General features: G+C 58.3%; 30 protein-coding genes (1 of these 30 cut by a window edge). 28 read left to right on the plus strand and 2 right to left on the minus strand.

The window, feature by feature from the left end; all coding sequences use genetic code 11:
- The 18 genes from rfbB to P0R31_RS12130 all read left to right on the plus strand — a co-directional run.
- Window positions 1-518: the 3' portion of a dTDP-glucose 4,6-dehydratase gene (rfbB, locus tag P0R31_RS12045; protein WP_275514241.1), read on the plus strand. Its footprint begins 541 nt before the window's first position; 518 of the gene's 1,059 nt are visible here — the last part of the coding sequence; its start codon lies off the left edge, out of view; its stop codon occupies window positions 516-518.
- Window positions 519-525: 7 nt separating this feature from the next.
- Window positions 526-1,515, plus strand: a complete 990-nt coding sequence (rfbD, locus tag P0R31_RS12050; RefSeq protein WP_275514242.1) for a dTDP-4-dehydrorhamnose reductase — start codon at window positions 526-528, stop codon at window positions 1,513-1,515.
- A complete protein-coding gene (gene rfbA, locus P0R31_RS12055) occupies window positions 1,424-2,305 on the plus strand; it encodes a glucose-1-phosphate thymidylyltransferase RfbA (protein ID WP_275514243.1) in 882 nt (293 codons plus the stop codon). Before rfbD ends, rfbA begins: the two co-directional genes overlap by 92 nt.
- 110 nt (window positions 2,306-2,415) lie before the next feature.
- Window positions 2,416-9,690, plus strand: coding sequence for a DUF4082 domain-containing protein (locus P0R31_RS12060; protein ID WP_275514244.1), 7,275 nt, complete (start codon window positions 2,416-2,418; stop codon window positions 9,688-9,690).
- Between the two features lie 10 nt (window positions 9,691-9,700).
- A complete protein-coding gene (locus tag P0R31_RS12065; protein WP_275514245.1) occupies window positions 9,701-10,021 on the plus strand; it encodes a hypothetical protein in 321 nt (106 codons plus the stop codon).
- Window positions 9,999-12,218: a peptidase domain-containing ABC transporter gene (locus P0R31_RS12070; RefSeq protein ID WP_275514246.1), complete on the plus strand. Its 2,220-nt coding sequence runs from the start codon at window positions 9,999-10,001 to the stop codon at window positions 12,216-12,218. The genes P0R31_RS12065 and P0R31_RS12070 overlap by 23 nt, the downstream gene beginning before the upstream one ends.
- The gene (locus P0R31_RS12075; RefSeq protein ID WP_343299311.1) at window positions 12,215-13,642 is read left to right on the plus strand and encodes an HlyD family type I secretion periplasmic adaptor subunit; all 1,428 of its coding nucleotides are present in this window, start codon (window positions 12,215-12,217) and stop codon (window positions 13,640-13,642) included. The genes P0R31_RS12070 and P0R31_RS12075 overlap by 4 nt, the downstream gene beginning before the upstream one ends.
- A 583-nt stretch (window positions 13,643-14,225) precedes the next feature.
- Window positions 14,226-14,738 carry a glycosyltransferase gene (locus P0R31_RS12080; protein WP_275514248.1) on the plus strand — a complete coding sequence of 171 codons (513 nt, stop codon included), beginning with the start codon at window positions 14,226-14,228 and terminating at the stop codon, window positions 14,736-14,738.
- A 282-nt stretch (window positions 14,739-15,020) separates the two neighbouring features.
- Entirely contained in the window at window positions 15,021-16,085 is a 1,065-nt protein-coding gene (locus P0R31_RS12085; protein ID WP_430516824.1) for a Gfo/Idh/MocA family protein, read from the plus strand.
- A 48-nt stretch (window positions 16,086-16,133) separates the two neighbouring features.
- Window positions 16,134-17,606: a lipopolysaccharide biosynthesis protein gene (locus P0R31_RS12090; RefSeq protein ID WP_275514250.1), complete on the plus strand. Its 1,473-nt coding sequence runs from the start codon at window positions 16,134-16,136 to the stop codon at window positions 17,604-17,606.
- A gap of 14 nt (window positions 17,607-17,620) precedes the next feature.
- Window positions 17,621-18,148 carry an acyltransferase gene (locus P0R31_RS12095; RefSeq protein ID WP_275514251.1) on the plus strand — a complete coding sequence of 176 codons (528 nt, stop codon included), beginning with the start codon at window positions 17,621-17,623 and terminating at the stop codon, window positions 18,146-18,148.
- A gap of 91 nt (window positions 18,149-18,239) precedes the next feature.
- Window positions 18,240-19,415 carry a DegT/DnrJ/EryC1/StrS family aminotransferase gene (locus P0R31_RS12100; RefSeq protein WP_275514252.1) on the plus strand — a complete coding sequence of 392 codons (1,176 nt, stop codon included), beginning with the start codon at window positions 18,240-18,242 and terminating at the stop codon, window positions 19,413-19,415.
- Between the two features lie 5 nt (window positions 19,416-19,420).
- A complete protein-coding gene (locus tag P0R31_RS12105) occupies window positions 19,421-20,413 on the plus strand; it encodes an NAD-dependent epimerase/dehydratase family protein (protein WP_271540856.1) in 993 nt (330 codons plus the stop codon).
- A 302-nt stretch (window positions 20,414-20,715) separates the two neighbouring features.
- A complete protein-coding gene (locus P0R31_RS12110; RefSeq protein WP_275514253.1) occupies window positions 20,716-21,573 on the plus strand; it encodes a glycosyltransferase in 858 nt (285 codons plus the stop codon).
- Between the two features lie 170 nt (window positions 21,574-21,743).
- Window positions 21,744-22,259: a UDP-N-acetylglucosamine--LPS N-acetylglucosamine transferase gene (locus tag P0R31_RS12115; protein WP_275514254.1), complete on the plus strand. Its 516-nt coding sequence runs from the start codon at window positions 21,744-21,746 to the stop codon at window positions 22,257-22,259.
- Window positions 22,260-22,763: 504 nt separating this feature from the next.
- Complete coding sequence (locus P0R31_RS12120; RefSeq protein ID WP_275514255.1) at window positions 22,764-23,915, plus strand: DegT/DnrJ/EryC1/StrS family aminotransferase; 1,152 nt, start codon at window positions 22,764-22,766, stop codon at window positions 23,913-23,915.
- Window positions 23,916-24,026: 111 nt separating this feature from the next.
- Entirely contained in the window at window positions 24,027-25,184 is a 1,158-nt protein-coding gene (locus P0R31_RS12125) for a glycosyltransferase family 2 protein (protein WP_275514256.1), read from the plus strand.
- A gap of 48 nt (window positions 25,185-25,232) precedes the next feature.
- Entirely contained in the window at window positions 25,233-26,528 is a 1,296-nt protein-coding gene (locus tag P0R31_RS12130) for a glycosyltransferase (protein ID WP_275514257.1), read from the plus strand.
- A 162-nt stretch (window positions 26,529-26,690) separates the two neighbouring features.
- Here P0R31_RS12130 and P0R31_RS12135 read toward each other — a convergent pair whose 3' ends face one another.
- A complete protein-coding gene (locus P0R31_RS12135) occupies window positions 26,691-27,605 on the minus strand; it encodes a class I SAM-dependent methyltransferase (RefSeq protein WP_343299312.1) in 915 nt (304 codons plus the stop codon).
- Between the two features lie 791 nt (window positions 27,606-28,396).
- Between P0R31_RS12135 and P0R31_RS12140 the strand changes: the two genes are divergently transcribed.
- The 5 genes from P0R31_RS12140 to P0R31_RS12160 all read left to right on the plus strand — a co-directional run bounded on the left by P0R31_RS12140 (window position 28,397) and on the right by P0R31_RS12160 (window position 33,904).
- Entirely contained in the window at window positions 28,397-29,410 is a 1,014-nt protein-coding gene (locus tag P0R31_RS12140) for a glycosyltransferase family 2 protein (protein ID WP_275514258.1), read from the plus strand.
- Window positions 29,411-29,635: 225 nt separating this feature from the next.
- Window positions 29,636-30,910 carry an O-antigen ligase family protein gene (locus P0R31_RS12145; protein WP_275514259.1) on the plus strand — a complete coding sequence of 425 codons (1,275 nt, stop codon included), beginning with the start codon at window positions 29,636-29,638 and terminating at the stop codon, window positions 30,908-30,910.
- Window positions 30,911-30,982: 72 nt separating this feature from the next.
- Window positions 30,983-31,966 (plus strand): glycosyltransferase family 2 protein, encoded by a 984-nt coding sequence (locus tag P0R31_RS12150; RefSeq protein ID WP_275514260.1) that lies wholly within the window; start codon window positions 30,983-30,985, stop codon window positions 31,964-31,966.
- A 49-nt stretch (window positions 31,967-32,015) separates the two neighbouring features.
- A complete protein-coding gene (locus P0R31_RS12155; RefSeq protein WP_275514261.1) occupies window positions 32,016-33,182 on the plus strand; it encodes a glycosyltransferase family 4 protein in 1,167 nt (388 codons plus the stop codon).
- Window positions 33,179-33,904 (plus strand): polysaccharide deacetylase family protein, encoded by a 726-nt coding sequence (locus P0R31_RS12160; protein WP_275514262.1) that lies wholly within the window; start codon window positions 33,179-33,181, stop codon window positions 33,902-33,904. The genes P0R31_RS12155 and P0R31_RS12160 overlap by 4 nt, the downstream gene beginning before the upstream one ends.
- On the opposite strand, the gene P0R31_RS12165 is transcribed toward P0R31_RS12160, so the two are convergent.
- Window positions 33,901-34,593, minus strand: a complete 693-nt coding sequence (locus P0R31_RS12165; protein ID WP_275514263.1) for a class I SAM-dependent methyltransferase — start codon at window positions 34,591-34,593, stop codon at window positions 33,901-33,903. The two genes, P0R31_RS12160 and P0R31_RS12165, sit on opposite strands and share 4 nt — an antisense overlap.
- A 771-nt stretch (window positions 34,594-35,364) precedes the next feature.
- Between P0R31_RS12165 and P0R31_RS41055 the strand changes: the two genes are divergently transcribed.
- From P0R31_RS41055 to P0R31_RS12185, 5 genes are all read left to right on the plus strand, one after another.
- The gene (locus tag P0R31_RS41055; protein WP_430516822.1) at window positions 35,365-37,029 is read left to right on the plus strand and encodes an FAD-dependent oxidoreductase; all 1,665 of its coding nucleotides are present in this window, start codon (window positions 35,365-35,367) and stop codon (window positions 37,027-37,029) included.
- Window positions 37,026-38,042, plus strand: a complete 1,017-nt coding sequence (locus tag P0R31_RS12170) for an aldo/keto reductase (RefSeq protein WP_275514264.1) — start codon at window positions 37,026-37,028, stop codon at window positions 38,040-38,042. Before P0R31_RS41055 ends, P0R31_RS12170 begins: the two co-directional genes overlap by 4 nt.
- Window positions 38,043-38,574: 532 nt before the next feature.
- Window positions 38,575-40,995 carry an Ig-like domain-containing protein gene (locus P0R31_RS12175; protein WP_275514265.1) on the plus strand — a complete coding sequence of 807 codons (2,421 nt, stop codon included), beginning with the start codon at window positions 38,575-38,577 and terminating at the stop codon, window positions 40,993-40,995.
- A gap of 93 nt (window positions 40,996-41,088) precedes the next feature.
- Window positions 41,089-43,023 (plus strand): type I secretion system permease/ATPase, encoded by a 1,935-nt coding sequence (locus tag P0R31_RS12180; RefSeq protein WP_275514266.1) that lies wholly within the window; start codon window positions 41,089-41,091, stop codon window positions 43,021-43,023.
- The gene (locus tag P0R31_RS12185) at window positions 43,020-44,333 is read left to right on the plus strand and encodes an HlyD family type I secretion periplasmic adaptor subunit (RefSeq protein ID WP_275514267.1); all 1,314 of its coding nucleotides are present in this window, start codon (window positions 43,020-43,022) and stop codon (window positions 44,331-44,333) included. The genes P0R31_RS12180 and P0R31_RS12185 overlap by 4 nt, the downstream gene beginning before the upstream one ends.
- The last annotated feature ends 1,202 nt before the right edge of the window (window positions 44,334-45,535 follow it).

Genomic DNA, 45,535 nt, shown 5'->3' on the forward strand with positions numbered 1-45,535 from the left:
TCGTGTCGAACTGCTCGAACAATTACGGGCCGTATCAGTTTCCGGAAAAGCTCATCCCGCTGACGATCCTCAATGCGATCGACCGGAAGCCTCTGCCAGTCTATGGCGACGGAAGGAATATCCGCGATTGGCTTCACGTCGATGATCATGCCGCGGGCTTGATACGACTTTTGCACGAAGGGAGGCCCGGCGAGAAGTACAATTTCGGCGGAGATGCCCAGCGATCCAACCTGGAGGTCGTCACCCGGATTTGTGACGTTGTTGATCGCTTATCTCCGGGCGCGGGGTGCAGACGCTCTCTCATTACGTTCGTGCCGGATCGTCCCGGACATGATGCCCGCTATGCAATAGACGCATCGAAAGCACATCGCGAGCTCGGCTGGAAACCGATCAGAACCTTCGAACACGGCCTGTTCGAAACCGTCGGATGGTATCTCAAGAACCGCGCCTGGTGGGAGTGTGCTCGCAGCGGCATCTATGACGGCTCGCGTCTGGGTCTCCTGGCCACCCAAAACTGAGGTGGAGATGACAGATCGACCAATCCTTTTTGCCGGACGGAATGGTCAGCTGGCAACGTGCCTTCGTGATCTTGCCACAAGGCGCGGTTTGCCGGCGGTGGCGCTCGGGCGTCCGGAGCTCGATCTAGAGAATCGGGAAGGTATCGACAAGCTCATTGCGTCGATCGGGCCGTCTGCGATCATCAACACGGCCGCCTATACGGCGGTAGATCAGGCCGAATCTGAAGCGGCGAGGGCCCTCAGCATCAATCGCGATGGCGCGGCCGCGCTGGCGGATGTCGCGTGGCAAATGAACATTCCACTCATCCATCTCTCGACCGATTATGTATTCGACGGTGCGAAACCCGATGCGTACGACGAAAGCGACATTCCAGCGCCGTTGAACGTCTACGGCGCATCCAAGCTTGCGGGGGAGGCTGCTGTATTGGCGGCGCACCCGCTCGCGACCGTGATCAGATGCTCCTGGCTTTACAGTCCCTATGGCAACAACTTCGTCCGAACGATGCTGCGGCTATGCCAGACGCAGCAGGTCGTAAGGGTTGTCAGCGACCAACATGGTAACCCGACTTACGCGTTCGACCTTGCGGAAGCCGTCCTCCGGATCACACAACGATCAGTAACGGACGATCGCAGGGCCACGGCCGGCATCTTTCATCTCGGTGGCCAAGGCGAGGCAAGTTGGCACGATTTTGCGCAGGCTATCTTCCACGAGTGTTCCCGTCGTGGAGTGCGAATTCGGGCGCTCGAGGCGATCACGACTGAGGAGTTTCCGACCGCTGCGCGTCGGCCTCGGAACTCGCGCCTGGACTCATCCAAGGCCGAACGCGTGTTCGGGATTCGCCTGGCGCCTTGGCGCCATTCACTCCAAGCCTGTCTGGACCAGCTGGTCGGAGAAGGAGAAACCGATGCTGAAGGGAATCGTGCTGGCTGGCGGCAGCGGAACGCGCCTCTATCCGATCACACGAGTGGTCAGCAAGCAGTTGCTCCCGATCTATGACAAGCCCATGATCTACTATCCCCTGTCGACGCTGATGTTGGCAGGGATCCGCGAAATTCTGATCATCACCACGCCTTCGGATCGGTGTCAGTTCGAGGGATTGCTAGGCGACGGCAGCCAGTGGGGTATCAAGCTTAGCTATGCCGAACAAACCCGGCCCGCTGGCCTGGCAGACGCGTTCATCGTGGGGGCCGATTTCATCGGAAGCGATCGGGTAGCGATGGTGCTTGGGGATAATATTTTCTTCGGCGATGGCCTGAGCGAGCTGCTTGCCAGGGCGGCAGGTCGCGCGGAAGGCGCAACCGTCTTTGCCTATCACGTGCGAGACCCAGAACGATACGGCGTGGTCGCGTTTGACGAAGCGGACCGCCCCGTGTCGATCGAAGAGAAACCCAAACGGCCGGCTTCGAACTGGGCAATCACGGGGCTGTACTTTTTCGACAACCGCGTCGTCCGCTACGCTCGTCGTGTCGAGCCATCGGCGCGCGGCGAGCTCGAGATTACCGATCTTCAGATGCGTTACCTTTCGGCCAATGCGCTCCACGTTGAACGCATGGGGCGGGGATTTGCGTGGTTGGATACCGGCACGGTCGAATCTCTCATCGACGCGGGGACGTTCGTCCAGACCCTGGAGAAGCGGCAAGGAATGAAGATTGCGTGCCTCGAGGAGGTCGCGTTCAGGCTTGGCTTCATTGATCGCGATCAACTTCTGACGTTGGCTCAACCGTTGGAGAAGAGTGGCTACGGCAAATATCTGAGCGAAATTACGCGACTGCCGCAGTTTTCTTAGCACCACTCAGCCGATATCGAAACCGAGTTGAATTATATGTATTGAATTGACCGTGATTTAAAGTATAATTAAAATATTGAGAGGCGATTATTAATTTAATCGGTATGCTCATGCTGGTTCAAAAGGCGACCGCCTTCGGCCGGGGAACTCGGCACGTTCTTTGGGAGCAGGATATTCCAGCCCTTTGGCAGGAATCGCCGTTCGCGAGCGCTTTCGCGGGTTTCGACGCACTTGGCCTCTGGGCTCCGCGGGTTGTTGATCGGTCAGTAAGCGCGTCATTCGCTGCAGGGGGGGACGCCTCGTTCTTCGAACGGACGTCTCGGGCCGACTCGGCGGGCTCGCGCGGCGTTATCCCCGCGCTCTTCGCTGCACCACCTTCCCGGTCGCGACTGCCTGCGCTGCTATCTTCGACGTCTTTGACGAGCGGTCATAATGGCCTGACGCCAACGTTCTCATCTGTGGCGATCGGAGCGGCGCAATCGGCTTCCACCCCCGGCGCCACTCACTGGGTCCGTCCGACTGACGGAGCCTGGAATGTCGCAGCGAACTGGAGCGCCGGGCTCCCGGGCACCATCGACGCTGCGTTCCTCGACGCAGCAGGAACGTATGTCGTCACGACCGCGACCGGTGTTGATATTGGGAGTCTGATCCTCGATGCAGGGGCGACGCTTTCGTTGGATGCCGGCTCGCCGTTTATCGTCGAAGGCGATGTGCTGAACAATGGGACGGTCGAGGTTGGAGCGTTCCTCGGCAATCGCATTCCGACCGGGGAGTTCAAGGGTGACGTCAGCGGTTCTGGATCTTTCGAGATTGCAGACAAGGCGATCCTGGATATCGGAGGTTCGGTTTCCGGCCAATTCTTGAATGGATCGTTCTCCGGCATAACGGTGTCGTTCGAAACGGGAACTGGCACGCTTGTCCTCGATCAGTCGGCCAACTTCCACGGCTTGATCGCGGGTTCGTCGCCGGGAGCGCCGCTTGCGCCAGGCAACCTCATCCACTTGAAGGATCTTCCCTTTACATCGTCGATGTCGGCGACCGTCCACTACGACAATAGCTCGAACATCAGCACGGTCGATTTCAGCAATGGTGCGGCCAATGTCTCCTTGCTGTTCTCGGGGATGAACTCGAATTGGAAGTTTGAAAGCAATGGGCAGGGAGGCACCATTGTTTCCGATCCGCCCACGAATCCCATCGTGCTGGAAAACCAGAAGCCAGGTACGCCGAAGAGTGTCTGGCAGATTCAGCCGGGCGAGAATTCAACTCTGACCGAAGGGTTTGCGACAGCGATCAGCACCAATGTCGGGGGGACGGTCCAATTCAAGATCAACAACTTGACCGGCAATCCGAACTATCGCGTCGATGTCTACCGGCTGGGCTATTACGGCGGCGATGGTGCCCGGCTGGTTACGAGCCTACAGCATCAGGCCGCAACGGCGGTCGTCCAACCCGATCCATTGCGCGATCCGTCGACCGGGCTCGTCGATGCCGGCAATTGGAGCGTGACCGATTCCTGGAGCGTACCGAGCGATGCGGTCTCGGGCGTCTACATAGCCAGCGTTGTCAACGGCAACGAGATTTTCCAGATCCCATTCATCATAAGGAACGACGCCTCGCACAGCGACATCGTCCTCCAGACAAGTGATCAGGACTGGCAAGCCTACAACGGCTGGGGAGGGGCCAACCTATATTTCGGGAATGGTCCGGGCGTCCGTGGATCAGCCTACGCGGTCAGTTACAATCGCCCCCTCATAACGCGTGACGGCGAGGGAACCTTTTCCGAGGGGGGAGACTCCCCGTTCACGGCTGAGTTTGCGGCCATTCAGTGGCTCGAGCAAAACGGGTACGACGTTTCTTACATTTCGGGAATCGATGCTGCGACGAACGGCTCGTTGTTGCTCAATCACAAAGTCTTCATGGACGCGGGGCATGACGAGTATTGGACCGAAGCTCAGCGTGCCAACGTACAGGCCGCAGCGCATGCTGGCGTGAACCTTGCCTTTCTCACGGGCAACGAGATCTATTGGAAAACAAGGTTGGCACCCAGCATCGATGGCAGCGGATCAGCCAATCGCACACTCATTAGCTACAAGGATACGCACGCAAATGCGTTGATTGATCCAACAGGACAGGCGACCGGCAATTACTCTGACCCGCGGTTCGGTCCGCCTCTCCCTTCGAACGAGTTGACCGGTACATTGTTCGCGGTCAATGCATTCCGGTATGATACGATCACGATACCGTATCCGATGACCCAATTGCGCTTCTGGCGCAATACGGCCGTCGCGCAAACGTCACCCGGGCAGACCGCCTCGCTGGTACCTGGCCTGTTAGGCGTTGAATGGGACACGGCGCCGGACAACGGATTTCGCCCAGCGGGGTTGATGAGTGTCTCATCTACCACATTGCAGGTGAATGGACAGCTTCTCCTCGATTATGGCAACTCGTTCGCAAACGGCACGGCAACCCACAATCTCGTGCTGCATCGAGATCCCGTCAGTGGCGCACTGATATTCTCGGCCGGTTCGATCAACTGGCCGTGGGCGCTTGCAAGCGACCATGACGGACCTGCGACTCCGGTAGACCCTAATGTCCAGCAGGCGATGGTCAACCTTTTCGCTGATATGGGCGTTCAGCCGGCGACGCTGCAAGCAAACCTGACGGCCGCGATTCGGTCGACCGACACAGCGGCGCCGACGTCTAGTATCGGCAATCTCTCCGCCGCCAGCGTTGTCGAGGGGCAATCGATCACGGTGACGGGGACGGCCAATGACGCGGGCGGAAAGATTGCCGGCGTCGAAATTTCTACAGATGGTGGAAGCACCTGGCACCCAACCAACAGCAATGTCGGCGCGGCGACCGTGACCTGGTCATACACGTTCGTCACAGGGGCCCAAGGGACCTATAATCTCAAAACCAGGGCGGTGGACGACAGCCTGAACCTGGAAACATCCGGTGCGGGCGCAACCTACACGGTCACACCATCTTCCAACCTGACACTCTTCAGTAGCACCGATACGCCTGCGTTGCTCTCAGACAGCGACTCCGCCTCGGTTGAGCTTGGCGTCAGATTCGTCCCGGCCGTGTCGGGGAAGATCACCGGCATTCGCTTCTACAAAGGGCCTCAGAATACCGGCACCCACAGCGGAAATCTCTGGACCGCAAACGGCACGCTGCTTGCGAGCGCCACCTTCACCAACGAAACCGCGAGCGGCTGGCAGCAGGTTAATTTTGCCACGCCCGTCAGTGTGAACGCTGGCACGACGTATGTTGCTTCCTACCACGCGAACACCGGTCACTATTCCGCAACCGACTTCTACTTCATCGGTTATGGAGGCGTTACGAAAGGTGCGCTCACCGCGCCGGGTAGCAGCCTCAACGGTGTCTATGCCTATGGCAGCGGCCCGACCTTCCCCGGCAACGTTTCCTCCACGAAAGCCCCCAACTACTGGGTAGACGTCGTTTTCGATGATTCAGGCGTGGCGTCGCCACAAGCTAATGGCGACAGTGGCTTTACGGTTACCCAGAATGGCTTGCTGAATATAGCGGCATCGACGCTGCTTGCGAACGACACCCACCCCTCCGGGCTGGCTTTCTCGCTCACCAGCGTCGGTAACCCGGTCAACGGAAGCGTAAGCTACAACTCGCAGAACCAGACGGTGACCTTTGCTCCTACCAATGGCTATGCCGGCGCGGCGAGTTTCACGTACACGATCACAGACACGAGCGGCCAAAGTGGTTCCGGCCAAGTGTCCCTCAAGGTCAACTATCCGGTCTTCGCGCAGAGCCTGTTCGGCACCAATGATGCGCCAAGCGTCCCCAATTCCGGGGATACCAGCCCCGTCGAACTCGGAGTCAAGTTCACCGCATCGGTGAACGGGACGATAACCGGCCTGCGCTTCTACAAGGGATCGTTGAATACGGGTCTTCATATTGCGGATCTCTGGAGCTCGACCGGAACCCTGCTGGCAACTGCGACATTCACGAACGAGACAGCCAGCGGCTGGCAGCAGGTCAACTTCTCCACGCCTGTGGCGATTACGGCAGGCACCACCTATGTCGCATCCTACCACACCAACGGCAATTATTCCGGTACCCAGAACTATTTCACGACATCGCTTGTCAACGGGCAGCTAACGGCTCCGGCTGGCAGCAACGGGGTCTATGCCTACGGATCCGGAAGCACGTTCCCGACCAGCACGTACAACGCCAGCAACTACTGGGTCGACATCGTCTTCAACGGCTCCTCCAGTCCCAACAATTCGGCGCCAACTGCGGTCGCCGACACCGGTGATGCCACCGAAAAGGGCGGCGTGAGCAACAGCGTCGGTGGCACGGCGGCGACTGGCAACGTGCTGACCAACGATACCGATCCCGACGCGGGCGATACCAAGACGGTCACCGCTGTCAGCTTCGGCTCGACCGGCGGCACACTCGGTTCAGCGCTGTCTGGAGCGCGCGGCAGCCTTGTGCTCAATGCCTCGGGCGGCTTTACATATACGGTCAACGAGACGGATGCGGCCGTGCAGGCCTTGCGGCAGTCGACCGACACGCTCAGCGATATCTTCAATTACACGATGCGCGACGCCGCCGGCGCCACGTCATCGACCACACTCACGGTCACAATCCATGGCGCCAACGACGCGCCGGTGCTGGCCGCCCAGACCGGCAATCAGACCGCAACGGTCGGTACGTCATTCTCCTTGACGCTGCCTGCGGGTACCTTCACCGACGTCGATTCCGGGGATTCGCTCGCCTACACGGCGACAGCCGCCGACGGCACGGCACTTCCCGCATGGCTGACCTTCAATGCCTCGACGCGGACCTTCAGCGGTACACCATCGTCCAGCGATGTTGGCACCCTCAGCATCAAGACCTCGGTCACCGATCTCGGCGGCCTGTCAGCCAGCGAGACGTTTAATCTCACGGTGACGACAACGCCCTCAACCGTGAGCCTGTTCTCGAGCTCGGACACGCCGGCCATCCTGTCGGATTCCGATGCGTCGCAAGTCAACCTTGGCGTGAGATTCACGTCCTCCGTGGCCGGCACGATCACTGGCGTCAAGTACTACAAGAGTGCGAACGACCCCGGGACTCATACGGGCTCGTTGTGGAGCAGTACCGGCACGCTGCTGGCGAGTGCGACGTTCACCAACGAGGGCAGCAGTGGCTGGCAGACCGTCACGTTCAGCAATCCCGTGTCCATCTCGGCCGGCACGACCTACGTGGCGAGCTTTCACAGCAATGGCCATTACGCGTCCACCACCAACTACTTCACCACCGCGCGCACCAGCGGTCCGCTCACGGCTCCTGCGAGCATCAATGGCGTCTACACCTACGGCGCCGGCAACCTGTTCCCGACCAGCACGTACAACGCCAGCAACTACTGGGTCGACGTCGTCTTCAACGGCTCCTCCAGTCCCAACAATTCGGCGCCAACTGCGGTCGCCGACACCGGTGATGCCACCGAAAAGGGCGGCGTGAGCAACAGCGTCGGTGGCACGGCGGCGACTGGCAACGTGCTGACCAACGATACCGATCCCGACGCGGGCGATACCAAGACGGTCACCGCTGTCAGCTTCGGCTCGACCGGCGGCACACTCGGTTCAGCGCTGTCTGGAGCGCGCGGCAGCCTTGTGCTCAATGCCTCGGGCGGCTTTACATATACGGTCAACGAGACGGATGCGGCCGTGCAGGCCTTGCGGCAGTCGACCGACACGCTCAGCGATATCTTCAATTACACGATGCGCGACGCCGCCGGCGCCACGTCATCGACCACACTCACGGTCACAATCCATGGCGCCAACGACGCGCCGGTGCTGGCCGCCCAGACCGGCAATCAGACCGCAACGGTCGGTACGTCATTCTCCTTGACGCTGCCTGCGGGTACCTTCACCGACGTCGATTCCGGGGATTCGCTCGCCTACACGGCGACAGCCGCCGACGGCACGGCACTTCCCGCATGGCTGACCTTCAATGCCTCGACGCGGACCTTCAGCGGTACACCATCGTCCAGCGATGTTGGCACCCTCAGCATCAAGACCTCGGTCACCGATCTCGGCGGCCTGTCAGCCAGCGAGACGTTTAATCTCACGGTGACGACAACGCCCTCAACCGTGAGCCTGTTCTCGAGCTCGGACACGCCGGCCATCCTGTCGGATTCCGATGCGTCGCAAGTCAACCTTGGCGTGAGATTCACGTCCTCCGTGGCCGGCACGATCACTGGCGTCAAGTACTACAAGAGTGCGAACGACCCCGGGACTCATACGGGCTCGTTGTGGAGCAGTACCGGCACGCTGCTGGCGAGTGCGACGTTCACCAACGAGGGCAGCAGTGGCTGGCAGACCGTCACGTTCAGCAATCCCGTGTCCATCTCGGCCGGCACGACCTACGTGGCGAGCTTTCACAGCAATGGCCATTACGCGTCCACCACCAACTACTTCACCACCGCGCGCACCAGCGGTCCGCTCACGGCTCCTGCGAGCATCAATGGCGTCTACACCTACGGCGCCGGCAACCTGTTCCCGACCAGCACGTACAACGCCAGCAACTACTGGGTCGACGTCGTCTTCAACGGAACCAGCGGCAGCAACGGGCAACCGGTGGCTACGACGGACAGCGGCTTCCACGCCACTCAAGGCGTCCCTTTTACTATCGACGGGGCGGCACTGCTTGCGAACGACACTGATCCGAACGGAGACGCTCTGACGATTACTGGCGTGAGCGGTGCCGTTAATGGGACCGCCAGCTTCAACGCCCAGAACAATTCGGTGACGTTTACGTCAGCGAGCGGCTTTACCGGGCCGACTTCTTTCGACTACTCCATCTCAGACGGCCGTGGCGGCACTGCAAGCGCCTCCGTCAACGTGACGGTGCATGCCCCATCGTCCAACGTCGTTAGCCTGTTCAGCTCCAATCCCACGCCGAGTGTTGTATCGGCCAATGATGGCCAGGCGATCGAGGTTGGTATGAAATTCCAGGCCTCCACCCCGGGTGATATCATCGGGCTGCGTTTCTACAAGGGACCGTCCAACACGGGGACGCACGTTGCCGATCTGTGGAGCAGTACCGGCACGCTTCTGGCGACGGCCACGTTCACCAACGAAACGGCGAGTGGCTGGCAGCAGGTCAACTTCAGCACTCCGGTGACGATCGCTGCGGGGACCACGTATGTTGCGTCTTACCACAGTGCGGGAGGCTATTCTGCGGATCCAAACCTCTTCGCCAGCTCCCTCACGAGCGGACCGCTAACGGCTCCGTCGTCGTCGTCGAGCGGCGGCAACGGCGTTTACGCGTATGGGACCAATAGTTTGTTCCCGACGAGCAGTTTCAACGCGACGAGTTATGCCGTGGACGTCCTATTCAGACCTCAGCTAGCAGCATAGGAGACGTAAGATGCACGCCGAACTTTATACCGATGGAATCGAAGAAATCACCGTCAGCGGAACCATCGTCCGCGTCGATCTGGTCAGTCTTTCACCGACAGAGCGTGACGCCAACAACGCCCCGAAGCGCGTATTTTCTCAGCGGCTGATCTTTTCAGTCGAATCTTTTGCCAACTCGGTGGACGTGATGCAGAAGGCGCTTCAGGGCCTGGTTGATGCCGGCGTGGTCCGGCGGAACCAGCCATCTCAATCGCACAACGGTGCATCGGGAGTACGTGATACGCTGGCGCCCAACACACGGTCTTTGAATGTCTCTTCGAATTTCCGCTGACATCGATGCCGCTGGCGGCGCGAAGGATCATGTTGCGGATGCGCCCGCGCCCGGATTGTCGACCCAGACGGCGTTGGAATGCCTGTCCAAGGTTTCCAGTCACCATGGCATAGATCTGCCGGTCGAACGCTTGAAGCATGCGTATGCGGTAGCCGGCCCGCTCTCGTTGAATCTCCTGCTGCGCATGGCGAAGGATGCAGGCCTGCGCGCGAGGAGCACGAAGCTGGATTGGGGCGCGCTGATTGGTCTTGGAGAGGCCTATCCGGCGCTGGCGAGGCTCGCCAATGGCAACTGGATCGCTGTCCTTGGTGCGGGACGGCGAACTGATGGCACCGAGGTCGTCAGCATCTTCGACCCGCTCGCCGACCGTAAGCACGAGGTCTTGGTTGTCGAGCGCGATCGATTCTGTGCGCAGTGGGCCGGTGACACGATCCTGATCAAGCGCGAGCAGTTGACACAGGATGGCCGAGGGAATTTCGGCCTCCGGTGGTTTGTGCCGGAACTGCTTCTTCAATGGCGGCTGTTCAGGGACGTCGCCATTGCCGCCATCCTGCTCTATGCGTTGGGCCTCGTCATCCCGATATTTTTCCAGCTCGTCATCGACAAGGTTCTGGTTCACGAGAGCTTCACCACTCTGTACGTACTCGCGGCAGGAGCGGCCGTAGCGCTCGTCTTTGACGCGATATTCGGCTTTCTGCGGCGCTACTTGTTGCTATATGCGACCAACAGGGTCGACATTCGCGTTGCTACGAAGACGTTCGGTCATCTCCTCGGGCTGCCGGTCACGTTTTTCGAGCACATGGCCGCCGGCGTCCTGGTCAAGCACATGCAGCAGGCGGCGAGGATCCGTGAGTTTCTGACCGGGCGCTTGTTTCTGACGACCCTCGATGCGCTTTCGCTATTCGTCTTCCTGCCGGTCCTTGCGCTTTATAGCGTCAAATTGACCTTGATGGTCCTGGCCTTCACCGCCGCGAGCGGCGCCGTCGTCGGCTTGCTCATGGGGCCATTTCGGCGACGACTGTACGATCTATACCAAGCGGAAGGTGCGCGGCAGGCTCTCCTCGTCGAAACAGTTCACGGCATGCGCACCGTGAAATCGCTGGGGATGGAGCCAGCGCAGAGCAGGGTCTGGGATAGCCGCTGCGCGCAGTCCGTGACCATGCGATTCGGTGTCGAGAAGATCTCCGCAGGCGCCCAGGCGCTCACCGGATTTCTCGAGAAGATCATGACGCTCGGAATCATCTCCGTCGGGGCACTCGATGTCTTCGCCGGCGAAATGACAATCGGCGCGTTGGTCGCCTTCAATATGCTGGCCGGCAGGGTCTCTGGACCGCTGGTCCAGCTCGTGACCATGGTGCACGAATACCAGGAAGTGGCTCTTGCAGTGAAAATGCTCGGCGAGGTGATGAATCAGAAGCCTGAGCGCGACGGTCGCAAAGATGGGCTGCGGCCCGACCTTGCCGGCAAAATCGAGTTCGAAGGGGTCTCTTTTCGCTACGGATCCGAGGGATCGCCGGCGCTTGATGATGTCTCCTTCACTGTCGAGCCAGGATCGATCTTCGGGATCGTGGGACGGAGCGGCTCAGGCAAGACGACTCTCACCAGGCTGATTTCGGGCATGTATCCAGTGCAGCAGGGGCTGCTGCGCATCGACGGATATGACTCGCGGGAGCTCGACCTCGCGCATCTGCGCCGAAACCTTGGGATTGTCCTGCAAGACAATTTCCTGTTTCGCGGGACGATTCGCGACAATATCGCCTGCGTGAAACGTGATGCCACCTTTGCCGAGGTCGTCGCTGCAGCGCAGCTCGCCGGCGCCGACGAGTTCATCGAACGGTTGCCCCGTGGCTTCGACACCATGCTTGAAGAGGATGCCTCGAACCTGTCCGGCGGGCAGAAGCAGCGGCTCGCGATTGCGAGAGCCCTGATCGTCAATCCAAGGATCTTGATTTTCGATGAAGCGACGAGTGCCCTCGATGCCGAAAGCGAAATGATCATCAGGCGCAATCTCCGCCGTTTGGCGGCAGGACGTACCGTTATCGTCGTCTCGCATCGGTTGTCGATGCTGACCGAAGCAAGCCAGATCCTGGTGATGGACCGTGGCCGAATCGTCGATATGGATCGCCACGACCGCCTGCTATCGAAATGCACCATCTACAGGCATTTGTGGAATCAACAGATGAAGCAGATTGCATGAGGGAGACAGGGCCATCACGCGCGGACGTGAAGCCGAACGGACTTGTTCCGGTCAAATCGGTCGAGCGCCGCCGCAGGCTATTCAGGCCAGGACCGAGGCGAGCGCCAGTCATCGCCGAATTCCAGTCCGATGCGACCGAACTCGAGCAGCAAGCGCCACCGCGGCTCGCGCGTTTCACCCTCTACGGCGTACTTGCACTGATTGCTTTCGCGGTCATCTGGGCTTCCGTTTCGCAGGTGGAGATGATCGTCACGGCGCAGGGAAAACTCACCACGACGCGTCCCAACCTGGTCGTGCAGCCGTTGGAAACGTCGGTCATACGCGAGATCCACGTCAAGGCCGGTGATCGCGTCAACCGCGGCGACGTTCTGGCGACCCTCGATCCGACGTTTTCGCAGGCGGATTTCGACCAACTGCGCGGCAGAGTGGCTGGATTCGATGCGTCGATCGATCGTCTGAGCGCTGAATTGAATGGAATCGAGTATACCGTCAAAGAGCTGACGAATGCGGATCAGATCCTGCAAGGCAAGTTGTTCCTGCAGAGGAGAGCCGCCTATGAGGCGCAGATCCAGAACTACGACGCACAGATTGCTTCCGCGCAAGCCAATCTCAAGACAGCACAGAATGAAGAGGCGGTTCTCCTTCAGCGGCTCGACACGATGCGTTCGATTGAAGCGATGCGAACCACGCTGATGGATAAGGAGGTCGGTTCGAGGCTGAACTTCCTACTGTCTCGCGATGCACGACTCGAGGTCGAAAGCAATCTGGCGCGTGTTCGCGGCAGTATCGCCGATAGTACCCATCGGCTGGAGAAGGCCCGCGCCGACCGAAAAGTATTCGCCGAGGAGTTGCGTCGCACCACTTATCAGGAACTGGTGGAGACGCTGCCGAAGCGCAATAGCGCAGCAGAGGAGTTGAAGAAGGCCGAGCTCCGTCGACAGTTGATCGTCCTGCAGGCGCCGGCAGATGCCGTGGTGCTGGATATCGCGAACCGGACAGTCGGCTCGGTGGTTCGCGAAGCCGAAACGCTGTTTGTCCTGGTTCCGCGCGACGTGCCGCTTCAGGCGGAGGTCAACGTTGAGGGGCGGGATATCGGTCAGGTGGCGCTCGGACAGTCGGTTCGGATCAAGTTCGAAGCGTTTCCGTTCCAGAAGTATGGAACCGCAACGGGAGAAGTCCGCGTCATCAGTCAGGATACGTTCTCGCCGGATACGAAGGCCGAAGGCGCGCGCCGCGCGCCAGCTCCCTATTACCGCGTACTGGTCGATTTGTCGGGCACGCACCTTCGGCTGTCAACTGAACGCATTCAACTGATTCCGGGTATGGCGGTGTCGGCCGAACTGAAAGTCGGCAAGCGCACCGTGATCTCCTACTTCCTCTATCCATTGCTACGCGGATTGGATGAAAGCATCCGCGAGTACTAGGCAATTCAGCCTAGATGCCGGTTCAGGAAGATCAGTCCCGACTGGGCGCGCGCTCGCAAGAGTCGAACTACGCCCTTTGAGGCCTGGTGCTGGAGTCCGAACATGGCCGCCGGTCGCACATCAATCGTTTGGATGGATCCTCGCCCAATGAAGTCGCTCGCACAGAAACGCGGAACTTGCATCGAACTGACGGAGCGAGTCGCGGCGGCGGAGGGAAGAGCGCCGCACGCTGGCCGGGGCCAGATTTAAAATTATTATTATTTATCTTCTTGAAAATAATCTCTCGCGCGGTATTATAGAATAATAATTAAAATATTGAATGGACATTTTTATGCGAGAGCTGCGGTGCGTGCGTGGATGTTGCGATGGTCCTTCGATACTCAAGGTATGGCCGACACGGTCGATCTCGCGAGCGCGGTTGTGGGCTGGCCGGCGTACGACATCTTCGCAGGGGCAGTGGGCATCGCCTCGTATGTAGTTCGAGCGCGAATGGCCGGACCGCATTTGTCAGGAGCCCAGGCGCGTGTGGTAGCGGTACATCTCCTTGTTCGTATGTCGAACGCAACGATGAAGGATCCGCGTTATGATCTTCGTAACAGTCGGTACGCAAGTGCAATTCGACCGTCTGATCCGAACGGTCGACGAATGGGCCGGTGCACACGCAAGAAGCGATGTTTTCGCTCAGATCGGGCCATCAAATTATCCATTCAAGCACATCCGTACCGAACGATTCATTGATCCAAGTCGATTCAAAAGTTGCGTCGAGGCGGCAAGCGTGGTGATCGCTCATGCAGGCATGGGCTCCATTATCACCGCCCTCGAGCTCGGAAAGCGAATCATTGTCATGCCACGTCGTGCGTGCCTGGGTGAACACCGAAACGATCATCAGATCGCAACGGCAAAACAGTTCGCCGCGCAAGGCCGTATTGAGGTCGCTTTCGACGAACGGGAATTAACGGACAAATTGGATCAATTGGACATAATCAATCGATGCGAACGCCTCGGTGGCGAAGCATCGCCGCAGCTGATCACGGCAATTCGGACTTTCATCGAAACGGGACATGTTCGTTCCGGGCCTAACAGCGCTTCAGCTTAGGCGGTGGACATGAAGTTACGGTACGGCCGAGCCTCTTCTTCTCTCCAGTCGTGCCGTAACGATGACGGAGACCGCCGCCTAAGCCAGCAAACGAAGATTGCCGGAAAAAGCGCACAGCCATGCTCGACGTCGCCAGGGCGACGTGAGCTGGAATGTCCTGGACACACTGCGCGTCTGTCCGCGTTCATTTGGCCGCGTAGGCCACCGGTGTGCCTTCGCCAGGGCTATCGAACTAACCAAGCAAGTTGAAACCTCACGCGAGTTTTGATGACTGGTGCAGTTATGTCGAATGATACAGTTGGAATTGGGGTTATCGGATACGGCTATTGGGGACCGAACCTGGTCCGCAATTTCGCTGCTCATCCTTCGGTACGTCTAATTGGCATAAGCGACCTTGATCCGGAGAAGCTAGCGACCAGCAAGCGTCTTTATCCGGGAGCGATAACGACGTCCTGTTACGACGAACTGTTCAAGAACCCGGCCATCGATGCCGTGGCCATCGCGACGCCGGTTCATACACATTATGAATTGGCGCTATCCGCGCTCAAGGCAGGAAAGCACGTTTTGGTTGAAAAGCCGCTGGCACAGAATTCAGATCTGGCCCGACGCCTGATCGATGAGGCGGCTCGGCGCGGTCTGATACTGAGCGTGGATCACACTTTCGTCTATACGCCAGCCGTGCGGAAAATCCGCGAGCTCTTGCTTAAGAAAGAGCTCGGTGAAGTCTATTACTACGACAGCACGCGGGCCAGCCTTGGCCTGTTCCAGAGCGACGTCAATGTGATCTGGGACTTAGCGGTGCACGACATTTCGATTATCCACCACATCTTGGATGAGAACCCTGTTGCAGTTTCGGCGACGGGATCGTGCCATGTGGCCGGCTCGCCGGAAAACATGGCCCATATCACATTGTTCTTCGATAGCGCATGCGTTGCCCATATCAGCGTCAACTGGCTCTCGCCAATCAAGGTCCGCCAGACGTTCATTGGAGGCAGCAAGAAGATGATCGTCTATGACGATCTTGAACCGACGGAAAAGATCAAGGTGTATGACAAGGGTATCACCGTGGACGGCCCCTCCGACCACGCCCATCAATTCCGGATAGGTTATCGGGCTGGCGATATGTGGGCGCCCCACGTCGCCCCTAAGGAAGCGCTGCAGGTCGAGGTCGAGCATTTCATCGCTTGTGTCCGCAATGGGACGCCATCGATCTCGAGTGGCATGTCCGGACTGCGGGTGATCGAGGTCCTGGAGGCTGCATCTCGGTCGATCGCCGAACACGGCAAGCCGGTGCTACTGAAACGGCAGCAGTACAGGAGTCCGGATCGTGCGGCGGCGACGGTCTGAAGCATTGGCAGGCGACACGGTATCCGCGAACAGCGCGACGGTCTCGCGATGAATTCGGTAGAACGTTCCATCCTGTTCTCAGCGGCCGACCGCTATGGCAGCCTTATCCTGGTCTTCGTTGCCACCGCTATCCTAGCTCGTCTGCTTTCGCCGGCAGAATTCGGGGTCTACGCAGTCGTCACTGCCATCACGACGGTGATTGGCGCATCCTTTTTTGAGTTCGGGGGCGGAAATTATCTGATCCAGAAGCGTGAATTATCCACGGAGGACGTTCGCTCCGCGTTCACCATCACGCTCGGAATATCGGTAGCAATTGCGCTTCTGCTGTTCGTGCTTGCGAGCCCGCTCTCGGAGCTCTTCGCCCAGGACAGTCTCAGAAGGGGCATACAGGTGTCAGCGCTGAATTTTGTTCTAGTCCCGTTTCACGGAACAACATCTGCTCTGCTCCGCCGCGACATGAAATTCGGCACGCTGGCCGTGTGCAATCTGGCAACCGGAGCGGCGACTGCGCTCGCATCGATCGTGCTTGCGATGACGGGATTCAGCTACATGGCGCCGATCTGGGGCGGATTGGCGGGGAGCATCGTATTCACCGTGATGCTGCTTGCCAATCATCGTGACTGGGGCGCCTTGCGTCCATCGCTGCTCGGTCATCGCGAGGTAGTCAACTTCGGTCTTTACTCCAGCGCGGTCAGCGTCATCAATCTCATCTACAATCTGGCGCCGCAGCTGCTGCTCGCCAAGATCCTGGATTTTGGATCTGTCGGTCTGTACACCCGGGCTACCAATCTGACACAGATGTTCGACCGGCTCGTCGCGCAGGCTCTAAGTCCCGTCATTATGCCGGCGATTGTCGCACAACGCAGGGCAGGGGCGGATCTGAAGGCCGTCTATCTCGAGGCCGTTGAACTCCTTTCGGCTGTGCAGTGGCCTTTCTTGATTTTTGTCGCACTTATGGCTCGGCCGATCGTTCTGATTTGGCTCGGACAGACGTGGCTGGAAATAGTTCCCTTGGTCCGCATTCTCTGCATTGCAAATCTAGCGCTATTCGCGGCTTGCCTTACCTATCCCGTGTTCCTCGCGGTTGGAAGCGTGCGCGACGCCTTGGTGTCTTCGCTCATCTCGCTACCACCGTCGCTTCTGGTGGTTCTGTGCGCATCGTTTTTCGGCGTAGAGGCTGTCGCAAGTGCGGCCCTCGCAACACTGCCGTTCCAGACAGCCGTTGTGATATATTTCCTCAAACGTCATCTGGCCTTCAGTTCAAGGGAGTTTTTCCGCGCCTCTCTGAAGAGCGGGCTGGTGACGTTCGCTATGGCCCCCGGTGTACTGGCTTGCGGCGCGTTGATCGAAGTGGGCATGCTTACTTCCCTGACCGGCCTGATACTCTCGTTCCCCATTGCCGGCCTCGGCTGGTGGTGCGGATTGATAATGACCGGCCATCCGCTGCTGCATCAGCTTCGCCACGTTGTAGACGGGCTCCTCCGGAGTGCGCCGAGGCTGCGTCGATCACGTCCGGCATAACCTGGAGAACAACCATGCCCATAACGAAGGATGTAAAGCTCGGCCGTGACGTCAGGATATTTCATCCCGAGTTGGTCAACCTGTATGGTTGCACCGTTGGCGACGAGAGCAAAATTGGAACCTTCGTCGAGATTCAGGCGGGGGCAAAGATAGGTGCGCGTTGTAAGATTTCGTCGCACACCTTCGTCTGCGAGGGCGTCACGATCGAAGACGAAGTTTTCGTGGGTCACGGCGTGATGTTCACGAACGACAAATATCCGAAGGCGACAACCGCAAATGGTCGTCCTCAGCTGGCTTCGGACTGGACACTTCAGCGCACTCACGTCGGCAGGAGAGCTTCCATCGGCTCGAACGCGACCATTCTATGCGGCGTGACGATCGGAGAGGGGGCCTCCGTTGGTGCGGGAGCGGTGGTGACAAAGGACATCCCCCCCGGCGCAGTCGTGGCCGGCGTGCCCGCTCGGATTCTGTCCGCCGCTGAAGACGGGGTGCCAAGCGGTCGTAGCTCAGCAGAGCCCCTTCAGAAAGACTATCACCGGTAATATATATTCTGCTTGAATTTAACGCTTGAATAAATTTAATAGATGGATTTAAATCCCTAATATAATGTCGGTCAAATCAAGGCTTTGAATCTTGATACCCTTCCTGGACCTGAAAGCGCAGTACAGCCAGATCAAGCCGGAAATCGACGCCGCAGTGGCGAGGGTCGTCAGTAGCGGGCACTTTGTGCTCGGACCCGAAGTCACAGCCTTCGAGGAGCGTTTTGCAGACTATTGCAGGACCACCGCTTGTCGCGCGGTGAACAGTGGCACCTCGGCGCTTCACCTTGCTCTGCTGGCGGCCGGCGTCGGATCCGGTGACGAAGTCATCACGGTCTCCATGACGTTCGTCGCAACAACCGCAGCTATTCTCTACAGCGGCGCCAGGCCGGTATTTGTCGACGTTGACCCGGTAACATGGACGATGGATCCCGGCTTGATCGAAGCTGCGATCACGCCGCGAACCAAGGCAATTCTGCCAGTTCACCTACACGGACTGATGGCCGACATGGATCCGATAATGGCCATAGCGCGTCGTCACGGGCTGGTCGTCATTGAGGACGCCGCGCAGGCGCACGGCGCGGAATATCGCGGACGTCGCGCAGGCTCGATCGGCGATCTGGGATGTTTCAGCTTTTATCCGGGCAAGAACCTAGGAGCGTTTGGCGAGGGTGGGGCGGTCGTCACCGACCGGCCCGAATTCGCACGCCGGGTGTCCCTGTTGCGGGATTGGGGGCAGGAGGCGAAGTACGACCACGTCATTGCAGGATACAACTATCGCATGGACGAAATCCAGAGTGCGGTACTGAATGTCAAGCTGGACTATATTGAGCATTGGACGGATGCACGTCGGTCGCTGGCTGAGCGATACAATGCACTGCTTTCTGGTCTTCCATTCGCGCGTCCCCAGCCGCCCCAGTACGCCCGTCACGTGTATCACGTCTATGCGGTCAGATCGGAGCGCCGCGACGACGCGCTGAAGCGATTGCGTGATGCCGGGATTGGCGCCGGGATTCACTATCCCGTCCCAGTTCACCTGCAGAGGGCATATGCAGAACTCGGCTATCGGGCCGGTGATCTCCCCGTCACTGAGATGCTCGCGAACGACTTCCTCTCTCTTCCCATCTATCCCGAGTTGCCGCCGGAACGGACGGCCGAGGTTGTCGGAATATTGAGGGGTGCGGCGCTGCAGCCTAGCGCGGCCATCAGCACCCGGTCGGAGCATTCACAAAGCTTCATGACATGGTCCCACAACAGGAGAGCGTCTTGATCGACATCAAGGGTAAACGCGTTCTGGTCACCGGCGGGGCGGGATTTATCGGCTCCCACATCGTTGATCTGCTCTGCGACGAGGGTTGCATCGAGATTGTTGCCCTCGACAACATGATCAGAGGCCGGCCGGAAAATCTCCGGCGGGCGCTCGGGCGTGGGCCCGTAAGGCTGGTTCACGGCGACATTCGCGATCGCAAGCTGATGGAGGCGTTGGTCAAGGCTGCCGACATCGTCTTTCATCAGGCCGCGCTCCGCATCACTCATTGTGCGGCCGAACCGCGCCTGGCCAAGGAGGTCATGGTGGATGCCACCTACGACCTGCTGGAGCTGTGCATCAAGCACGATATTGAGAAGATCATCGCGGCGTCTTCGGCATCGGTATATGGCATGGCCGAGGAGTTTCCGACGACAGAGCGGCAGAATGCCTACAATAACCGAACCCTCTATGGGGCCGCCAAGGCGTTTAACGAAGGGCTACTGCGGGCTTTCAACGATGCATGCGGCCTCGACTATGTGGCATTCCGGTATTTCAACGTCTATGGCAGCCGGATGGACATCCACGGACGGTACACCGAGGTCTTGATCCGCTGGATGGAGCGGCTGGAAGCCGGATTGCCTCCGGTTATCTTTGGCGACGGCCGTCAGACCATGGATTTCGTCCACGTCCGTGACGTCGCGCGTGCCAACATCCTTGCCGCCAGGGCAAAGATTACCGATGAGGTCTTTAACGTCGGGAGCGGCACTGAAACAAGCCTGACCGAGCTGGCTAAGGTGCTTGCGTCGGTGATGGGGCACCGCGGCCTCACGCCCGAATTCGCGCCGGAGCGCTCGGTCAATCCGGTACCGCGACGGCTGGCCTCGACGGGTAAGGCAGAGCGTTTGCTGGGCTTCCGCACCACGGTTTCGCTGGAGCAGGGGCTCGCAGATCTCGTGAAATGGTGGCGATCCGAGCGCGAGCTCGCTTCGGATCATCAGCGGCAGGCGGCGGCATCGTGATTCCGATCGCAATGTCGCTCCTTGCAGATCAAGAGACCGAAGCGGCGCGCCCCGGCCCCCCTCCCTGCTTGGGCGTCGGAGGGGTCGAGGCCGAGGCGGAACGCGCGGCCGTGCCATCCGACTAGGTTCCGTAGGGTCCGCAGATGGGGTTGAGCACGGGTTTGCACCTGTAAGTCGGTCGATGCCTGCGCGGCGCCCGCGCAAAGCCATCGCCTGTGAGGCTGAACCACCGCGATGAGGCTGACCGAACCTGTGCAGCACCAGAGAGTACGCAAATCTGACCGATTCCGACCGGACCATTCATGATTTCGATCGTCGTCCCAGCCCACAACGAGAGTTCTGTGATCGCACGGACGTTGAGGCAATGGGTCGGCAACCCAGCTTCGGACCAGATCCGTGTGGTCGTCGTCTGCAACGGGTGCTCAGACGACACTGCGAACGTCGCCCGGCGTTTCGGCCCAGCCGTCAACGTTGTGGAATCGAACATCGCAAGGAAGACCCACGCTCTGAACCTTGGCGATCAAATCGCGGACGCTTTTCCGAGGATTTATGTTGATGCCGATATTCTGATTACCGTTGATGCCATTCTGGCTTTGGCAAGGCGCCTCGATCAAGGTGACGTTTTGGCGGTCGCGCCTACAGCCGACATCAATCTGGCAGGTTGTTCCTGGCTCGTCCGCAAGTACTTTGGAATCCGGTCACGGCTGCCATCTTCGCGTGAGGGAATCGGCGGTTCTGGCGTCTATGCCTTATCCGAGGCGGGACGCAGGCGGTTCGGCCAGTTTCCAGACATCACCGCTGATGACACCTTTGTTCGACTTCAGTTCAGACCAGGAGAGCGGGAGACACTGCCCCGCGTTAGGTCCACGGTATTCGCCCCACGCACTCTGCTGCAGCTTATCGCGGTCAGAACTCGTGCCTACAGGGGGACAGTCGAGGTCGCCAGGCGCTTTCCTGAATTGCGCGTCAACAAAGGACCGGCGAATGGCCGGGCCCTCATTGCGCTGTTCAAGGAACCTCGCTTATGGGCCGGACTATTGATTTATTGTGGGGCCAACATTGCTGCTCGCTGTAAGGCTACCCTGGGTTCCCGACGTGGAGCTCATCCTTGGCAGCGCGACGAAACGTCCCGTGCGATGCTGTCAGATTCAATCAAATAAGATTGCAATTCGGCTTGTCTCATTGCAGGAAATCGGAAGTGTCGTGCTTATAAATCACTTGATTTTAAATGGCGGCTTGATAATTTAAATTAAAATATTAAATGCAGGCGTCGAGGCCCGATCCGTTCATGGGAGCTTGCGAGCCTGCAGCGTTCTAGGGAGGCCAGCCCATGCTTCTCAGCCCGGTCTTTCACCGCAAGACGTTGCTCAAGAACGACACGCAGCGGTCACCCGGCACTCGGCCGAAACTGCTGGCGGTCTCTTCGGGTGGGGGCCATTGGGTGCAACTGTTGCGGATCAAACCCGCCTTCGAGCATTGCGAAGTCACGTTCGTCACCGTCCACGACTCCTATCACGCGCAGGTGCCCGACCACAAATTCTACCTTGTCAATGACGCTAACCGGTGGACCAAAATCGCGCTGTTGAAGGCGGCGCGCAGAATGGCCTGGATCGTTTGGAATGAAAGGCCGGACATCGTCGTGTCGACGGGGGCCGCTCCGGGATATTTGGCACTACGGTTTGGACAAATGATGGGTGCGCGCACGATCTGGCTCGACAGCATCGCCAACATCGAGCAGCTTTCGATGTCGGGAGACCGTATCGGTCATTGCGCCGACCTCTGGCTGACGCAGTGGCCCCATCTGGCGCGACCCGAGGGGCCTCATTACACAGGCGCGGTGCTATGAGTTTCCCGGCCGTCGGAGTGCCGTCACAGTTTGACCAGCAGCTCCATGTCTTCGCGCGGATCGTTATTTCTCGTGACGCATTTGCTTGCATGATGACCCCAAGCTTGAAAGTGGATGATAGTCATGCCTCCTCGAGGGGACCGGGTCGCGGTTGTCCCGGAGCTACCATCTCTTGCTGACGCGGTGGTGACGCGTGACGTTCCGTTATGCGACCGTAGGGTCGTGCGCATCGGCTGCACGGAAGGGAGGTTGGCGCTGAAGCTGCCCTCGAGAGTCGCGAGCATCTATATTAATTGATTTATTGTCCCTATATTAATTGACTTAATAGAATAATTTATGCCAAATAAATCGCGGCACCGCATTGCGGTCCATAATAGGAATAGTCCTTGATGCCCTCGTCAGTTCTGAAGCCCAAGATCGTCGGGCCAGTTCTGCGAACGATATAGCGCCAAGTTCGGGCGGGGGCTGGTATGGGTGGCTCGCCAGCAAGAGGGCGATAATCACGTGATTCCGATCGCATTACCGTTGCTTGCCGAGGAGGAGGCCGATGCAGCTCGTGCGGCTGTACTCTCCGGCTGGGTCTCGCAGGGCCCACAGGTGGCAGCCTTCGAGCGCGACTTTGCGGCCCTGGTCGGTGCACCCTATGCTTGCGCCGTTTCCAACTGCACGACCGCTCTGCATTTGGCGCTCGTCGCCCTGGAGATTGGGCCTGGCGACGAGGTCATCACGGCCAGCCACTCGTTTATTGCCACGGCCAATTGCATCCGGTATTGCGGCGCGACGCCGGTCTTTGTCGACATCGATCCCGGCACTTATAATATTGACCCTAACCGGGTTGCCGAAGCGATCACTCAGCGTACCCGCGCGGTGATCGCCGTCCACCAGATGGGCATGCCCTGCGATCTGACGGCCCTCGCCACGCTGGCCGATCGCCACGGCATCATCTTGATCGAGGATGCGGCCTGCGCCGCCGGCAGCCAGATCCGAGTGGATGGCGGCTGGGAGCGCGTGGGCAAGCCGCATGGGCGGATCGCCTGCTTCTCCTTTCATCCCCGCAAGGTCATCACGACCGGCGAGGGTGGGATGCTCACCACCTCCGATGCAAAGCTCGACCATAAGTTCAGGCTATTGCGCCAGCATGGCATGAGCGTTCCGGACATCGTGCGGCACGGCTCACAGCAGGTGATCTTCGAGGACTATCTGGTAGTCGGCTACAACTACCGCATGACCGATATACAGGCCGCGGTTGGACGCGAGCAGCTCCAGCGGCTGCCTACGCTGGTGTCTCGACGTCGCGCGATCGCGGCCCGCTATCGAGAAATGCTCGGCAACTTCGAAGGCTTGAAACTGCCGATCGAGCCCGATTGGGCGCGGTCCAACTGGCAAAGCTATTGTATTGGGTTGCCGGACCGCGTCGACCAGCTCAAAGTCATGCAAAGCCTGCTCGATCAGGGTATCGCGACTCGACGCGGCATTATGTGTTCGCACCGGGAAGCGCCATACGCCAAGGACAAGCAGCGCCACGATCTGCGGCGGTCCGAGTTCGCGCAGGACAATTCGATGCTGCTGCCAATCTACGCGCAGATGAACGAGGAAGATCAGGAGCGGGTCGCCTGTGCGTTGCGAAGGGAGCTCCAAGCCTCTGCATTGCAATAGTCCGCGTTCCTCAAGGCCCAAGACGCACTGTGCGCTCTTCATGGCGCGTGATCGAGCAAGTTGCGGCTTAGGCTCCCCAAGTGCGGATCCACAATAGGCGAGTTATTCCAAATGCAAAAGCCGCTTGTTAGCTTTGTCGTCCCTTGCTACCGACTGGCTACTTTCTTGCCAGAATGTGTCGACAGCATTCTCTCGCAGACCTTTGAGGATTTCGAAATCCTCATCATGGATGATTGCTCTCCGGACAACACGGAAGAAGTTGCCAGAACATTCACAGATGGCCGAGTTACCTATGTCAGGAACGAGGAAAATCTTGGAGCGATCCGGAATTACAACAAGGGGATACTTTTAAGTCGAGGGAAGTACGTTTGGCTTATATCGGCTGATGATCGCTTGCGCCGACCGTACATACTGCGAAGATACGTCGAAACCCTGGAAAATCATCCGGAAGTCGGCCTTGCCTTCTGCCCCGGGGTTAGCCTGAGAGGTGGAAAAGAAGGTGCAGTGATAGATTATTCGACCTATGGCGACGTAGATCGGATCGTCAGGGGAGAGGAGATCATCAAGCACTCATTTAAAGTAAAAGGAAATGCGATTCTGGCTGCGTCGGTGCTTGTTCGACGTGACTGTTACGAGAAACTGAGTCTTTACCCGGTCGACGTGGTATGGGCCGGAGTTCCGGTCGATTTCATATGGGGCGGCGATTGGTACATGTGGCTATTAATCTCCTTGAACTATCACGTCGCATACTTTGCAGAGCCGATGGTGTGTTACCGTGAACATGAACTCAGTATGACAAACGCCATCACTCAAGAGAAGATCGATATCTGCTGGCACTCCGAGTTGGCCGTGATCACGATGATATCGCAGGCAGCCAAGGAGAAAGGCGCCCTAACAGTCTACAAGGATTGCTTGAGTGCGCTCGCCAACTTCTATGCCAAACATTGTGCCTCAAAACCCTATTCGTGGATGGGGCAGACATCCTGGTCCACTATAGATCTTCAGCAGGTGGAAGCGACACTCGATCGCAGCCCTTATACCGAGCAAGAGAAGGCGTGGATCCGTTCACGCATCATGGTGGCGCTTGCTGATCTCTATTATTCAGAGGGCGATTCTGTATCAGCGAGATCATATTACTTGAAGGCATTGAAGCTGAAGCCTTTCATGCTGCCGGTGTTCTTGAAATTGATTGTTCTTTCATTCGGTGGTCCAGGCCGGCAGGTTCGCGAGTTGCTGCGAACCGCTCGAGAGCATTTGGTGCGAGGCTGATCGACGGATCAGTCTCCGAGTTTAACCGACTCTTTTGCTGTGTGTTCGATGAAGAAGACCCTAGTGATCAGCGACAGGTTTCCTCTGCCGGAGAAGTTTGGCGCTGATATCAGAACCATGAATCTCGCAAGGTACTTTGCCAGCCTTGGGCCCGTCGATATTGCGTATCTCTCGGAACTGCGCTCCGGTCCGGGACAGGTGGCAGGAGCGGGGGAACATCTCGAAAAGGATGACGTATTCTCTGGAAAATATTGCTTACAGAAGCTGGAGTACCCCAGAACCTTGCGAGGACGGTTCGGAATTTCGGTTCGTGGTTTTCCATATCCCGTTAGAGAATACAGCAAAGACTCGATGGAGAAGTTGTTCGCTCTAATAGAGTTCGGCGGCTACGATTTTGTGCTGGTGCGATACCTTCGGAATACCGCCGGGCTTCTTGGGTTATCACAGACGGCAAAAATGAAGGTCATCGTCGATATTGATGACGTCTTGACCCTTTCGCTCTATGATACGCTTTTTACTCCGACGAATAATGCCTTAAGGAAACTTTTCCGCGCCATAAACAAGGTGCTTCTGACCTACTATCAGACGCGTTGTGTGACCGGCTTCGGCGCCTGCTTGGTATGTTCCGAGAAGGATAAATCAGATCTGTGGGGTGAAAAGGCCTCTGAAAGTATCTTCGTTGTGCCAAACACGTTGGGGATGCGACGTTCAGGAAAACTCCCCATGGGAAGCGGCTTCGCCAGGCGACACGTTCTATTGTTCATTGGTGCGCTTCACTATCAGCCTAATGTCAGCGGCTTGCTTTGGTTTTTGGAGAACGTGTATCCGCTCTACAGGAACGTGTACCCCGATGCCGTTCTTTTGGTTGTTGGACGGGATCCATTGCCAGAGGTGATCGAAGCTTGCGCTCGCTCAAAGGGAGTCGAGTTGCATCCCGATGTCCCTGATGTGATAGAATATTACAAGGATTGTAGAGCGGTTGTTGTGCCACTGCTTGAGGGTAGTGGGACGCGGTTAAAGGTTTTGGAGGCAGCACTCTTGGAGAGGCCGGTTATCTCTACAAGAAAAGGTGTAGAAGGGTTGGATGTAGTCTCTGGCGTCCATTTTCTGGAGTTCAGTGATGATCGTAGCTTTTGCGAGGCGTATAGAACCTTGAGCAACGAAGCGGTCTATGACGCGCTTGTGGCAAGCGCCGAAAGCATGGTTCGAGAAGAATATTCGAACAGCGCTCTTTCTGCTTCAATGAGCAAAGTGGTTGCATATATCGATGCAAGGAAGCCCAAGAATTCCTCACCGAGGTCTCACGCCCCCGCAGGACAACCTTCCGGTGAAGCTTTCAACTAGCTACGAGTTCTCATCGGCCCACAGCACCATTGCCCTGGTGCGGAGCAATAGGGCCCTACAGTCCGCGCCGCATGTCGCAGGCTGGCCGATCTCTCAGGCAATCGCTCTCACGCCCTTGCACTTCAAGCCTGAGCCTCGGCTTGGACTTACGGTGATCCAGCCCTAGGCAGCGTTCAGCAGGAAAGCGACCTGGTCGCCTTGCTGTTCAATATTCAGCTGCGCCGCCCTCTTGGCAAATCCTCTCATTTCCCGCCGGCTGAACACGTCATTTGGTCTGGATGATGCGAGCGGCTTGGAGCTCCTGTACATTTCGCTTCCCCAGAACTGAAATGCAGTCGAATCGTCAATTGATTGCCTAACACGCAAACCGCAGCGCTCCGCCAATGCATTCATTCCCTTGCGAGAGGGTATCACAACGTGGCGCGGCGCATCCAGCTGCACCCAATTCGGGCCGTACTCTTTCCACGCATGCGAGGATGAGGTTGGGATGCGAACCAGAATGCGGCCGCCGGGCGCAAGTAGCCTTCTTGCATTGCTAAGACTTTGGTCCGGCTCAGGCACGTGTTCTAGTGAATGATTGAACATGATGAAGTCAAACTCGCCGGACATACACTGAAGGTCCGATTTCTGAATTGTCACGGCACCTGCTGTTGGTTCGACAATGAAGGGATCGACCCCTGTAAGGTTCTTGAACCCTGCCGCAGACATTCTGTAGAGAAGTTTCCCGGACCCGCAGCCTACGTCTAGCACCCGAGAACTGGGATCAATTCCAAAGCATCCGATGACCGCTACGATGGGGTCGTACCTCACAAAGGACGCCATGGCTCCCAGTATGCTTTTGGTGCCAAGTGCGTACGCGTCCCTGACGGCGGAAATAGGCGAACTTCGCGAAGGTTTGGAAAACGAGTAGTACCCATCGGGGTAAAGGCGGCTCTCGTCGGCTACATCCGATAGGCGTTGAATCGTTCCACAATCACTACATTCCTGGTATTCAAACCGATCTCTTGTGCCAAACATCATCTCAATAAAAAGGTGGCGGCGATGTTCGCCGTCAGACAAGCAAGTTTTACAGATCATATCGAGTACCTAGCCACAACGGCGGATCGAGTTCGGCACGGCGATCGGTGAGGCCGTACAGGTGCAGTGTCCTTACTATGATGCGAGACTGACGAGCTTGCGATGCCTTCGGCCTGATCGCTCTCTCCAACTTTCTGGTCGGGCTGTCACTTTGCATGCCCCGCCTGTCGTTCTCGCCGGGCCGCGGCCCGCGGGCAATCAAGCGGAACTCCGTTGGTGTCCCGGGTAGAAGCTTATTGTATTTGCAATGAATATAATAAACCAACGGAAAATTGTCAAAATTAAATACGAAGGCCGTATGTTTTAATCCCGAGAACTCTCTCTACAGCTCAACCGAAGTCCGTATTGCCGGGATCAGGCTGCGCCGGCGTGCGCTTCGCCGGCCGCACCCCGCAATTTTGGAGCGTGGTCGGGGATGCAAGGCCGGTACTTCAGTTCGAGTCCGATGTTATAATATAACCTGGGATGCGTTTTCTGGATTTAATCAAATGGCGATTGAAGTTTTAAATCGATTTAATTATGGTTGGGGTAGCGAGGGTCTTCCGAGGGGCTCCGGGTCTGACAGGCGGTATGCCATGCCTCCTGAGGCGACGCCGAGGTTTATTCTTGAGCGCAGACAAAGCGGTGAGTAGGCGGAATTTCATGTGCTTGCGGACTGTGCCTCCGGCGGAACCCGAGAATGGCATTCCTGGTTTGCGCGCTGAAGCATTGCAAAAGTCGGGGCAGCGAACCCGGGAGGTCGTGCAGATGGCGCTGGCATGTCAGGCTCGACTGACCAGGAGCATTTCGTGATGTCCAAGGCACATCCGCCCAAGGTTGGAGGAATGGCCGAAGGCCCTTTGGTCACGGTCGTGATGTGCGTGTACAACGCCGGCGAATATTTTCGGCCGTCGCTGTTGAGCATAATTAATCAGACATACACGAACCTGGATATTCTCATTATCGACGATGGCAGTTCGGACGGCTGCTTCAGCTCGGTTCAGGATTTGCTGGTAGATGAGCGTGTTCGCGTGATCCATCAAGCGAACTCAGGCAAGCCTGTTGCTGTCAATCGAGCGCTCGATCGGATTCGCGGCGAGTTTTACGCAATTCAGGACGCGGATGACATCAGCTATCCAACCAGAATCGAAAAGCAGGTTCGTGCGCTGCTCAACAGCCCGCATTTGGCTGCCGTATTCTGCGGTAACGAGCTCATCATCAACGAGAGATTCATGGCACCCGTGTTTTCGCCGAAGAGCGAGAGCGACTGCCAGTCCGAGATCAGAGCCTTTCAAATGCCGGCTCTCGATCCCACGGGAATGTTTCGAATGTCGTTGGTTGGCGATATCCGGTTCGAGCCGTCGTTAATGGTTGCCGAGACCTGCGATTACATATGGAGAATCGGGGAGGTGCATCCGATGATCGTATTGGGGGAGTGCCTCTATGCCTACCGCATTCTTCCCAATTCCCTCAGCCGACGGGCGCCAACCTGGCGGAAGCAGTTTGAAGTCGATGTCTTCAGGCGAGCATGCGAGCGGCGCGGTTTGCGGTTTGAGCAGGGGTGCGCGGATGCGATGTGCGGCTACAGACGGTCTAACAACAGTTTACTAGACAACAACATCGCCGCCCATTTCATCAAGAGCGTGCTGGATTGGCGCAGGTCAAACCGTCGGTTGTCGGCATTAAAGACGGGTTGGCAATGTGTGTGTTTGCACCCAGCGGATCCGCACTACTACAAGGCGCTGGTTTACGCCTTGATTTCACCCAGCGTAGCGAGCCGCCTGCGTCGTGACTTCCTGGCGACTCCCCTGGAGACGACGAAATGAAGCGCATCGTAGCGAGCAACCGTCGCTTTGTGCGGTGCCTCGGCTTCGACCGCGTTGCCTGTTTGCAGAACGTCTCAGATACTTGAGGTACTCGCGTTGACTCGCAAAAGCCTAGAATTGGAGCCGGGTTCTCAGCTTACGTATCTGTACGGTCGGCAGGGGAGTCCAGTTGGTCGCGCGGCGGGGGGCGCGCGTTGGGGGACTGAGCTGTATCTGAAGCTCTTGTTGGTCGCGATTTTTTTGCCCGAAGGGTTGTCCTTCTTCGTCGGCGATTTTCGCCTCTCGGTTGCTCGAGTTCTAATTTTCTGTTCCTTCATCGCCGCGCTACAGCAGCTTGGACAGCGTCTAGGCACGCGAACCGTCGTCTGCGTACCATCGGATATCTTGGCGCCGCTTGCGGGCGTTTGGATGATGTTGGCTGCCACCGTCACCGATGGTCCGGCGGGCTTTAAAGGGGCCGGAATCGAGGCGCTTACGTTTGTGGGCGCATACTTGACGTTCCGGTTTCTCCTCGGTCCGGTCGATAGTTCCGTTCGAATAGCACGGTTCTCCTGCAAGTTGATGATTCTGATCGTCGGCATAGCGCTTCTTGACCCGCTCAGTGATAAACTGTTCACCTATGAGTTCATCAAAGGTATTACTGGCTATACGAAGCTCAGTTACGATGGACCATTGGCAATCAGGGCTGACACGTTCTACCGGGACGGTGTCGCTCGCGCCATGGGGCCGCTCGAGCATTCGATATTGTTCGGTGCTGTTTGCGTTTGGTTTGGAGTCGTGGCCTTCACTACGTTCAGGCACCAGGTACTCGGCTGGGGTGTGGCGGGCATCGCCCTCATCGGTGTGTGGTTTTCGCAGGCGCGCAGTCCATTGCTGGCTTATCTGATCGGATTTGCGCTGGCGAGCTTCTATGCTGCAAGCCCTCGCTTCACTGCCCGATGGAAGTTGGTCGGGTTGTGTGTGACCGCTCTACTCCTTGTTGTTTTCACTTTCTCGGGCAGCCCGGTCGCAACCCTTGTGCGACTGAGCGGAGTAAGCCCGGAGGCGGCCTGGGCCCGTCAAGCGATTTGGGACACGGGGGGACCTGTGGTCCTCGGTTCGCCGATCTTCGGAATTGGTTTGAATGGCGACTGGAATTGGCAGTCGCATGGCGCGCTCGTGAGTTCGAGCGTGGATGCCTTTTGGCTTGCCACCGCAATGTCGTATGGAATTCCGGGAAGCGCGTTGATGCTTTTGACAATTGCCAGCGCATGCTGGCTTGGCCCGATCGACAAATCGCCCAATCTTACTTCCGAAGAGGGGCGGCTATCGGTGGCGCTCGGAATTGTAATAACGACGATCGCTTTTCTAGGGTTCATTGTGCACTTTTGGGGCATCTGTTGGATCCTCATCGCCGTGTTTACCGGAATGCGAGCGAACCTCGCGGAGACCGCGATATTGCGCGATAGAGGCGCGCCAGCGGCGCAAACGAGGTGCGACCCGATTACCGGAAGCATTTGAAGACGGTCGACCGCGAGGTCATTAGGCGGGCAGGAATGCCGACCAGGATTTCTCGCTGCGCAGGACTAAAGCATGAAGGTTTCCATTATCATACGAACTTACAATCGTGCGTACATCATCGGGGAAGCGATCGAGAGTGCCTTGAATCAGACGTATGGAAACTTCGAAATAATCGTCGTTGATGATGGATCCACAGACGACACGGCCGCGGCGGTGAAAAAGGTTCGAAGCGAGAAAGTGCGTTACGTTCGGCATGATCGCAATCGCGGGGTCAGTGCGGCAGGCAACACGGGCATAAAGGCCGCCAACGGCGATATCATTGCTCATCTGGATTCGGATGACTTGTGGAAGCCGGAGATGCTCAGCAGCCTCGTCGATGTTTTGCGGCGTCATCGTCAGATTGGCGCGGTGTTCTGTGACGTTGAGGTCGATCGCGGCAAATCCATCTCGTCAATTGTCTCAAGCATGCGCGCATTTCCGAAACTGCTCGCATCGCGCGCGCGTTCTGATTTCGATGTTTTTCTGTTCAGCAGCCGTGAGATGTATCTGTGTTTGTTGGAAGAAGTGCCTATCAAGCCGACTGCGGTATTGATCCGGCGCACTGTTCTGGATGAGTTTAGAGGTTATGATGAATCATGGTGTTCGGGCGAGGACTGGGAACTGTACCTGAGAATCTCGAAGCATTATGGATTTGGATACGTCGATCGCAAGCTTGCAGTTATGCGGGTGCTCGAGGATTCAACCCTATCGAGGCTCCAGGAGGAGGATAAGTCGTCCTTGCTGCAGCTGGCAGTGAGCGAGAAGAAGGGGCTTCGGCAAGATCGCGAAGCACTCGAGGCGGCAAATCGTGCAATCGCTCGGCATTGCAAGGATCTGGGATGGATCTATCTGCACTCGGGAAGACGAATGAAATCGATCTCAACCTACGCTCGAGGATTTGCCGAAACGGGGCACGTACCTCTCGTTATGAGAGCCGGCGTGGCTCTTATGCCTCTGTCGCTTAGTGCGAGTTTGAAAAAGCTACTTCTATCCAGCGATGGCTCGCGCGCTCCATGAGAGATCTTTTCCGGCGAAGTGGTCGATGGTCCGTGTGTGCGGGAATAGAATGACTGAGAAGCACATCTCCGACAGGCCGGCGGCACGGCGGATTGCATTCGCGACGATCGGTGATGGGCGCCTGGTCAGGTTCTGGTCCGGTACCCCGTTTCACATGTGGAGATCGCTCGCAGGTGAGGGGCACGAGGTGGTCCATATCGGTCCGTTGAGCGCACCGATACTGCCTCTCTACAAGACGTATTCCAGGCTTTGCCGTGCCTTTCGCGGGCGCGGTCGTTCCCCGTTGCATGCGGGGGCGGTCGTTGCACAGTATGCAGCGGACTCAGCGCGTAAAATCCGAGCGGTGTCGCCCGATATCGTCTTCGCGCCGGCCGGCTCTACCTTTGCATGGAGTGTGCCTAACGGCGTTCCGCTCGTCTATGCGTCCGACGCGACCTTTCGGCTCATTGAGAACTACCATCCCAACTATCGAAACTTGTCGCGAGGGGCTCGGGACATCGCTGAACGCGTGGAGCGGGACACGATCGCGCGTGCGGATCTGATCCTCTACCCGTCGGAATGGGCAGCCGAATCTGCCATCAGGGACTACGGTGCCGACCGTAGCCGGGTGCATGTCATTCCTTGGGGCGCCAACCTCGAAGAAGCGCCGGATCGTGCCTCCGTGCTAGGTTGCCGCAAGCCGGGTCCCTGCCGTCTCCTCTTCATTGGCGCCAACTGGGAGGAGAAGGGCGCTGACATCGCGGTCGGCGTCCTCGCTGAACTGAGGAAGAGGGGCATGGAGGCGGAGCTCGTGATCTGCGGATGTACTCCGCCGAAGCCAGTTGCGCAGGATGGCCTGACGATCATCCCTTATCTCGACAAGTGTGATCGCGAACAGCGCGACCGATTGGATCAACTCTATCGGGACGCGGATCTATTTCTGCTGCCAACCCGGGCGGATTGCTATGGAATCGTGTTCTGTGAAGCAGCGGCCCATGGAGTACCGAGCATTGCGCCGGCCACTGGCGGCGTCCCCTGCGCGATCCGCAACGGGGAGACGGGCTTGTTGTTGCCACCGAAAGCGACGAAGGCGGACTATGCGGCGGTCATCTTCGAGACCTTTGCTAACCAGGATCGGCTGGCACGCCTGAGACAATCGAGCCGCGACGCCTTCGAGGCCCGATTGAACTGGCAGGCTTGGGCCCGGCGGGTTTCAGATCTGATAGAAACTCTATGATCGTCTTGAATTATCATGAGCTGGTGGAAGCCTCGCCTTCGAACGCGTGGTGCCTGACTCATGAAACGTTCGAAGCGCATCTCGCACTTTGCGGGGAAGCGCTGGTCTCGCCTCGGAGTTTTCTGGAGCATTGCTCCGATCCGACATCCCACGGCAGCGGCGCGGTCCTGTTGACTTTCGACGATGGATTTCTTTCGGACTATACGCATGTCTACGCCCGTTACATGACGACCGGTCGTATTCCGGGTTTCATGTCCTTTATCCCGGTAGATTTTGTAGGCTCGCCGGGACGTATGAGTTGGGAGATGATCGAAGAGCTTGCCAAGGGGGGGGTTGCAATCGGATCACATGGCATGGCCCACGTCGATCTGACGAGTGTCTCGGACGCAGAGCTCGAGCGCGAACTCGGTGTGTCGAAGTCGATGCTCGAGGATCGCCTTGGCCGACAGGTAGCTCTCTTCGCTTTCCCATATGGACGGTTTTCCCGACGGGTCTGGGAGGCGGCACTAAGGGCTGGCTACACACACCTGTTTACAATCCAGCTTGGATATCATCGCGGCTTCGAATCTTTTTTGTACTCCCGCCTTTGTCTGACGACCAACATGGATGCGGAGTACATGCGACGCCACTTGCGCGATCCGGATGCGATGCGCGGCGTTTCCTGGAAAATCAGCACAAAGCTCGGGCTCTATCGCCAACTGATGCGCTGGCGGTATCACTAGCGCTTTAGTATTTGGGGCGGTTTCAGTGCTGTGCAAAGCCAGGACATCGCTCGTTGAGTCGTCTTGGCCTCGTCGATCACCTCGAATGCTCGCTTTGCCTCCCGCAACACTGCCAATGATCGCCGCGATGCGGTGTAGTTCGAGACGATGATGCAGCCGCCCGGTTTGAGTGATTGCGCGTAACGCTCGAGCGACCGAACGGGGTCGCGCAAATAGAAAAGAGACTCGTTGAAGACGATGACATCGAAACGGCCGTCGGGCTCGTACACGTCGCCGTCAGCCTGAGAAAAGTCAGTGCGATCGTCGTTGTACAGACGGAGCTTCTCGATTGCCACGTCAGAGATGTCCACTCCGACATAGCGTTCATATCCAAGCTGCTTGAAGCGCTCGAATAGCATGCCGTCTCCGCAGCCGATTTCCAGGTACTCGCCGCCACGTCTAAAAGCGTCCATGAAACCAATGAGTGTCCAGTAGCGAGCGACCTCGCGCTGCATGTAGGTCCAGAGACCATCGCTGTACTCGGCGTCCCAAGTGGATTTCGCTTTTGGGCTGTCACCGAACCCCTGCGCAGTCTCCCACTCGCTAACGGCGCGTCCGAGCGCGTCGCCAAAAGGCAGCCGGGCCAATCCGAAGGCATAGTATGCGGCGCGCACCCGGCGCCATGCGTGGTAGTGAAGTGCTGCGAGCATTCCCAACCTGCCAACGCGTATTCGACGTCAGATAGTTTAATACAGGTGAAGCTATCGACAGATCAAGAGTGTACGGCGGGCGAGAACTGCAGATTTCACAGTGCTTGTGTGGTGAGCTTTCGCCCGGCCAATTCGCTGGCGCATCTCGAACCTTTGTCCGTGAGTCGCCAAGGAACGAATACCGCAAACGTCTTGGCTCCTATCCTTCGGTGATCGGATGGAGAGTATCACGCCCCGCAGAATCACGGTACGTCCCCCGTAACTCGCCCCCCGCTGCCAACGCGCGAGCATCATTAGGTAGTGGCTGGACGCTGCCACATCGGGTCTTCCGGTGCCGCGGATCGGGTCTCAACCATTGCTTCTAGCTGAAAGCCGACCGGGAATAGTGCCTGCAAAAAAGGTAGTGCTTTTTTGGCAGGAGTTACACACCCCAGATACTCGGATAAAATGGGTTGAGTTGTGCAATGCAGAAATTAAATGCCTATTAACAGTTGACGGATGTATTTAATTGCGCCTATCATTATTTGTATTTTGCAATTTGTCACAGAAAATCAAAGCCATGAGCAATGGTTTTGCGGAATTTGCCCAAGCGATAATTTCCCTTTCATTGCGTGCATTGCCGGGGCGGTTGCGCCTAAGGCTTAAACCCGGGGCACTCGGTTACCGGGTTCGTCGACGCATTTGTCTTAAGTCGCTGCTTACAGCTGGTGGCCCATCGCTATCCGTTTGGCATGCTAGCCCTCGACCAATTTTCGCTTGAAGGGAGTTGTCATGCAGATCGGGCCGGCGCTTTCAGGTGTATTAGGTACCACGACGATTGAGGAGTTGCGGCGCGCCGGAGCGCAGGATGCGATCGTGATCGGCGGGGGAGCCGCCGGAGGATTGGCGGCGCTCTTACTAGCCGAGGCTGGCCTGCGCGTGCTTGTGCTCGAGGCCGGGTGGCAGAATTCGCCGCGAACGACCGGGATGCGCCGAGCTATAGCCAGCATGAGCCGTAGGCTCGCGGACCCTGCGACACTTCGGTTGCTCCCTCCTGCGGTTGTTCCCTTTGGCAAGATGGCCTTGAGAGGCCTCGGCATGTTGCGCCAGCCCATCCAATCTCGCTGCAGCATCTGGGGCCGAGCACCGGACTCGTTTGTAGACGATCATGACCTGCCTTACGTGACGCCACGGAGCCAACCTTTTGTCTGGATACGCGCGCGAACGCTCGGCGGACGCGTGGGCCTTCCAGGGCACGGCCGGCAATACTATCGGCTGAACTCGTCCGACCTTACGCCGTGCGATGGATTGAGCGCGCCTTGGCCGCTAGAGCCGGGTGAGTTGGACCCCTGGTATTCGATGGTCGAGCGACGGCTAGCGCTCGCCGGTGCCATGGATGGCGTACCATGGCAGCCTGACAGTCACCTCTCGCGAGAACTTGAACCTTCTCTGAATCAGTTTGCGCTGATGGCAGCGATTCGCGCACGGTGGCCTCACTCGCGGCCGATGCTCACGCGCTTTGCGGCACCGCTGGATACCTTGGAAACTGCTGCTCTTACAGGGCGCCTTCGATGCCGTGAGGGCGCAGTCGTACGGCAAATCGATGTTGATCGATCAGGTCGCGTGCGTGGCGTAGTCTGGTTCGATCAACAAAGTGGAGCCGACGTACGCGCTTGCGCTCCGTTGGTCTTTCTGTGCGCGTCCTCGTTAGAGTCGACCCGAATACTCTTGCTTTCGCGTTCATCCAAAGGGGGCCAGGGGCTAGGTGCAGGGTCTGACGCGCTGGGGCGCTACCTGATGGACCATATTGTCGTAACTGGGTGGGGTGGAGGGGCACCGCTGAAGCCCAGTCCAGTGCTCGAAGATGGGTGCGCGATTTACCTTCCACGCTTCGATGCGCGCGACAGGCCCGCGCCCCTCGGCGGGCGAGGTTTTGGCGTGCAGTTGTATCAATTTCCAGGAGGGCACGGGCGCTCCCATTTTACCGCGGTTAGCTTCGGTGAAATGCTTCCTCGTGCCGAAAACCGAGTGACGCTACATCCTACACGACGGGATATATGGGGAATCCCCGTATTGCATATCGACTGCCGCTATAGCGAAGCGGACTTGGCGCGTGCCCGCGATCAGGCAGCTGCCATACGCGAGATCGCCGCAACAGCTGGCGTGACGTTGAGCCGCGTCAATGAACGGCCGGCCCCGCCTGGCTCCGCGATTCATGAATGCGGGACCGCCAGGATGGGTATCGACCCCGCGACCTCCGTGCTGGATCCAAATAACCAGTGCTGGGATGCACAGGGATTGTACGTTACGGATGGTGCCTGTTTCCCGTCGCAGGGCACGCAAAATCCCACGTTGACCATTCTCGCTCTAACCGCGCGCGCATGCCAACACGCGGTGGGCACCGTCGCCCAACCAAAGCGAGAAGCTGCATTCGGACTAGCCGGAGGCGCGTCATGACGGTTGCTGCTGCCGCGCCGTTTCGAGAAATCCTTCCGCGAAACATGCTTCCCCTAGGTTTTGGATCCGGCGCACTGTTGAGCAAGCGACGAACCCGCCGTGAGGCTCTTAAGTTGCTCGAAGCAGCCATGGATTGTGGGGTCACATATTTTGATACTGCGCGAATGTACGGTGCTGGTCGCGCAGAGAGCATTCTGGGAGAGCTGGCGGCGCGAAAGCGGGAGCGCCTGGTTCTGGCAAGCAAGGCCGGCATTGTCCCACAAAATCGCGCACTTCATGTCCGCGCAATGGGTCGTAGCATTCGGCTTCTGCACAATGTCGCGCCAAGTTCAAAGAATTACCTGCCTGTGCCGTCCACCTATCTGCCGCGTTTCGGAGCCTTTGGTCTGGTGGAGTTCCGGAAAAGTGTCGAGACCAGTCTCAAGGAATTGCGTACAGACTACCTCGATATTCTACTCCTGCACGAGTGCAGCGCTGCCGACATAGAGGAAACGGACCTGATCCGTTTTCTCGATGATCTTAAGCGGGAAGGGAAGGTTCGCGCCGTTGGCATAGCGACAGGCATGGAGGAGACGATGTCCATCCTCCAAAGGAATGCAGCGCTGTTCGACGTTGTTCAGATTCCAAGCGCCATCTGGAATATGAACGTTAGGAAACTTCCGGCAACCAACCGCCTCGTGATTACGCATTCGTCTCTTACCAGCCGATTTAGAATATTGCTTGATAGATTGTTCTCCGATGAGCGGATGGCAGCTGAATGGCGTTCGCTGACGCGGGTAGATCCACGCGATTCGACAGAACTTGCTCATCTACTGCTGGCTCATGCGCTGAATGCAAATCCAAACGGGATCGTCATCTTTTTCTCGTCCAATCCGTCGAATGTTGTGGCAAACGTGAAATCTGTCAGCAGTCGAGCTATCGATGAGAAGCAGATCGCGGGCTTGAACGCATTATTGGCGAGAAAGCACGTTGCCGAGTTCCTTGACGCGAGCTTCCGAGATCTGAGCTTCTGATCGGTGCAGACCGGCGACATTGGCTTGACTTTGCATCAGTCGGACGCGGCGAAGTATGGTTAGTCGCCGGCGGGACTGATCGAACATCGCGTTGCGACCTTGCCGGGGCAGCAGTGTTTGGCGGCATATAATCTTGTGGATCGAACTATTTAATTTGTTTTCTGCTGTGGCGTCGTCGACGACACCCCTAGTAAGCTGTTGTCTAGTGGCGAAGACGTAACATCGATTCCGGCATACTTTTGTATATCTTCGACCGCTCCGTGTGACACTCGTTCAATGCGGTGCACGAGTGGTTGATCGGACTGAAGAAATTTCCGGCATTTAATTCGCGCGATGCGAATGTGTCTAAGGTGGCTCAGGAAATTACCTTGGGTGAGCCGTCGTGTCGTCGCAAAAAAGCCTCCACCCGCCGGGAAGACGCACCCCAACGGCGCTGCGCCAGCAGAGTCGCACTTGGGGTCGCGTCGCTCGGGGAAAACAATTGGGCGCGTGCCAGGGGCAAACTAAATTGAAATTAACAGGAGAAAACTAGATGGCATCCATTCCTCTGACGTGGAATGATCCGATGTTTAGCGACCAGACCAATTCGGGGACGGTCTGGCTTGAGAATGGAGAGACGATTTCAGGTGTGAGCATTTCCGACCAGAGCGACACTGTCGCCGTCGGAGGGAGCGGCTCGTTCACCATCGACGACGTCCGTATTTCTTCAAGGGAAGGCGTGCGCATTGGGGGCAGCGGTGATGTCACCATCAACAATACGTACATCGAGACAACGGGACTGTCGGGCGATCACGCCGACGGAATTCAGGCCTATGCTCCCGGCGCCACTGGGAATCTGACCATTACAAATTCGACGATTGTATCGCACGACCAGAATGCCACTGCTGGGCTGTTCATCGCAGACGGTTATAGCGGAACGTTCACTTTCAATAACGTGGTGTTCGACGGTGGCCCATTTGGTCTGCGCATTGCCGCGGACGGAGGAGCCGGTCACGATGACTACCTCGCCCTCAAGGACGTGTATTTTGTGGGGCCATTTGCGTATGGCGCGCTTTGGTTGGAGGAGGTCAATGCGAACATCCACATCACGCAATGGGAGAATGTGCGCTACGCCACGATCGTGGACGGTCAACTTATCCCTGGCGAACTTATCCCGCCTCCCCTTCCGGTTGAAGGACCGACCGCACCCAGCACGCCGACTGAGCCGGATGCTCCGACTATCGCGTCGTTCTCGACCGACAGCGGCACCGCTGGCGACAAGATTACCAACGACAATACCATCGAGCTCAAGGGCACCGCGGCTGCCGGCAGCACGGTCAAGATCTACGACGGTACGACCCAAATTGGTTCGACGACTACGGACTCGAGCGGCAGTTGGGACTACATCACCAAGGTCCTGACCGACGCCAAGCATACGCTGACCGCAACGGCGACCAGCTCGTCGGGGCAGACCAGCGCGGCGTCGTCTGCGTTGGCAATCACTATCGATACCAAGGCTCCGACTGCGCCGACCATTGCCAGCCATACCGTGAACACCGCAAATCAGGTGGTGATGTCGGGCAGTGCCGAAGCGAGCAGCGTCGTGAAGGTGTTCGACGGCACGACCCAGATCGGGACCGCGACGGCCAACAGCACCGGCGGGTGGAGCTATACAACCAGCGCCCTTGCGGCCGGTTCGCACAGCCTTACCGCGACGGCAACGGACGCAGCAGGCAATACCGGCCCGGCGTCCACTGCGTTCACCGCCAGCATCACCGGCAGCTCGACGCCGGCCACACCGACCTCGCCGTCGTCGCCGACTGCCGGCACGGTAGTCGAGTCAGCTGGCGCGACGAGTCTCGTTGAGAGCGGCGGCAAATATTACCTCAATGGCAGCACCGGATCGGGCCCCACGCTGAAGGATAACGGTGTGGAGTTTGTGAAAGGGTCGGATGGCACCTGGACTCCCATCGGTGCGGAGAAGACGGCGACGGGCTATCAAGTTGCCTGGAAGGAGACGAGCACCGGTCAGTACACGGCGTGGAACACCGACAATAACGGCAACTACGTGTCTCATGTCAGCTCCCTGACCGGCTCCACAGACGGTGGCTCGGTGTCGGGTACGGACTCTGGCCTTAAGTCGCTCGAGACGAGCTTCCATCAGGATCTGAACGGTGACGGGCAGGTAGGTACTTCCACTGCGACCACCCCGACGTCGCCAACCCCGACGACTGGCCAGGTCGTCGAATCCGCTGGTGTGACAAGTCTCGTTGAGAGTGGCGGAAAGTACTACCTCAACGGCAGCACCGGCACTGGTCCGACGCTCAAGGATAACGGCGTGGCTTTCGTGAGCGGGTCCGATGGCACCTGGACTCCCATTGGCGCGGAGAAGACGGCGACGGGCTATCAAGTTGCCTGGAAGGAGACGAGCACCGGTCAGTACACGGCGTGGAATACCGACAATAACGGCAACTACGTGTCTCATGTCAGCTCCCTGACCGGCTCCACAGACGGTGGCTCGGTGTCGGGTACGGACTCTGGCCTCAAGACGCTGGAGACCAGCTTCCATCAGGACCTGAACAGTGACGGGCAGATCGGTGCGTCCAGCGTATCTACGTCATCCACTGCAACCGGTAGCAACGCGGCTATTGCGGGCAGTACGTTCATCGCTTCGCCGGGCAACACGACCCTGACCAGCACTTCCGGCGATGACACCTTCGTTGGCAGCAGCCAGGCCGATACTTTCGTGTTTGGCGCGAACTTCGGCAACGACGTCATCAAGGGCTTCGTTGCCCGCGGACCTGCTCACGACACGATCGAGTTCAGCAAGAGTGTGTTCGACAGTTTTGCCAGCGTTCTTTCCCACGCGACCCAGTCGGGCACCGATGTCGTGATCGCGACGGGGAGCGATACGCTCACGCTGAAGAGCGCCAAGCTCGGCTCGTTGACCAGCAACGACTTCCACTTCGCGTAGGGGACGGCATCCACAGAAAGCAATCTTCAACAAACGCCTTGGGGGATCTCTTGAGGGATCTTCCAACAAAGGCGCGGTTCAGGGGCAGAAGCCATGATTGACTTTGGACGGCGGGGGGAATTCCCCCCGCCCGCAAATCTCTATCGAATTCCATTTCTTCACATATCAGGACTCTGGTCAGCCGGACGGCAGTGGGCGGAAAACGCTCAACTGCAGACGCCGCAACTGATCGGCTGGGCAAAGGGCCTGATCGAAGTGTTGCGGCCGCGGATATTCGCTGGTCGCCCCCAGCCAGTGGATCACTATGACGAGTCGCAGTCAGAGTTGTCCGCGTTCCTGCGGTCTTGCCGCCGGATTTTCTGGGCGCTAGCGGCCTTCAGCGGCATGAGCAACCTTCTCATGCTCACCGGCTCGTTCTTCATGCTGCAAGTCTATGATCGGGTGTTGCCCGGACGTAGCATACCGACTCTTGTCGCCCTGTTGGCTCTGGCGACGGTGCTTTACCTGTTTCAGGGCGGGCTCGACTTCGTCAGGAGCAGGATCAGCGCCCGGGTCGGCCGGTATTTCGATGAAAGTCTCGGGGTTCGCATCTTCGACGCTCTTGTTCGCCTGCCTTTGAAGACCAGAGCGGATGGCGACGGCCTGCAGCCGGTGCGGGACCTCGATCAGGTCCGCAGCTTCCTGTCGAGCGGAGGGCCGACGGCGCTCTTCGATCTGCCCTGGATGCCGATCTATCTCGGCGTCTGCTTCCTCTTTCACTTTTGGATTGGCATCACTGCGCTGGCTGGTGCGTTGGTGCTGGTCGGCATTACGATGCTCACGGAAACGCGTACCCGAGGTCCGGCAAAGGCGAGCTCGCGTCTCGCCGTTTCGCGAACTGCCCTCGCGCTCGAGGGACGGCGCAACGCCGAAGTTCTGCAGGCCATGGGTATGCGGCAACAAGCGGCTTTGCGTTGGCAGGATGTCAACGCGAAGTACCTCGCAGCCCATGAACGGGCCAGCGATGTCGCAAACGGGCTCGGTGGTGCCTCGAAGATTTTCCGCGCGATCTTGCAATCGCTGGTTCTTGCCGTTGGCGCCGTCCTCGTCATCAACCAGGAATCGACGGCCGGCATCATCATTGCCGGGTCGATCCTCACCGCGAGGGCCCTTGCGCCTGTCGAAATGGCAATTGCGAACTGGAAGGGGTTCGTCGCGGCGCGCCAATCGGGACAACGGCTTGATTACTTGCTTAAACTTCTCCCTCAGGAGGAGGAGCGGTTGGCATTGCCGGCGCCTGTTGAAACCCTTAGCGCCGAGAACCTCTATATTGGTGCTCCGAACTCCGAAAGACCCACTCTCAGCGACGTGTCATTTCAGCTGCGGAGTGGGCAGGCGGTCGGAATCATCGGTCCGAGCGGATCCGGCAAGTCGACGCTGGCGCGTGCGCTGGTTGGGGTGTGGCCGTGCATTCGAGGCAGGATCCGGCTCGACAACGCCGCCCTCGATCACTGGTCTTCGGACGACCTCGGCAAGCACATCGGTTATCTGCCCCAGGACGTAGAATTGTTCGACGGCAGCATTGCGATGAACATTGCGCGCTTCGATCCGGACGCAACCGCCGCCGCTGTTTTGGAAGCCGCCCGTGCCGCGGGCGCGCATGACCTCGTCCTCTCACTGCCGGACGGGTACAGCACGAAGATCGGCGAGGGAGGGCTGGCGCTGTCGGCGGGGCAGCGGCAGCGTATCGGGCTTGCGCGCGCCTTTTACGGCAAACCCTTCCTGGTCGTGCTTGACGAACCCTCTTCCAATCTCGATGCGGAGGGCGAGGAGGCCCTGACCGAGGCGATCCTGAACGTGCGACGTCGCGGAGGGATTGTGGCCGTTGTCGCTCATCGGCCGAAGGCGCTGGAAGGTGTGGACCATGTTTTGTGCCTCGGCGAAGGCAGAGTTCAGTCCTTCGGCAAGCGAGAGGAGGTTCTCAAGAGAGTGCTGCGGAATCCGGTGTCGCTGAAGGTCGTCGCGGAAGCTCAAGGAGGCGGCCGATGAACGGTCAGGTAACGCCGGCGTTGCAGTCCATCCAACGTTACATGATCGTCGGAATGATCATGTTCGCTATGGTGACCTTTGGGGTCGGCGGCTGGGCGACGACTTCCCAGTTGTCGGGCGCGGTGATCGCGCAGGGCGTGGTCGTGGTGGATTCGAGCGTCAAGAAGGTCCAGCACGCCACGGGTGGAATCGTCGGAGAGTTGCGCGTGCGCCAGGGCGATCGGGTGAATGCAGGCGACATCCTGATCCGTCTCGACGAGACGCAGACGCTCGCAAATGCGACGATCGTCACGAATAGCATCGACGAACTGCTGGCGCGGCAGGCCCGTCTCGAGGCCGAGCGCGATAGTGCCGAGCAGGTCGTGTTTCCAAAGGTACTGCTCGACAGGGCCAAAGAAAGCAACTCCGAGGCGAGCCGTGCAATCGCCGCGGAGCGGAAGCTGTTCGACCTGCGTCGTCAGGCGAGGAGCGGCCAAAAAGCGCAGTTGCAGGAGAAGAGCGCGCAGTTGGAGAACGAAATCAAGGGCTACATGGGGCAGACGGAGGCCAAGCAGAAGGAAGTGGAATTCATCCGACAGGAGCTGGAGGGTGTGCGCAGCCTCTGGCAGAAGAACCTGGTGCCGATCACCCGGCTCAATTCCCTCGAGCGCGACTCCGCCCGCATCGAGGGCGAGCGCAGCCAGCTCGCAGGAATGATCGCTCAGTCGAAGGGCAAGATCTCCGAAATCGGACTCCAGATCATTCAGATCGACCAGGACCTCCGAACCGAGGTCGGCAAGAACCTGATCGAAACCCGCTCGAAACTCTCCGAGCTGGGCGAGCGCAAGACTGCGGCGGTGGATCAGTTGAATCGGGTCGATATCCGGGCGCCACAGTCCGGTCGCGTCCACGAGCTCAGCGTCCATACGGTCGGGGGGGTGATCTCTCCGGGCGAGCAAATCATGCTGATTGTCCCTGACGCGGACTCGCTCGCGGTCGAAGTCAAGATCGCACCAAAGGATATCGACCAGGTCTACGTGGGGCAGACCGCGACAATGCGCTTCGCAGCGTTCAACCAGAAGACCACGCCCGAAATCGACGGCGAGGTCAGCATGGTTTCGGCAGACATCACGCAGGATCAGCGTGCCGGCACGAGTTACTACACAGGCCGCGTCTTGCTGAAGACGGAAGAGCTGGCGAAGCTCGGCTCGGCCAAGTTGCTGCCCGGCATGCCTGTCGAGGTCTTCATCAAGACGGCAGGGCGGACCGCGCTGTCCTACCTGCTCAAGCCGCTACACGATCAGGCGCAGCGCGCATTCAAAGAGCGCTGAGCCCTTGCTGGATCTGAAATGACACAGCCCCGAGTGCACCCGCACTCGGGGCTGCAGATCAGCGACCTCCGAGCTCGCGATCAAGCAGGTATTGGACAAATGACGTCGCAGCCCGTCCCATACTCTCGCAAAACCCCGTCATTCGTCTTTATGATGATGTGCTAAAACAACAATTGCTGGCCGACGTTCAAGACTATCTACAGAATTTCATCATGGAAATTTGGAGTGGTATCATACAAGGCACTGGCAGTTATCGCTATTGGTACAAGCATTTTGCCGGCGGATACGACGAAGCTGACACGTCAGATCGGGTGAGGCCGTCTTCCTAACCCAACAACCACCGCCAGACATCATCGCAGCAGTTCTGCCCCGTCCAATGATGCGTTGGCCGCATCAACGAGCGCCGAGCTGACGACGAACCCCTGCAATGCGCCTGGAGGTGGACGGCGTGGCTTGAGGGGCCTCTGGCCGCCAGGAACGAGCCACAAGGGTGGACAGCTCTCGCAGCTTCGTCAGGTTTGATTGGGCGTGTCTGAGCAGCCGCGAGAGATTGGCTGGGGTGAGCCTGGCAGTATCGACCCACGTCGTCAGCGGCGGCAGCAAAGCCCCTGCGCGCGCACGGACCGAGTGTGGCGCAGGCTTGCTGTGTTGGCCGGCGGACCTACTAACCGCCCGGCGGTGCAGCCCGCTCAACACATCCATTCGCTTGCTGTACAGAGTCATCGCTGTGACGAAGACAAGCAGGATAGCTTCAGCCCCCAGAATGACGAGCAGTTCTTCCGGCATGCGCAATCTCGATTGTGAGGCGGAGAGGTCGTTCGGAATACGATCTGACGAGGGGCGCATTGAATCAACTATTAATTCGTCGCGATCGTTAAATTGTCGCCTCAATTTTGAGCGCAGCCGAGCAACCCATAGAGGGTGGCAATGCGGCCGCAATAGGATGCATCTGCGGGGACGATCTGGTGCGGCCGTATTGATAATGCGCAAACGGATTATTTTGGTCCGGCCATTATATTTAATTGACAATTAAATTAAATAAATTAAACAAGACGTGTGGTTGCCGCGGGACTGACGGTGTCAGCCCTGCCAGCGGATCCGAGCCTCAGTTTTGCGTTTGCGAGGGGATCGGCAGATGTATCGAACCTTCGGCTCCGTCGTGGCGGTCGCCATCATGCTCGGAGGAGTTCAATGGGCGGGGG

This window comes from Bradyrhizobium yuanmingense (assembly GCF_029167105.1).
GTDB lineage: Bacteria > Pseudomonadota > Alphaproteobacteria > Rhizobiales > Xanthobacteraceae > Bradyrhizobium > Bradyrhizobium yuanmingense_A.

Excerpts from the sequence above, each read along its gene's own strand:
- rfbD (WP_275514242.1), top strand. The coding sequence starts at position 526 with ATGACAGATCGACCAATCCTTTTTGCCGGACGGAATGGTCAGCTGGCA.
- rfbA (WP_275514243.1), top strand. The coding sequence starts at position 1,424 with ATGCTGAAGGGAATCGTGCTGGCTGGCGGCAGCGGAACGCGCCTCTAT.
- P0R31_RS12060 (WP_275514244.1), top strand. The coding sequence starts at position 2,416 with ATGCTGGTTCAAAAGGCGACCGCCTTCGGCCGGGGAACTCGGCACGTT.
- P0R31_RS12065 (WP_275514245.1), top strand. The coding sequence starts at position 9,701 with ATGCACGCCGAACTTTATACCGATGGAATCGAAGAAATCACCGTCAGC.
- P0R31_RS12070 (WP_275514246.1), top strand. The coding sequence starts at position 9,999 with ATGTCTCTTCGAATTTCCGCTGACATCGATGCCGCTGGCGGCGCGAAG.
- P0R31_RS12075 (WP_343299311.1), top strand. The coding sequence starts at position 12,215 with ATGAGGGAGACAGGGCCATCACGCGCGGACGTGAAGCCGAACGGACTT.
- P0R31_RS12080 (WP_275514248.1), top strand. The coding sequence starts at position 14,226 with ATGATCTTCGTAACAGTCGGTACGCAAGTGCAATTCGACCGTCTGATC.
- P0R31_RS12085 (WP_430516824.1), top strand. The coding sequence starts at position 15,021 with ATGTCGAATGATACAGTTGGAATTGGGGTTATCGGATACGGCTATTGG.
- P0R31_RS12090 (WP_275514250.1), top strand. The coding sequence starts at position 16,134 with ATGAATTCGGTAGAACGTTCCATCCTGTTCTCAGCGGCCGACCGCTAT.
- P0R31_RS12095 (WP_275514251.1), top strand. The coding sequence starts at position 17,621 with ATGCCCATAACGAAGGATGTAAAGCTCGGCCGTGACGTCAGGATATTT.
- P0R31_RS12110 (WP_275514253.1), top strand. The coding sequence starts at position 20,716 with ATGATTTCGATCGTCGTCCCAGCCCACAACGAGAGTTCTGTGATCGCA.
- P0R31_RS12115 (WP_275514254.1), top strand. The coding sequence starts at position 21,744 with ATGCTTCTCAGCCCGGTCTTTCACCGCAAGACGTTGCTCAAGAACGAC.
- P0R31_RS12125 (WP_275514256.1), top strand. The coding sequence starts at position 24,027 with ATGCAAAAGCCGCTTGTTAGCTTTGTCGTCCCTTGCTACCGACTGGCT.
- P0R31_RS12130 (WP_275514257.1), top strand. The coding sequence starts at position 25,233 with ATGAAGAAGACCCTAGTGATCAGCGACAGGTTTCCTCTGCCGGAGAAG.
- P0R31_RS12135 (WP_343299312.1), bottom strand. The coding sequence starts at position 27,605 with ATGATCTGTAAAACTTGCTTGTCTGACGGCGAACATCGCCGCCACCTT.
- P0R31_RS12140 (WP_275514258.1), top strand. The coding sequence starts at position 28,397 with ATGTCCAAGGCACATCCGCCCAAGGTTGGAGGAATGGCCGAAGGCCCT.
- P0R31_RS12150 (WP_275514260.1), top strand. The coding sequence starts at position 30,983 with ATGAAGGTTTCCATTATCATACGAACTTACAATCGTGCGTACATCATC.
- P0R31_RS12155 (WP_275514261.1), top strand. The coding sequence starts at position 32,016 with ATGACTGAGAAGCACATCTCCGACAGGCCGGCGGCACGGCGGATTGCA.
- P0R31_RS12160 (WP_275514262.1), top strand. The coding sequence starts at position 33,179 with ATGATCGTCTTGAATTATCATGAGCTGGTGGAAGCCTCGCCTTCGAAC.
- P0R31_RS12165 (WP_275514263.1), bottom strand. The coding sequence starts at position 34,593 with ATGCTCGCAGCACTTCACTACCACGCATGGCGCCGGGTGCGCGCCGCA.
- P0R31_RS41055 (WP_430516822.1), top strand. The coding sequence starts at position 35,365 with ATGCAGATCGGGCCGGCGCTTTCAGGTGTATTAGGTACCACGACGATT.
- P0R31_RS12170 (WP_275514264.1), top strand. The coding sequence starts at position 37,026 with ATGACGGTTGCTGCTGCCGCGCCGTTTCGAGAAATCCTTCCGCGAAAC.
- P0R31_RS12175 (WP_275514265.1), top strand. The coding sequence starts at position 38,575 with ATGGCATCCATTCCTCTGACGTGGAATGATCCGATGTTTAGCGACCAG.
- P0R31_RS12180 (WP_275514266.1), top strand. The coding sequence starts at position 41,089 with ATGATTGACTTTGGACGGCGGGGGGAATTCCCCCCGCCCGCAAATCTC.
- P0R31_RS12185 (WP_275514267.1), top strand. The coding sequence starts at position 43,020 with ATGAACGGTCAGGTAACGCCGGCGTTGCAGTCCATCCAACGTTACATG.